58 protein-coding genes (2 of these 58 running past the window's edge) are annotated in these 54,810 nt (G+C 70.4%); 32 read left to right on the top strand and 26 right to left on the bottom strand.

The genetic code is table 11. The features are described 5' to 3' along the window. Positions 1–252, bottom strand: the beginning of a protein-coding gene (locus AB0M95_RS17340) for an IS66 family transposase (protein ID WP_363765192.1). It extends 1,212 nt beyond the left edge of the window; only the first 252 of its 1,464 coding nucleotides appear in the window; it begins with the start codon at positions 250–252; the stop codon falls past the left edge of the window. Positions 253–596: 344 nt separating this feature from the next. Between AB0M95_RS17340 and AB0M95_RS17335 the strand changes: the two genes are divergently transcribed. Together AB0M95_RS17335 and AB0M95_RS17330 are read left to right on the top strand one after the other, a co-directional pair. Continuing rightward, the gene (locus AB0M95_RS17335) at positions 597–1,685 is read left to right on the top strand and encodes a ThiF family adenylyltransferase (protein ID WP_363765138.1); all 1,089 of its coding nucleotides are present in this window, start codon (positions 597–599) and stop codon (positions 1,683–1,685) included. A gap of 76 nt (positions 1,686–1,761) precedes the next feature. After that, positions 1,762–1,890 carry a hypothetical protein gene (locus AB0M95_RS17330; protein WP_363765135.1) on the top strand — a complete coding sequence of 43 codons (129 nt, stop codon included), beginning with the start codon at positions 1,762–1,764 and terminating at the stop codon, positions 1,888–1,890. Positions 1,891–1,972: 82 nt separating this feature from the next. Here the strand turns inward: AB0M95_RS17330 and AB0M95_RS17325 are convergent, their stop codons facing one another. Both AB0M95_RS17325 and AB0M95_RS17320 read right to left on the bottom strand, forming a co-directional pair. Next, entirely contained in the window at positions 1,973–2,836 is an 864-nt protein-coding gene (locus tag AB0M95_RS17325; protein ID WP_363765132.1) for an aldo/keto reductase, read from the bottom strand. Positions 2,837–2,928: 92 nt separating this feature from the next. Next, positions 2,929–3,666, bottom strand: coding sequence for a sulfite exporter TauE/SafE family protein (locus AB0M95_RS17320; protein ID WP_363765130.1), 738 nt, complete (start codon positions 3,664–3,666; stop codon positions 2,929–2,931). Between the two features lie 305 nt (positions 3,667–3,971). Between AB0M95_RS17320 and AB0M95_RS17315 the strand changes: the two genes are divergently transcribed. Both AB0M95_RS17315 and AB0M95_RS17310 read left to right on the top strand, forming a co-directional pair. After that, positions 3,972–4,682 (top strand): NAD(P)-binding domain-containing protein, encoded by a 711-nt coding sequence (locus AB0M95_RS17315; RefSeq protein WP_363765127.1) that lies wholly within the window; start codon positions 3,972–3,974, stop codon positions 4,680–4,682. Positions 4,683–4,932: 250 nt separating this feature from the next. Next, positions 4,933–6,219, top strand: coding sequence for a hypothetical protein (locus AB0M95_RS17310; protein WP_363765124.1), 1,287 nt, complete (start codon positions 4,933–4,935; stop codon positions 6,217–6,219). A gap of 180 nt (positions 6,220–6,399) precedes the next feature. On the opposite strand, the gene AB0M95_RS17305 is transcribed toward AB0M95_RS17310, so the two are convergent. The 3 genes from AB0M95_RS17305 to AB0M95_RS17295 all read right to left on the bottom strand — a co-directional run bounded on the left by AB0M95_RS17305 (position 6,400) and on the right by AB0M95_RS17295 (position 8,421). After that, positions 6,400–7,134 (bottom strand): hypothetical protein, encoded by a 735-nt coding sequence (locus tag AB0M95_RS17305; protein WP_363765121.1) that lies wholly within the window; start codon positions 7,132–7,134, stop codon positions 6,400–6,402. A 187-nt stretch (positions 7,135–7,321) separates the two neighbouring features. Beyond that, positions 7,322–7,495 (bottom strand): hypothetical protein, encoded by a 174-nt coding sequence (locus AB0M95_RS17300; protein ID WP_363765118.1) that lies wholly within the window; start codon positions 7,493–7,495, stop codon positions 7,322–7,324. After that, positions 7,492–8,421 carry a hypothetical protein gene (locus tag AB0M95_RS17295; protein ID WP_363765115.1) on the bottom strand — a complete coding sequence of 310 codons (930 nt, stop codon included), beginning with the start codon at positions 8,419–8,421 and terminating at the stop codon, positions 7,492–7,494. The genes AB0M95_RS17300 and AB0M95_RS17295 overlap by 4 nt, the downstream gene beginning before the upstream one ends. Before the next feature lie 811 nt (positions 8,422–9,232). Between AB0M95_RS17295 and AB0M95_RS17290 the strand changes: the two genes are divergently transcribed. Next, positions 9,233–9,508: a hypothetical protein gene (locus AB0M95_RS17290; protein ID WP_363765112.1), complete on the top strand. Its 276-nt coding sequence runs from the start codon at positions 9,233–9,235 to the stop codon at positions 9,506–9,508. A 118-nt stretch (positions 9,509–9,626) separates the two neighbouring features. Then, a complete protein-coding gene (locus AB0M95_RS17285; protein ID WP_363765109.1) occupies positions 9,627–10,703 on the top strand; it encodes a hypothetical protein in 1,077 nt (358 codons plus the stop codon). 103 nt (positions 10,704–10,806) lie between these two features. Here the strand turns inward: AB0M95_RS17285 and AB0M95_RS17280 are convergent, their stop codons facing one another. The 3 genes from AB0M95_RS17280 to AB0M95_RS17270 are packed head-to-tail and all read right to left on the bottom strand — an operon-like array spanning position 10,807 to position 13,075. Further along, on the bottom strand, positions 10,807–11,040 hold the full coding sequence (locus AB0M95_RS17280) for a hypothetical protein (RefSeq protein WP_363765106.1): 234 nt from the start codon (positions 11,038–11,040) through the stop codon (positions 10,807–10,809). After that, positions 11,037–12,836, bottom strand: a complete 1,800-nt coding sequence (locus tag AB0M95_RS17275; protein WP_363765103.1) for a hypothetical protein — start codon at positions 12,834–12,836, stop codon at positions 11,037–11,039. Before AB0M95_RS17275 ends, AB0M95_RS17280 begins: the two co-directional genes overlap by 4 nt. A 14-nt stretch (positions 12,837–12,850) precedes the next feature. Beyond that, positions 12,851–13,075, bottom strand: coding sequence for a hypothetical protein (locus tag AB0M95_RS17270; protein WP_363765100.1), 225 nt, complete (start codon positions 13,073–13,075; stop codon positions 12,851–12,853). Between the two features lie 257 nt (positions 13,076–13,332). Here AB0M95_RS17270 and AB0M95_RS17265 point away from each other — a divergent pair, with 257 nt between their 5' ends. Beyond that, complete coding sequence (locus AB0M95_RS17265; protein ID WP_363765097.1) at positions 13,333–14,193, top strand: DUF3152 domain-containing protein; 861 nt, start codon at positions 13,333–13,335, stop codon at positions 14,191–14,193. Between the two features lie 17 nt (positions 14,194–14,210). Here AB0M95_RS17265 and AB0M95_RS17260 read toward each other — a convergent pair whose 3' ends face one another. Both AB0M95_RS17260 and AB0M95_RS17255 read right to left on the bottom strand, forming a co-directional pair. Further along, positions 14,211–15,860 (bottom strand): AMP-binding protein, encoded by a 1,650-nt coding sequence (locus tag AB0M95_RS17260; protein ID WP_363765094.1) that lies wholly within the window; start codon positions 15,858–15,860, stop codon positions 14,211–14,213. 18 nt (positions 15,861–15,878) lie between these two features. Further along, the gene (locus AB0M95_RS17255) at positions 15,879–16,589 is read right to left on the bottom strand and encodes a sulfotransferase family protein (RefSeq protein WP_363765091.1); all 711 of its coding nucleotides are present in this window, start codon (positions 16,587–16,589) and stop codon (positions 15,879–15,881) included. 285 nt (positions 16,590–16,874) lie between these two features. On the opposite strand from AB0M95_RS17255, the gene AB0M95_RS17250 reads away from it, so the two are divergent. Further along, positions 16,875–18,995, top strand: a complete 2,121-nt coding sequence (locus AB0M95_RS17250) for an N-acetylmuramoyl-L-alanine amidase (RefSeq protein ID WP_363765088.1) — start codon at positions 16,875–16,877, stop codon at positions 18,993–18,995. 15 nt (positions 18,996–19,010) lie between these two features. Here the strand turns inward: AB0M95_RS17250 and AB0M95_RS17245 are convergent, their stop codons facing one another. Continuing rightward, complete coding sequence (locus AB0M95_RS17245; RefSeq protein ID WP_358517824.1) at positions 19,011–19,589, bottom strand: DUF6461 domain-containing protein; 579 nt, start codon at positions 19,587–19,589, stop codon at positions 19,011–19,013. A 348-nt stretch (positions 19,590–19,937) separates the two neighbouring features. Here AB0M95_RS17245 and AB0M95_RS17240 point away from each other — a divergent pair, with 348 nt between their 5' ends. Continuing rightward, the gene (locus AB0M95_RS17240) at positions 19,938–20,087 is read left to right on the top strand and encodes a hypothetical protein (RefSeq protein ID WP_358517823.1); all 150 of its coding nucleotides are present in this window, start codon (positions 19,938–19,940) and stop codon (positions 20,085–20,087) included. 85 nt (positions 20,088–20,172) lie between these two features. Here the strand turns inward: AB0M95_RS17240 and AB0M95_RS17235 are convergent, their stop codons facing one another. Together AB0M95_RS17235 and AB0M95_RS17230 are read right to left on the bottom strand one after the other, a co-directional pair. Continuing rightward, positions 20,173–21,561: a glycine--tRNA ligase gene (locus tag AB0M95_RS17235; RefSeq protein WP_363765084.1), complete on the bottom strand. Its 1,389-nt coding sequence runs from the start codon at positions 21,559–21,561 to the stop codon at positions 20,173–20,175. Positions 21,562–21,979: 418 nt separating this feature from the next. Further along, on the bottom strand, positions 21,980–22,273 hold the full coding sequence (locus AB0M95_RS17230) for an antibiotic biosynthesis monooxygenase (protein ID WP_358517819.1): 294 nt from the start codon (positions 22,271–22,273) through the stop codon (positions 21,980–21,982). 52 nt (positions 22,274–22,325) lie between these two features. Here AB0M95_RS17230 and AB0M95_RS17225 point away from each other — a divergent pair, with 52 nt between their 5' ends. The 6 genes from AB0M95_RS17225 to AB0M95_RS17200 all read left to right on the top strand — a co-directional run bounded on the left by AB0M95_RS17225 (position 22,326) and on the right by AB0M95_RS17200 (position 26,567). After that, on the top strand, positions 22,326–22,784 hold the full coding sequence (locus tag AB0M95_RS17225) for a DUF6703 family protein (protein ID WP_363765081.1): 459 nt from the start codon (positions 22,326–22,328) through the stop codon (positions 22,782–22,784). A gap of 71 nt (positions 22,785–22,855) precedes the next feature. Then, the gene (locus AB0M95_RS17220; protein ID WP_363765078.1) at positions 22,856–23,815 is read left to right on the top strand and encodes a metal ABC transporter substrate-binding protein; all 960 of its coding nucleotides are present in this window, start codon (positions 22,856–22,858) and stop codon (positions 23,813–23,815) included. 92 nt (positions 23,816–23,907) lie between these two features. Beyond that, positions 23,908–24,618 (top strand): metal ABC transporter ATP-binding protein, encoded by a 711-nt coding sequence (locus tag AB0M95_RS17215; RefSeq protein WP_363765189.1) that lies wholly within the window; start codon positions 23,908–23,910, stop codon positions 24,616–24,618. Further along, positions 24,615–25,448 carry a metal ABC transporter permease gene (locus tag AB0M95_RS17210; RefSeq protein ID WP_358517813.1) on the top strand — a complete coding sequence of 278 codons (834 nt, stop codon included), beginning with the start codon at positions 24,615–24,617 and terminating at the stop codon, positions 25,446–25,448. The genes AB0M95_RS17215 and AB0M95_RS17210 overlap by 4 nt, the downstream gene beginning before the upstream one ends. Positions 25,449–25,480: 32 nt before the next feature. Next, positions 25,481–25,870 (top strand): transcriptional repressor, encoded by a 390-nt coding sequence (locus tag AB0M95_RS17205; RefSeq protein ID WP_358517811.1) that lies wholly within the window; start codon positions 25,481–25,483, stop codon positions 25,868–25,870. Positions 25,871–26,018: 148 nt separating this feature from the next. Next, positions 26,019–26,567 carry a CGNR zinc finger domain-containing protein gene (locus tag AB0M95_RS17200; RefSeq protein ID WP_358517810.1) on the top strand — a complete coding sequence of 183 codons (549 nt, stop codon included), beginning with the start codon at positions 26,019–26,021 and terminating at the stop codon, positions 26,565–26,567. On the opposite strand, the gene AB0M95_RS17195 is transcribed toward AB0M95_RS17200, so the two are convergent. Together AB0M95_RS17195 and recO are read right to left on the bottom strand one after the other, a co-directional pair. Continuing rightward, positions 26,568–27,341, bottom strand: a complete 774-nt coding sequence (locus AB0M95_RS17195; RefSeq protein WP_363765075.1) for an isoprenyl transferase — start codon at positions 27,339–27,341, stop codon at positions 26,568–26,570. It abuts the gene before it with no gap. Positions 27,342–27,391: 50 nt separating this feature from the next. After that, positions 27,392–28,120 carry a DNA repair protein RecO gene (gene recO, locus AB0M95_RS17190; RefSeq protein WP_358517806.1) on the bottom strand — a complete coding sequence of 243 codons (729 nt, stop codon included), beginning with the start codon at positions 28,118–28,120 and terminating at the stop codon, positions 27,392–27,394. A gap of 268 nt (positions 28,121–28,388) precedes the next feature. Between recO and AB0M95_RS17185 the strand changes: the two genes are divergently transcribed. The 5 genes from AB0M95_RS17185 to rocD all read left to right on the top strand — a co-directional run bounded on the left by AB0M95_RS17185 (position 28,389) and on the right by rocD (position 33,399). Beyond that, positions 28,389–29,966 carry a CDP-alcohol phosphatidyltransferase family protein gene (locus tag AB0M95_RS17185; protein WP_363765071.1) on the top strand — a complete coding sequence of 526 codons (1,578 nt, stop codon included), beginning with the start codon at positions 28,389–28,391 and terminating at the stop codon, positions 29,964–29,966. Then, entirely contained in the window at positions 29,963–30,679 is a 717-nt protein-coding gene (locus AB0M95_RS17180) for a DUF5941 domain-containing protein (protein ID WP_363765068.1), read from the top strand. The genes AB0M95_RS17185 and AB0M95_RS17180 overlap by 4 nt, the downstream gene beginning before the upstream one ends. 51 nt (positions 30,680–30,730) lie before the next feature. Continuing rightward, entirely contained in the window at positions 30,731–31,192 is a 462-nt protein-coding gene (locus tag AB0M95_RS17175) for an Lrp/AsnC family transcriptional regulator (RefSeq protein WP_363765065.1), read from the top strand. 153 nt (positions 31,193–31,345) lie between these two features. Next, positions 31,346–32,146, top strand: a complete 801-nt coding sequence (gene ddaH, locus AB0M95_RS17170; RefSeq protein WP_363765062.1) for a dimethylargininase — start codon at positions 31,346–31,348, stop codon at positions 32,144–32,146. Beyond that, on the top strand, positions 32,143–33,399 hold the full coding sequence (gene rocD, locus AB0M95_RS17165) for an ornithine--oxo-acid transaminase (RefSeq protein ID WP_363765060.1): 1,257 nt from the start codon (positions 32,143–32,145) through the stop codon (positions 33,397–33,399). Before ddaH ends, rocD begins: the two co-directional genes overlap by 4 nt. Before the next feature lie 24 nt (positions 33,400–33,423). Here rocD and AB0M95_RS17160 read toward each other — a convergent pair whose 3' ends face one another. The 4 genes from AB0M95_RS17160 to AB0M95_RS17145 form a co-directional block, all read right to left on the bottom strand. Next, complete coding sequence (locus AB0M95_RS17160) at positions 33,424–35,007, bottom strand: alkaline phosphatase D family protein (RefSeq protein ID WP_363765057.1); 1,584 nt, start codon at positions 35,005–35,007, stop codon at positions 33,424–33,426. Positions 35,008–35,062: 55 nt separating this feature from the next. Beyond that, a complete protein-coding gene (locus AB0M95_RS17155) occupies positions 35,063–35,533 on the bottom strand; it encodes a MarR family transcriptional regulator (protein WP_363765054.1) in 471 nt (156 codons plus the stop codon). 255 nt (positions 35,534–35,788) lie between these two features. Continuing rightward, positions 35,789–36,763, bottom strand: a complete 975-nt coding sequence (locus tag AB0M95_RS17150; protein WP_363765051.1) for a hypothetical protein — start codon at positions 36,761–36,763, stop codon at positions 35,789–35,791. Positions 36,764–36,903: 140 nt separating this feature from the next. Next, the gene (locus tag AB0M95_RS17145) at positions 36,904–37,842 is read right to left on the bottom strand and encodes an NAD-dependent epimerase/dehydratase family protein (RefSeq protein WP_363765048.1); all 939 of its coding nucleotides are present in this window, start codon (positions 37,840–37,842) and stop codon (positions 36,904–36,906) included. A 495-nt stretch (positions 37,843–38,337) separates the two neighbouring features. On the opposite strand from AB0M95_RS17145, the gene AB0M95_RS17140 reads away from it, so the two are divergent. Then, positions 38,338–39,261: a 1,4-dihydroxy-2-naphthoyl-CoA synthase gene (locus tag AB0M95_RS17140; RefSeq protein ID WP_363765186.1), complete on the top strand. Its 924-nt coding sequence runs from the start codon at positions 38,338–38,340 to the stop codon at positions 39,259–39,261. A 123-nt stretch (positions 39,262–39,384) separates the two neighbouring features. Here the strand turns inward: AB0M95_RS17140 and AB0M95_RS17135 are convergent, their stop codons facing one another. Both AB0M95_RS17135 and tnpA read right to left on the bottom strand, forming a co-directional pair. Next, the gene (locus tag AB0M95_RS17135) at positions 39,385–40,161 is read right to left on the bottom strand and encodes a MerR family transcriptional regulator (RefSeq protein ID WP_363765045.1); all 777 of its coding nucleotides are present in this window, start codon (positions 40,159–40,161) and stop codon (positions 39,385–39,387) included. A gap of 228 nt (positions 40,162–40,389) precedes the next feature. Beyond that, positions 40,390–40,806 (bottom strand): IS200/IS605 family transposase, encoded by a 417-nt coding sequence (gene tnpA / locus AB0M95_RS17130; RefSeq protein WP_363765042.1) that lies wholly within the window; start codon positions 40,804–40,806, stop codon positions 40,390–40,392. Positions 40,807–40,875: 69 nt separating this feature from the next. Between tnpA and AB0M95_RS17125 the strand changes: the two genes are divergently transcribed. Then, positions 40,876–42,189, top strand: coding sequence for a transposase (locus tag AB0M95_RS17125; protein ID WP_363765039.1), 1,314 nt, complete (start codon positions 40,876–40,878; stop codon positions 42,187–42,189). Between the two features lie 186 nt (positions 42,190–42,375). Next, complete coding sequence (locus AB0M95_RS17120; protein ID WP_363765036.1) at positions 42,376–42,861, top strand: hypothetical protein; 486 nt, start codon at positions 42,376–42,378, stop codon at positions 42,859–42,861. A gap of 68 nt (positions 42,862–42,929) precedes the next feature. Here the strand turns inward: AB0M95_RS17120 and AB0M95_RS17115 are convergent, their stop codons facing one another. Next, complete coding sequence (locus tag AB0M95_RS17115; protein ID WP_363765033.1) at positions 42,930–43,613, bottom strand: TioE family transcriptional regulator; 684 nt, start codon at positions 43,611–43,613, stop codon at positions 42,930–42,932. Positions 43,614–43,703: 90 nt separating this feature from the next. Here AB0M95_RS17115 and AB0M95_RS17110 point away from each other — a divergent pair, with 90 nt between their 5' ends. After that, a complete protein-coding gene (locus AB0M95_RS17110; RefSeq protein ID WP_363765030.1) occupies positions 43,704–44,870 on the top strand; it encodes an erythromycin esterase family protein in 1,167 nt (388 codons plus the stop codon). Positions 44,871–45,275: 405 nt separating this feature from the next. Here AB0M95_RS17110 and AB0M95_RS17105 read toward each other — a convergent pair whose 3' ends face one another. Continuing rightward, positions 45,276–45,716, bottom strand: a complete 441-nt coding sequence (locus AB0M95_RS17105; RefSeq protein WP_363765027.1) for an ATP-binding protein — start codon at positions 45,714–45,716, stop codon at positions 45,276–45,278. Between the two features lie 151 nt (positions 45,717–45,867). Between AB0M95_RS17105 and AB0M95_RS17100 the strand changes: the two genes are divergently transcribed. Next, a complete protein-coding gene (locus tag AB0M95_RS17100) occupies positions 45,868–46,695 on the top strand; it encodes a helix-turn-helix transcriptional regulator (protein WP_363765024.1) in 828 nt (275 codons plus the stop codon). Next, positions 46,683–46,892, top strand: coding sequence for a DUF397 domain-containing protein (locus AB0M95_RS17095; protein ID WP_363765021.1), 210 nt, complete (start codon positions 46,683–46,685; stop codon positions 46,890–46,892). The genes AB0M95_RS17100 and AB0M95_RS17095 overlap by 13 nt, the downstream gene beginning before the upstream one ends. 574 nt (positions 46,893–47,466) lie before the next feature. Here the strand turns inward: AB0M95_RS17095 and AB0M95_RS17090 are convergent. Further along, complete coding sequence (locus tag AB0M95_RS17090) at positions 47,467–48,396, bottom strand: hypothetical protein (RefSeq protein WP_363765018.1); 930 nt, start codon at positions 48,394–48,396, stop codon at positions 47,467–47,469. Between AB0M95_RS17090 and AB0M95_RS17085 the strand changes: the two genes are divergently transcribed. From AB0M95_RS17085 to AB0M95_RS17060, 6 genes are all read left to right on the top strand, one after another. Then, the gene (locus tag AB0M95_RS17085) at positions 48,377–49,612 is read left to right on the top strand and encodes a hypothetical protein (RefSeq protein ID WP_363765015.1); all 1,236 of its coding nucleotides are present in this window, start codon (positions 48,377–48,379) and stop codon (positions 49,610–49,612) included. The two genes, AB0M95_RS17090 and AB0M95_RS17085, sit on opposite strands and share 20 nt — an antisense overlap. 262 nt (positions 49,613–49,874) lie before the next feature. Then, on the top strand, positions 49,875–50,588 hold the full coding sequence (locus tag AB0M95_RS17080; RefSeq protein ID WP_363765012.1) for a TetR/AcrR family transcriptional regulator: 714 nt from the start codon (positions 49,875–49,877) through the stop codon (positions 50,586–50,588). A gap of 197 nt (positions 50,589–50,785) precedes the next feature. Beyond that, complete coding sequence (locus AB0M95_RS17075; RefSeq protein ID WP_363765009.1) at positions 50,786–51,982, top strand: hypothetical protein; 1,197 nt, start codon at positions 50,786–50,788, stop codon at positions 51,980–51,982. Beyond that, positions 51,979–52,968 carry a lipopolysaccharide kinase InaA family protein gene (locus tag AB0M95_RS17070; RefSeq protein ID WP_363765006.1) on the top strand — a complete coding sequence of 330 codons (990 nt, stop codon included), beginning with the start codon at positions 51,979–51,981 and terminating at the stop codon, positions 52,966–52,968. Before AB0M95_RS17075 ends, AB0M95_RS17070 begins: the two co-directional genes overlap by 4 nt. Positions 52,969–53,022: 54 nt before the next feature. Next, entirely contained in the window at positions 53,023–53,730 is a 708-nt protein-coding gene (locus AB0M95_RS17065; protein ID WP_358517751.1) for a vWA domain-containing protein, read from the top strand. 134 nt (positions 53,731–53,864) lie between these two features. After that, positions 53,865–54,476, top strand: coding sequence for a hypothetical protein (locus tag AB0M95_RS17060; RefSeq protein WP_363765003.1), 612 nt, complete (start codon positions 53,865–53,867; stop codon positions 54,474–54,476). A gap of 50 nt (positions 54,477–54,526) precedes the next feature. Here the strand turns inward: AB0M95_RS17060 and leuA are convergent, their stop codons facing one another. Beyond that, positions 54,527–54,810 carry the final stretch of a 2-isopropylmalate synthase gene (leuA, locus tag AB0M95_RS17055; protein ID WP_363765000.1) on the bottom strand. The gene runs 1,432 nt beyond the window's last position, so 284 of the gene's 1,716 nt are visible here — the last part of the coding sequence; its start codon lies off the right edge, out of view — the gene reads right to left on this strand; the stop codon is at positions 54,527–54,529.

The raw sequence follows: 54,810 nt of genomic DNA, 5'->3' as shown, positions 1-54,810 counted from the left end.
GGGCCCGCGGCCGCTCCTGCCCCGCATCGACCTCGGCGGCGGCTTGGCCAGACCATCGGCCGACGGCGGCTGCGAGGAGTTGCGTGAGTTACGCCCCACCTGCCGCCGCAACTCGGCATTCTCCTCGCGAAGCGCAGCGTTGGCTGCTTTGAGCTGGGCGTTCTCCGCCTCCAGAGCATCCAGCCGCGCGGTTAGCGCTCCGACCAAGACCACGAGCTCGCCGTACGACGGTCGCTCGCCCTCGATCGACATCACCCAAAGATCATCCCACGAGCGGGATCACGCACATACCGTCGTGCAAGCCGTTGGGAAGAAGGAACGTGAATAGTCACCCGCGCGAGGCGCGTATAGGCAACTTTCCATCTGTCCACCATGAGATTCTTTCCCAGGTAATGGCGGCGTATTAGCGCGTGCCACAATCCCGGGTTACGGATCGTCCCAATTGTCCGATGCCCACGCCATTGCGGGCCCGTGTCAGGAGATGTCTGCGTTTCGTATGCCTCATATGCATAAATGACGACCCGTGGTTATTCGAAGATCCACGGCCATGTAATGATCACCGAAGTCCGGATCGGCCGGACAGGAGGTGATCGTACGTGCGACGTCCCCGGGTGAAGGCCGAGCATCGTCCGCACCGGTACGCCGACGGAACCGTGCGCATCGGCGGCGAGATATACGGCGTGGCCGCGGAGATCGACGACCCGGACGGGTGGGTGTGGACGGCGCTCTCGCTCATGGACGGCACCCTGCCGACCGCGGAGGTCATCTCCCTCTTGAGCGGGATATTTCCGGAAATGACGGCGACCCAGGCCGAGTCCGTGGTCACCCAGCTCGTCGCCAGCGGCTACGTCGAGGACGCCGCGGCCACTCCCCCACCCGAGCTCAGCCCCCGGGAGCGCGACCGCTACAGCAGGAACCACGACTACTTCCGCCGCGTCGACCTGACCCCCCGCAAGCACGGCTGGGAGGCGCAACTCGCGCTCAGGAACGCCCGCGTGGTCGTGCTCGGGCTCGGCGGCACCGGCAGCCACACGGCCTGGGCGCTCGCCGCCGCGGGCGTCGGCCGCCTGCACTGCGTGGACCCCGACGTCGTGGAACCGTCGAACCTCAGCCGGCAGTGCCTCTACGGCGAGGCGGATGTCGGCCGGGCCAAGGCCGAGGTCGCCGTGCGCCGTCTGCGCGAGGTCAACTCGGACGTGACGATCATCGGCGACCGCCGCCGCGTCGAAAGCGTCGAGCAGCTCGCCCGGCTGATCGCGGACGCCGACATGCTGGCGCTGTGCGCCGACGAGCCACGCGGGCACGGCCTGCGGGTGTGGGCGAACCGGGCGTGCGCACAGGCGGGCATCCCCTGGGCGGGCGGCGGGTACAACGGGCCGCTGGTGACGGTCGGCGTCTTCGCGCCCGGCCGTCCGTGCTACGAGTGCGTCAGCGCGGGCGAGCAGGCCCGGCGGCGTCCCGGCACCCCGGCCGACCTGGGCGGGCCCGGAGTGATCGCCACGTCGGCGGGGATCTCCGGCCATCTGGTGGCACACGCGGTGATCACGCAGCTCACCGGCGTGCCGCCCATCCCGGCAGGACGCGTCGGCGGCGTGAACCTGATCGCTCCCGACCAGCTCGTCGACGTCCGGCACCCCTCCCTCGACGACTGCCCGGTCTGCGGGCCCGGCAGTGAAAGGTCTTGACCCTTTTCGAAGAGGACTGGAAGATCGGACTCGTCCATGCGGCGAAACCGCGATTCCTCTCCACGGAAGGCCGGCCATGATAAATGGGGAAAGCGAACTCCAGGCCTCCGAGAACGCCCGCGACGAAGCGGTGAGGGCGACCGTCACCATCCGCCGGCTCGACAAGACCGAAACCGTCGTCGACAGCTACGGGAATTCCAACTGATCCTGCCGGCGGGCCTCGGAATCGGAGGAACCATGGACCGGTTCCGCCGGCTTCGGGAAGCCGGAGTCCCCTCCCCGGACGCTCAGGAGGCGTCCAGGCGGGCCAGCTCGTCGGCGGTCAGGGTCAGGTCGGCGGCGGCTGCCGAGTCGCGGATCGTCTCCGGGCGTGAGGCGCCGGGGATCGGGATCACGACGGGCGACTTGGCGAGCATCCAGGCGAGGGTCACCTGGTAGGGGCTCACCCCGTGCGCCTCGGCGATCTCGGCGCCGGCGGCGAACCGCGACCCGAGCCGCCCCGCCTGGCGGATGCCGCCGAAGGGGCTCCACGGCAGGAAGGTGATGCCCAGCTCGTCGCACAGCTCCAACTCGGGCTCGCTGGAGCGGAACGCGAGAGAGAACTCGTTCTGGACGCCGGCCAGACGGCCGCCCAGGATGTCCCGCGCCTGGCGGATCTGATCCGGGTTCGCGTTCGAGATGCCCGCGAGACGGATCTTCCCCGCGTCCAACAGGTCGCGGATGGCGCCCACCGACTCCTCGTACGGAACGCGGGGATCGGGCCGGTGGAACTGGTAAAGACCGATGGCCTCGACGCCGAGCCGCTTGAGCGACGCCTCGCAGGCCTGCTTGAGGTAGTCCGGCGAGCCGTTCACCGTCCACGTGCCGTCGCCCGGGCGCAGGTGGCCGCCCTTGGTGGCGACCAGGACGTCCGTGGTGTCGCCCCCGTACGAGGCGAGGGCGCGGGCGATGAGCGACTCGTTGTGGCCGACCTCGTCCGCGTGCAGGTGGTAGGCGTCGGCGGTGTCGATCAACGTCACGCCGGCGTCCAGGGCGGCGTGGATGGTCGCGATCGACCGGCTCTCGTCCTCGGGCCGCCCCTCGACGGACATCGGCATGCCGCCGAGCCCGACGGCGCCGACCTGGACATCGCCGACACGGCGAGTCTGCATGGCAACTCTCCTCCGCGAGGATCACCTTCTGCGTTCGCCACAGTCAACCGCCTCGGCGAGGAGGCTGTCCAACCGATCAAGGACGCGGGCGCTCAGAACAGGAGGCGGATCGCCGCGACGACGGTGAGGGTCACGGTCACACGCTCGAACCACGTCCGGTCGATGCGGCCGATCAGCAGGCGCCCGGCGGCGGCGCCGGCGAGGACGGCGGGGGCCGTCACCGCGGCGAACGCGAGGGTGGCGGGGGTGATGAGGCCGAGGGCGACGCTGAACGGCACCTTGAACGCGTTGATCGTGAGAAAGAACCACGCGCTGGTGCCGAGGAAGTTCAGGACGGGCAGGCCCGTAGCCAGCAGGTAGATCGCCATGATCGGCCCCGCGGCGTTGGCCGTCATCGTCGCGAACCCGGCGAAGACGCCCGCCAGCGCCGCCACCGTGCGGTTGTGGGCGAGCGAGTTCTCGGGGCCGCGGCGGCGGTTCCACAGGTGGGCGGCGACGATCACCAGGAGGATCGTGCCGATCAGCCGTCTCATCTGCGCGTCGTCCACCCACCGGACGACGAGGGCCCCCACCACCACACCGGCCGCCACCCACGGGAACAGCCTGAGCAGCCTCGGCCAGTCCGCGTGCCGGCGGTAGGAGGCGACGGCCACGACGTCGCCGACCAGGAGCAACGGCAGCAACACGCCGGTCGAGCTCTTCGTCGGCAGCACGAGCGCGAACAGCGCGATGGCCACGGTGCCCGTCCCCGAGACGCCGGTCTTGGAGAACCCGACGAGGACCAGCGAGAAGACCAGGATGGCCCACTGCGCGAGATCGAGGGACGGCATCAGCCTCGCCCACGGGCGGGCCGGCGCCGACCGGCCGATGAGCGCATAGCGACCTTTCGCTCGGTGCCGGACACCATGCAGACGTTCATCGGCAGGGCTACACAAACGCCAGTGGAGGAAAACTGGACGGAAGGATCATAACTCCTATTACGCCGACCTCACCGAGGCCGCCGGGCGACCCGGCCCGCCGCCCGTCCGCCACCGACCGTCCGTCCGCCAGGACGGCGGACCTCTGCGCGCGGCGCGCGATAAAACCCTTCCACCCGATAGGAATAGCGGCGGCCGGGGGCGTGGTTGTCGTCGTCATGGCTACCCTCGGATTGATCGGCAGCGGGTACATCGGCGGCACGCTCGCCCGGCTGGCAGTCGCCGCCGGCCTGGACGTCGTCCTGAGCAACTCCCGCGGCCCGGACACCCTGTCCGCACTCGTCGAAGAACTCGGCCCGCACGCCCGGGCCGCCACCCCGGCCGAGGCCGCGGCCGCCGGGGACTGGGTGGTGGTGACCATCCCGCTGAAGGCGTACGACCAAGTGCCGGTGGAACCGCTGGCCGGCAAGGTCGTCCTGGACACCGGCAACTACTATCCGCAGCGCGACGGCCGCTTCCCCGAACTGGACAGCGAGGAGACCACCACCAGCGAGCTCCTCCAGCGGCGCCTGCCCGGCGCCAAGGTCGTCAAGGCGTTCAACAACATCTACTTCAAGCACCTGGCCGCCCTCGCCCGTCCCGCCGGCGCCGAGGACCGCTCCGCCCTGCCGATCGCCGGCGACGACCCCGCCGCCAAGGCCGCGGCCACCACGCTCCTGGACATCCTCGGCTTCGACGCCGTGGACGCCGGGTCGCTCGCGGAGGGATGGCGCTTCCAGCGCGACACCCCCGCCTACGCCGTGCCGTACGCGAAGTACCCGCAGGGCACGGGCGTCACCGGCGACGACCCCGGCTCCCCGGGCGACGCCGCCGCCATCCGCGCCGCCCTCCTGGCCGCCCGCCGCTATCACGACACCGCGGAGGGCTGACGCTCGTCCGCGAGACCGTCACACCGCCTCGCCGCGAACGGCGGCGAGGCGCGGAGGCGGAGCCGAGGGGGTACGGCGATTCGGGATGGCCGAGGGGAACCGCCACCGCATGCCCGTCTGCGGTGTCACGCTGAAATGCGGTGACCCGCGGCTTTACCAGAGAGGGATAACCCGGTCAAGACATTGATTACACCGTAAATGCATGGAATACCGGATGCATCCCCCCGAGTAAGGCATAGAGGAGCATTCGGTGAAAACACCCCCGATCACCGCAAGAGCCCCGCGAGCCACCCGTCGTCTGGCAGTGGCGCTGAGCGTCGCCGTCGCCGTGGTCACGACCGGCCCGGCCCAGGCCGCCGCGGCCCCCGAGCCCGCTGCCGTCACGGACGCCACCACCCGGGCCGTCGAGCCGACCGGCGAGATCCCGGGCGGCTTCGCCTCCTGGAAGGACCTGCTGACCACCCAGCAGAGGCTGGTCAAGGCCGCCGACCGGATCACCGCCGCCGTCGGGACGCGCGGTGACACCGGGTTCGCCGGCATCGTCGCCGCGCCCGAGAACCGCGAACTGCGCGTCTACTGGAAGGGGACCACCCCCGGGGCCATCGGTGCCCTGCTGCGCGAGCTGCGCGAGGACGTCCCGGTCAGCGTCCTGCCCGCGGCCTACTCGGCCCGCGAGCTGGAGAGCGAGATGAACCGCCTCGCCCGCGCGTCCGGCGGCGCGATCACCTCGATCGCGCCGAACGCCGACGGCTCCGGCCTGACGGCCTCCGTGGCCGACCGGGGCGTGACCCGCTCGGCGCTCGCCGCCTCGGCGGTGCCGGTCACCGTGGAAGCCGGCGTCACACCGGCCCCGGCCCACCGCTGGGACGACACCGCGCCCTGGCGGGGCGGCGCGGCCTGGCGGACCACCACCGCCACCGGGATCGGCTGCTCGACAGGCTGGGCCGTCACCTACGGCGGCGCGAGCTGGATGCTGTCCGCGGCCCACTGTGCCACCGCCGGACAGGTCGCCATCGACCCGACCGGCGAGAGGATCGGCCCCGTCGCCTACACCGACAAGACCCGCGACGTGATGCTGATCCGCGCCACCACCACGGGCAGGGTCTACAACAACAACCCCGGCACCGTGACGCCGGAGTTCGACAACCCGGTCATCGGCACCACCGGCTCCTACGTGGGCATGTACCTCTGCACCTCCGGCGCCTACTCGGGCACCATCTGCCTCTGCCAGGTGATACGGACCGGCGTCACAATCAACCTCGCGAACGGCGTTCTCACCGGCCTGGCCCAAGTGGAGAACACGACGCGCAAGAACGCGGCCGGCCAGGGTGACAGCGGGGGCCCGGTGGAGACCCCCGAGCCGTCCAGCACCACCCAGCAGTACGCGCTGGGAGTGATCTCCGCCATCGACACCAGCAATCAGGTCCCGTGCACCGGCTACGTCACCACCGGCCGCCTCTGCTCCTGGCGGCTCTACTACGCCCCGTGGAGCAACGCGACCGCCGCCTTCCCCGGAATCGCCATCACGACCGGCTGACGAACCGGACTCGTGCCGCTCATGGACGAGGGGGCGCCCCCTCGGTCCGCTGGACGTGAGAGGAAGGACCCGGCCGCCCCCGCTCCATAGCACCAGCGCCACCGCCTCGGCCCGTTCATCGGGGATCCGGCGACGTGAGGTTGTTCGCCCCGCGGCGACGAGCCGGCCTGTGAGCTCTCGTCACCCTCGCCTGTCGAGGATTTCGGCGAGATGATCGGGACCGGTGACGACCGTGATGCGGCCGGACGTGTTCGCGATCGCCGCCGCGAGGCTCTTGGAGGAGTCGGGGGCGGTGCCGGCCGGCGCGCGCTCGGTGACGACGTCCCGGTAGACCTCCTCGGGCGAGAAGCCCTCGGCCAGGTACTGCAGGACCTCGAACTGGTCCTCGGGGAGCAGGGCGCCGAATGCCTCGAGCTGTGCCTTGCCGATGATCGTCCGCGCCGCGCGCATCACCTGGTCGTCGATCCCGAGCTCACGCAGCACATGGTCGGAGTAGCCGGAGAACAACAGTGCCGGCGCCTCGGCTGCGGCCTTCTCCAGGGACGGGGTGAGCTGCTCGATGGCGACCACGTTCCGCACCTCCAGACCGCGTGTGGCGGTGTTGACGGTGCACAGGCGCTTGGAAGCCCAGCCGTAGGCCTCCTTGTGCGGTACGACGTTGATCAGCAGGAACGTGTCGCTTCCGTCGTCGGGCGCCAGCACGATGCCGCGCCAGGAGTCGGTGACGCGGATCGTCCGCATCCGGGGGTCGCGGGCCTGCTCCACCGACTCGAGGTGCAGCCCCTTGTCGGCGTGCAACTCGGCGATGGTGAGTTGCTGGAATTTCGCCATCGCCTTGTGCAGACCGGCTTTGACCGGCTTTTCCAGGACGTCATAGCTCTCCCAGAAGCTGTTGGCGAAGGCGAGCTGCGGCATGACGAACCTCCTGGGGTGATACCAGCCGAGGCCATACGGTCACACTCCGATGAGATTAGCGCTTTGGTGCAACAATGACCGAACGTTCCCTCATCTCCGCGCTTGATAACAGGGAACCGCCTTGAGCGTGTACGCACCTTTGTCCCCCGACATTCAGGGCCGGCTCGGCAATGCGCCCGTCAATTCGTCACCAGTTGGGGTCCAGGGACAGCACGGCGTTGCTGTTAGCCATCCACAGGTCGAACTCCTCCACCGTGGCCTGCGCCAGCCGACGGCCGGCCACCGCTGCCACGGCCCATGCGGCGGCGTCCACCCCGCCCGGCGACAACGTCCGCGACGGCGGCTCTGCCTCCTCGGTCACCGTACCCCCGCCAGTAAGCTCAAACGCGCACGGGCGTCGGTGACGACTCTCTCGGAGAGGTCGGTGACCTGGCCCTCGTCGTCGGCGATACGTGTGCTCATCACCGCGACGACGGTGGTGGCCAACGAGACCATGGTCCCCACCTGGGTACGCTCGGCCTGAGTCAGGCGCGTGTAGTCGTCTTCTTCCTCCAGCAGCCTTCGCAGAGCCGAGACCCTCTCCACGAGTGCTGCACGCGCGTCGTCCAGCAGATGCCGAATGGCCCGGCTGCGGGCACATACTTCGTCCGCCGACACCTCCACCCGATCCAGCTCGGCGGCGACCTTGGCCAGCTCCGCCTGGACCTCGTCCTGTTGGCTGAGGGCCTTTCGCCCCCTCCACTCGACGAACCCGGCGAGGGACACCACGATCGGCAACGCCACGATGCCGGTCAGCACCATCGTCCCTGCCGCGACACCACCCCCGCCCGCGGCGAGAGAACCACCGCCGAGCCATGCCAGCGTCGCGCTGGTCGCCGCAGCACCCGACAGCGTCGAGATCGCCGTCCCGGTGGACGCCGCCGCGAACGCCCCCACCGCCGTGTAAGCGAGCGCGCCGATCCCGGCGCCAGCAGCCACACCCCCCGCCAGGGCCCCCATCGCGCCAACCGCGTTGAGCCGGACTTCGCGCAGTTCCACGTCCGGCAGGTCCGCCTCGACAAGGTCGCCGATGTCGGCCAACTCGGCCAGGTCCACGTTCTTCAGACGTGAGAACACCTCGGAGAAGGGCACCAGTGCCTCGTCGTAAACCCTGCGCCGCGCGATCTCCTGTCCTTCACGCTCGGCGTTGGCACGCACCTCCATAGCCGCGAACCGCCGCGCGAGCACCTCCTGCGTGCTCTGGTTCCGAGCGGCCTGTCTGATCGACTTGACCATGGAGACGACCACGTTCCGACTCCCTTTCGAATGCTTGCCCCTGCTTGGGGGAACGACGGACTCACACTGGCCGAATCGGAATCGGGTGCCGCCCTGAACCACGCGAATCCTGATCGCGCCGTGAAAGGTGATGCTAATGATTGCAACCGCTCTTGGACAGCTCAAATCAGCATCATGGGGGCACATGAGCACAGAAATACCCGAATTAGTTTTATGGCGTGGCCGAAAACGTAGCCGCAGAGGATGGATCCCGCCATGTCATGTCCCACCACTCTCGCGCTTTCCGTTCCAGCGCGTCCAGCGCCGTTAAGAAACCATCAACGACGTCCTCGTTGGCGCCGACGCCCCACCTGCTGGACGACGAGCAAAGGACTTCGTTCGGCTGTGAACCAATCGGTGACGATGACTCGCGACGGTTCACCGGCGTGGGCGACGGCCGTGTCCAGCGCGGAGGCAAGACGGGAACTCACCAGGCTTGAGTCACACGCTTCCAGAGGGGGCCGGGCGACGACGGCGTACGGGACACGACGCGCTCGTATGCCGATCATCGCGGCATCGGCCGGAAGAACCGTTCCGTCGTAGAGCGCCCGCAGCCCGTCCAGCGACCGCCGCTCACGCTCGAGAGCCGCACTTCCCAAGGTTAGTCGGCCACCCGACAGGACGGCGAACAGGTCAGAGCCCAGCCGCCAGTCCAAGAGCGGGTGGAACACCATGTTGTTGTAGTCACGCAGACAGCCGTAGCATGACGTCTGACAGGTGTCAGCATGATCGGGTCTGGCCAGGCCGCCGAGGAATGCCGAGACGTGTGCGGTGAAATCCGAAGATGCGTGCTGAACCCGGCCCCGTTCTCCAGCGCGTCCGCGAGAAAGGCGTAGAGCGCCTTTCCCTCACGGTGTGGCCCGGGGTGCACGCCCGCGATGAGTTCTCGTGGGTCGACATCGAGGAACTCCGCGGCAGCCGTTCTGAGGAGGAACGCGAGCGAGTACCACGCGGCACGCCGACCCTGATGAAGATCCGCTCCGAATCGAGGCTCTGGCTCCTCAAGGCCGAGGCGCACGCCCTGCCTGCTGGGGATCGGTGGTCGTGCGTTCGCCTATGAGCTGTCCCAAGGCCACCGCCAGGCGTAGTAGAGACGGCGGCGGGCTGGAAGATCCGCACCATCGCCGACGTCCCCCTCGATAGGTTAGGCGCGGCCGAAGCAATCGGGGAGGGACTCAGTGGATCTGATGGAGCTGGCCGGCGGCCTCAAGGGCGAACTGGTGCAATTCGCATTGTCGCCGCGGTTCGGGCGAGATCTGGAGAAGGCAATCTCGGCGATCTTCCCTGATGGGGTCATCAACGACGAGGCGGACCTCTCCGTAGTCCTGGAATCATTCATCTTCACCCGGCGCCAGAGATCCGGCCAGACCGTCCTGGAAATCTTCGCCGAGCGATCCTCCGGTGAGAGCCGGGCGCTGCTGTTGTCGTGGTCGGACTACGTGATCGGCGTCTTCGAGAGCAAGGAGCCTTACGGAACCGACGGCGTCGTCGCTTTCAACCACATCGACGAACTGACCTACCGAATCCGTTCCAACATGGGCGCTGAAGGGATCGAGTACTTTCTCGTCCCGGGCACAGTGATGATCGGCGCCGTTGTCCCGGTCGGCGACGACTGGATGATCAGTGGCACCCCGAGGGCCTTCCCCTCGGAAGACGCCCACGCCGCGCTGGCGAGCGTACGGGAACTCCAACTGACCAATCCCAAGATGGTCTTCCGCAACCCGGCGAAGCTCGCTCAGGCCCGCGAGATGCAGGCACACCAACACGAGTCGTTCCTCGACCTCTACGGCAACGATCTGATCGTCGTCCCCGGAAGCGAGGTAGACGGGAAGATCATGGCGCTCTACCGGCACAACTACGAGCGCGCGGGCAGCAAGTCCGGGCCGTGGACCGACCCTGACCTGCCTGGTTTCGGCTTCGACTCCGACGATGTCACGGCGATCATCTTCGATAAGGAAGACGGCTTGGGCTTCTACCGGGAGTTCGACGTGATGCAGGAGGTCTTCGCCAAACCGGAGATGATCGTCCGCCGACGGTACCGCGATGTCGTGACGAGTTACCTGAGGGATGAGAACGTCTCGCCTGTGCCGCTGCGGCGACTCGCCGCCGAAGACCCTGACAAGGCCAGCCAAGTGTTCCGCAAGCTGCTCAAGAAGCCGAACTTCTCCTGGGAGCGAGATGGCGAGGCCCTGTTGCGGAAACACAAGCCCGGCTGGTTCGCATCCCCGCCCCTGCCCACGGTCATTCCGGTCTGACTCTCACTCCCGAGCCTGTGCGTGGCGGCCAGGACCGTGCAAATGCGAGCGGGGTGTTCCCAACGCCTTTGCGGCGGAAGCAGCCACAACGTCGGGACGTCGGTCAGTTCGTCTGAGCGTTCGGGAGGTGATCTCCGACGTAGCCGACCCAGACCTTCCCCGTGGCGCCACCCGAGTCGTCGTGGAAATGGACACGCGGCGCGGGAACCCCACCTTTGCGAAGCTTGATGTGCGCCTCCATGAACACCCTCCCCGACGGATGGACCTCCTGGGGGACTCCGAAGACCCGGCTCGTGCTGTACCTGCCGTTGGTGTTCACTGTCCTGGATTCGCTCATGGCCACCATACCGGCGGGGATGGTGACGGTCGCGGTACTCGTACACCATTGCAGGAACCCACCGGCGAACTCTCCCGAGGACCTGGCCTTGGCGAACGCGTCCAATGCGCGGAGGGCGTCCCAGGCCTTGGCGGCCCACACAGGGTGAGCGTCGGATAGGCGAGATCCAGTTTCGTCGCCGCCATGTCGGTGTCCCCGACCGCCACATGGCAGAGCGTTGCTCGGGCCCTGTTCAGGGCGTCCATGAGGCTGGTCGGCTCGAATTCGGTTTCCGCGGCGGCGAGACCATAAGCCGGCTGGGCGGATGCGGCCAGTCTGGCCTCCAGCCAGCGCACGCGCTTTTGGAGCTTGCGGGCGTTCGCCATGGCTTCGGCGTACTCGTCCTGCAGGATGTAGTGCTCGGTACGAAGCCGGTCGATCTCGGCCGCGAGCCGGTCGCTCTCGCCTTCGGCTTCGGCGAGCAGCGCCTCCCCCGCCGCCTGGGCCCCCAGTTCGTCACGGCGTTGCTGCTCGAGAACCACCTCGCGCAGCCCGTCGACGTGCGCGCCAAGCGTGCGCATCTGGCGCAGCAGGTGCCCGCTCTGCGAACCGTCGCTCCCGTCTTTGGCCGCCAGTTCGAGCGTCGCCTCCAGTTCGCCGCGTAAGGCATCGACCACCACGCCCGCGACCGCTTGTGCGAACGCGGCGACGTCAGGGGCCGGTCCGCCCTCTAGGACGACGGACCGCTCGACGACGAGCCGATCCGGTCGTTGAACCTTCTCGGGGACCACTGACGAGTCCGCCGTGACGGGCACATCGACCGAGTCGGGTGTATCGGCTGACCGGGCGCCCGCGGGCGGCGCGGGGCGCACGGTCAGCGCCATCATCTTGCGGCGAAGTTCCTCTTTCTCCGGGTTGACAGCGGTCGGCCGCGACGTGAGGACCTCACGGATGTCGCCGGGTTCGGCCTTGCCGACGAGGATCCGGGAGACCATCCGGTAAGAACGCTGGATGACCTCGGGAAGCGTGCGGCGCGCGGTCTCCCCGATGATGCCCCCTGCTGCCAGTTCGAGAGCCTGATCGCCCTGAGAACGCAGCATGCCCCCGCCCATCGGCCGGTGCCGATATGGATAGCGCTCGGTCTTCGGGTCGAACGGCGCCACGTAGGTGCGGATGCCACCGCCGAACACCTCGAGATCCGGACCGACGACATGATTGAAGCCGTTCTGGGCGCGCAGGTCAGCGAAGCGCACCACCACGGCGGCACCGGCTGTCACCGCGGCGAGACGACCGGCCCTTGCCATGGCGGCCTGCGGATCCTGCGGATCGTGGGCCACCACGACCAGCGGCACCCGGCGATCGTGCTCGGTCAGGGCATGGATCAGCCGGGGGACGTCGTGCTCGTCGTAGACATCCGGCGCGTCCGTCAGGTGGATGGCTCCGTCCGTGATCCGCGCGGTGCGCAAGTACGCCGGGAGGAAGCCCGGCGCGTGGCCCGCACCTGTCGCGCCGTTCTCCTCCACCGTGACGATCACCCAGCCGGTCAGCCCAGGGATGGGCTCGTGGTAGGTGACTCGGGTGCGCAACAGCGCTCCGTCGCGCAGCTCCTCGACGACGTACCGGCCGCAGTCGCCTCGGCGCTCCATCCGGACGCGAGTACCGCCTGTGCCGAACTCCTGCAGAGGCTTTCCGGCATCAGGAGACGGTAGTCCGTTTCCGACGAGCCACTCGCCGAAGGTGCGGCGGAGCCGGAGGGAGATCGGCGCGATCGTGTCGCAGAGGACCGCCTGGTACAGGCGAGTCGGGTTCGGGGGCATGAGGGCGCACGCTTTCAGGTATCGTCGCGGATACGCTCGCCAGCGGAGGTATCACGGCAACACCTGCAGTGCTCACGATTCCATCGGCTGCCATGCCGCTCCGTGACGAACTGGGCGGCGTTCAGTAGAAGCTGCAGGGTCGTCAGCCGCTGCTGCCCGACGACGACGTGCCGGACCGGGAGGAACGTCGTCTGATACCACTGCTGTTCCAGCGCAAGTTCATCGATTCTTTCATGCACCTACCTGGACCGCAGCCTTTTCATTACATATCGCTTCTTCATCCGGCGAGGTCGGCGAACAGCCCCACAGCGCCTGGCGGCCTATGGACGGGGAGGGCACAAGATGCTCCGCCAGATTTTCCGCCGACAACGCCAAGGACCACGCGGAGCACATCAGTGCGTGTGGTGCGGCCTTCCCCTTGAATCGCCTGGGGTGTTCGGGGGCACTAGGCTTTGCCGTCGATCATCGCCGTCGAGCCTTGGGGTCGGAGAAATATATGCCGCTTGTCCCTGGTCCATGGAGGCGGACGGGTCTGTTGCTCGCCTGGGCGGCCGGGGTCGTCGTTCCCGTGGTCGCGGGCGGGGTCGCGCTGAGCGCCGGGAGCCCCGGCCCGCCGAAGGCCGCCGTCTCCCACGGCGTGCCCGCGAGCACTTCGAGTCCGTCCCCCTTCCCGGTCGCGGACGGCGTGCCGCTCGGCGTCACCCTCGATCCCGCCACCAAGGACGAGGAGGACTTCGACGAGCTGTCGGACCGCAGGCGGCACCGTCACTCCCGCGGGGAGGGGTTACGGCCGGACGAGGTCGAGGTGCCCCGGTCCGCGAAGGGCGCGTACACGCTCGTACGCGGCGTCGCCCGGCCGCCGAAGGGCCGTAAGGGGCAGCTCGTCCGGTACATGGTGGAGGTCGAGAAGGGCCTTCCGTTCGATCCCGACGAGTTCGCCGCCCAGGTGCACAAGACCCTCAACGACCCGCGCGGGTGGGGAGCGGGCGGGCGTATGCGGTTCAAGCGGGTCGACAGCGGCCCGGTACGGTTCCGCGTGTCCCTGTCGAGCCCCACGTTCACCGACCGGCAGTGCCTGCCACTGCGCACACTGGGCGACGTCTCCTGCTGGAACGGACGCCGCTCGGTGATCAACGCGAGGCGCTGGGCGACGGGCACCCCTGGGTATCGGGGGAACCTGGCCCTCTACCGGCAGTACGTGATCAGCCACGAGGTCGGGCACGCGCTCGGCCACGGGCACGAGAACTGCCCCTCGCCGCGCGACCTGGCCCCCGTGATGACCCAGCAGACCATCTCCCTGCAGGGCTGCCGCCCCAACCCCTGGCCGTTCCCCGGCGCCGCCGAGCGGCGGCCGTAACCCGATCGGGCGAGGCGCTACGTCCCGCCGGCGAAGCGGGCGCGCAGTTCGTTCTTGCGCACCTTGCCGAGCTCGTTGCGGGGCAGCGCGTCCACGCATTCCAGGCGGGTGGGCAGATACCACTCGGTCATCCCGGTCCGCAGGAGGTGCTCGCGGAGGCCGGTGAGGTCGGGAGGCGGGCCGGCGGGCACCACGACGGCGCACACGGTCTCCGTGCCGGTCCCGCGGTCCGCGCAGCCGATGACGGCCACGTCGGCGACGGCGGGGTGGCGCAGCAGCTCGTCCTCGACCTCCAGCACCGGGATCGGCAGCGGGCTCCCGACGCGGTCGGCCGCGCGGGTCAGGTAGGTCAAGCCGCCGCGGCCGTCCTCGGCCACCAGGTCGCCGGTGTCGAACCAGCCGTCGGTGTCGTCCGGGGTCCAGGTCGTGCGCAGGTCGCGCAGCGTGAAGGTGCCCACACACACGGACGGCCCACGCACCTGGAGACGGGACGGCTCGCCTCCGGGGCCCGGGAGGAGCCGGACCTCGCGGCCCGGCGCGGGGCGGCCGATGCTGTGCCCAGGCCAGCCGGGCGGGTCGCCGGGCGAGGTGATGGTCACGCCTCCGGTCTCGGTCATGCCGTAGCCGTTGACGAGCCCCGGGGACAGCCATTCCCGGATGGGCGCGACGAGGGAGAGGTGCAGCGGCGCGGCCGAACTGGTCACCACGCGCAGGCACGGCAGCGGGCGACGGCGGCGGCGCTGCGCCTCGACCAGGTGTCTCAGCATCTCGGGCGCGGCGAGGAAGTGGGTGACGCCGTGCCGGGACATCAGGTCCAGCCAGACATCCGGATCGCGGGTGTCGGCGAACACGGACGTACACCGCGCCACCAGGGGCAGCAGCACGTCGGTCCGCATCCCGACCGAGTGCGTGAGGTTGGCGGGCGTGGCCACCCGCGGGTCCGGGACGTCGCGGAATCCGGGCTGCCGTGGCCGGGCGGAGGCGTACTGGGTGTTCGGGGTGTGCAGGACGCCCTTGACCTCGCCGGTGGTCCCCGAGGTGAACAGCACCACGGACACCTCGTCCGGGTTCCTTCCCCCGGCTCGGCGCGCGCCGAGCGCGGCGCCGTCGACGGGGTCGCCGCCGAGGAGGTCATCGAAGGGGACGGTGCCGGGGAGGGCGTCCGCGCCGACGGTCACGCGGTGGCGCAGGCACGGCAGGCGGGCGGCCGACTCGGCCAGGCGCTCGGCGGGACGCCGCCCGTCCCATTCCCCGGCGGCCACGCAGACGCGCGCCCGCGTGCCGGAAAGGATCAGCTCCATCTCCCGCGCGCCCAGCGTCATCATCAGCGGCACGGAGACCGCGCCCGCGTCGAGGCACGCGAGGTGCAGCGCCGCGGTCTCCCACCAGTTGGGAAGCTGGAACGCGACCGCGTCCCCCGGCTCCACCCCGAGATCACGCAACCCCTCCGAGAGCCGGGCCACGTACCCGGCGAGCGCGCCGTAGGTGAGGGTGACCTCCCGCCGTTCCGCGTGGCGCCAGGTGATGAACGCCGTCTTGTCCGGCGTCTCCGCCGCCGCGGCCCACAGGTCGTCGGCGAACGTCTCCCCGCGCCACCAGCCCTCCGCGTGGTACCGCTCGGCCCGCTCCCCCGCGGGCGGCTTCAGCGCCGCGATCAGCTCCCGCATCGCTCCCCCCGATCACCGTCACCGGACGGCCGTGTGGTCGTCGGCATGGGTCGGACGCAGAGTCAGCACGCGGTGGCGGCGGCGCGTGGCCATGCGCTTGAAGGACGCGGTGTCGTTGAGGCGGGGGAAGGGCTCGCCGGGCACCGGGTCGCCGAGGAAGTCGCAGAGCGGGCCCCAGCCCTGGCGGACGCTGTAGACCAGCAGGCGCTCGGCCGGGACCTGCGCCATCACCTCGGCGACGTGTCGGTCGAACACGTCGACGGCGTACGCCTCGTCGTCGAAGCGGCCGCCGAACGTGCCCTCCCAGATCACCCGCTCGCACAGCCGGCGGCGGTGGCGGAGCGCGGTGCTGGCCGTGTCCTCCAGCCGCATGGCGAGGCCCGCCCATCCCGGCTGGCGGTGGCTGGACCTGTAGATCGTCTCGTGGACGCTCGCGTACCACCGGTGCGGCTCGCGCACGGTGAGGATGACGCGCGCCTCGGGATGGGCGGCCACCAGGTCCTTCCAGAAGTAGCAGGATGGCCAGTCGACGGTGGCGCGGTATCCGCCCAGCAGGTCCTCCCAGGCCGTCGGCGCGCCGCGCGCGGCCGCGTCCCACGCGGCGATGCGGGCGAGGTCGCCGTCGAGCGACGCCATGTGGTGGCAGGGACCGTGGCCCAGTCGCTCCAGGGCTGTCTTGAGCGAGTACGTACCGGTTCTTCCCATGCCGGCTCCGATGACTTCCAGCATGTGCCCTCCCCGTGCGGAGCTGCCGAAGGCAGGGGCGGTGGTCCGGAGGCGATGATCACCCCTGACTTGACCGGACCCGCGTCCTGGCGGGCGGAGGGCGACCGCCCCGCGTGCGGGAAGCCCGCCTCGGCCTCCGGCGGCGATCGGCGGGCGGCGCGATCGGCCTTCTACCAGCCTGACATGCCCGTTCCGGCCGCCGGACAACCGGGGGGCACCTCCGATACTCCTTGACACGCCGAATGACAAGAATGTGATTCGACCGCAAGATCTCGTACTCTGGCCGTCGTGTCGAAGGGGTCCTTGAGGTGCGGAAGGCCGGTCCGGTCGGGTCTGGCGGGGTCGGCGGCGGGCTTCGTGGCCGCGATCACGCTCGTCACGCTCGTCCTGACGCCCGTCGCCGTCGCGCCGGCGCGCGCCGAGTCCACGCAGGCCGAATCCACGCAGGCCGAGGCCGTGCCCACCGAGGCCGTACCGGCCGACGCCACGCCCGCCGAGAACGTGCCCGCCGTGGCCACGCCCGGCGCGCCGCCGGGGCCGTCCTCCCGGCAGGAGTCCTTCGCGACGGCGGCCGAGACGTACGGCGTGCCGGTGGCCGTCCTGCTGGGCGTCTCCTACCTGGAGTCCCGCTGGGACGCCAACCAGGGCCTGCCCAGCGTCACCGCCGGGTACGGGCCGATGCACCTCACCGACGCCCGCACGGCCCTCTCGGGAACCGTCTCCCACCACGGCGGCGGCGCCGAAGATCCGCGCGGCGACGACGCCCGCCCGTCCGGGCCGCCGCGCCCGTCCACCGAGCCGGCCCCCGAGCAGGACCCGCGGTCGTGGACCGCCGAGGAGGCCGCCCGGCTCACCGGGATCCCCGTGGCGCGGCTGACCCAGGACCCGGCCGCCAACGTGCTCGGCGGCGCCGCCCTGCTCGCGGAGTACCAGCGGGACCTGCGGGCCCCGGCGAGCGCCGACCCCGCGGACTGGTACGGCGCGGTCGCGCGCTACTCGGGCGCCGAGGACGACCTGACCGCCCGCCGGTTCGCCGACGAGGTGTTCTCCGTGATCAAGGAGGGTGCGAGCCGGGTCACCGATGACGGCTTCGAGGTTTCGCTGCCCGCCTCGCCGGAGATCGCCCCGCGTATGGAGCAAGTGGACCGCCTGGGGTTGCGCGCGGCCGAGGCCAAGAACACCGAGTACCCGAAGCGGCTCCCGTGCGAGTGGCTCCCCGCGCCGTACCAGCTTCTTCCGGGCTCTCCCGGCTCGTACGGCAACCACGATCTCTCGGACCGGCCGCGCAACCAGAGGATCGAGTACATCGTCGTCCACGACACCGAGGAGACCTACGACCGGACGCTGCGGCTGGTGGCCGACCCGGCGTACGTGAGCTGGCACTACACGATCCGCTCGGCCGACGGGCACGTCGCGCAGCACGTCCGCGCCCGCGACGTCGCCTGGCACGCCGGCAACTGGTACGTCAACGCCAAGTCGATCGGCATCGAGCACGAGGGTTTCCTGGCAAAGGCCGGCGCCTGGTACACCGAGGCCATGTACCGCAGCTCCGCCCGGCTGGTGCGCTATCTCGCGAAAAAGTACGACATCCCGCTGGACAGGGCGCACATCCTCGGCCACGACAACGTACCAGGCACCACGCCGGCGACGGTCGCGGGCATGCACGTGGACCCGGGGCCGTACTGGAACTGGGGCCACTACTTCGAGCTGCTGGGCCGCCCCTTCCGTGCCACGGCGGGCCCGCGCGGCGGGCTGGTGACGATCAGGACCGACTACGCCCGCCACCGCCCCCGCTACACCGGCTGCGAGCGACCGGGCGTGGACTGCCCGCCGCACGGCTCGGCGTCGGTGCGCCTGCACACCGAGCCGAACCAGGACGCGCCGCTGGTACGGGACATCGGGCGCAAGCCGGGCGAGTCAACGTACGACGTGTACGACCACGGGGCACGGGCGACCACCGGCCAGCAGTTCGCCCTCGCGGGGCGGCGCGGCGCCTGGACGGCCATCTGGTACCTCGGCCGGCTCGCCTGGTTCCGCAACCCGCACGACCGGCCGACGGCGGTGAACGCGTCCGGGCTGGTGGTGACGCCGAGGCGAGGGCTGTCCGCCGCGCCGGTGTACGGCCGAGCGTACCCGGAGCCGGAGGCCTACCCGCCGAACGTCCCGGTGCAGGCGATCGTGCCGCTGCAGTACACGATCCCCGAGGGGCAGCGGTACTCGGTGGGGGCGGCCCTGCGCGGGGAGTACTACTACGCGGTGACGTTCGACCCGGCCACGCACCGGGTGGTCAGGGGCCGCACGGTGTACTACCAGATCCAGCTCGGGCACCGCGTGGCGTACGTGATGGCCGACGACGTCGACCTGCTGCCCTCGGCGGTGAAGGCGCCCCGCGACGAAGTGGCCGGGTGACCAGGCCGGCGGCGATCAGTAGTCGGGCAGGATGCCCTTCAGGCCGATGCGGCCCAGGCCGCCGGATCCCTCGAGCTCGTCGGGCGTGGCGCGGACGCCGGTGAGGCGCTCGGCCAGCGCCAGGGCCGCCTCGACACCCGCGTCCGGCCCGTCCTCGCCGTCCTCGGCGACCAGCCCGAGGTCGCGCATGTCCCCGAGGTGCCGGTCGGGCTCGGCGCCGGAGCGCGAGTCGCCGGGGAACTGGGGGTCGAAGCCCAGGATCTCCCTGCCGTCCTCGTAGTACACGAAGGTCTGGTCGAACTCGCCGTTGCGGAAGACGCTGGCCACGGCGGTGCCCGCCGACAGCGGCCGCAGCAGCTCGTCCATCGTGCCCGCGTACCCGTTCTCCTCGATCAGCAGGGCGCCCCCGTCGGCGGACTCCGCGCGGAGCACTCCCCCGAGGACGTCCTCGTCGTCCTCGTTCTCGTCGGTCAGCAACTCGACGCCGATGCGCTGGAAGGCCTCCTCGGGCGTGAGACCGCGCACGAAGGTGAAGCAGAAGCCGAGGTCGCTGGTGGAGAACCAGTCGTATTCGTCCAAGGTGACACCGCTCACGTGATCTCCCGGATGTCCTGGAGTGAGCCGGGCCGAGAATCGGCCGAGCCGACCGATAATCTTCGACCTCACCGATGGCCGGGCCATGAAGAGCCCATGGAATCACCGTGACTTCGCGATGTCGGTGTCGTGCGCGTCAGTTCACCACATAAGTAGATAAATCAGTCATTCGGCTATCTGAGTAACAGCAACCCGCTGCCATTACCAAGCGGGATACAACGGGCATATCCCTCGATATGCGGACGACGATATCGCGCGATATCACGGAGTCGTTCCACAACTTTCGAGAAAATATTCCCCCACGGTCCGGCTCGCTAGCTTTCAGCTGAGGGGACCGAGGGGGATGCCATGAGGATGCGGCGCGGCAGACGGCCGGCGCTCGTACTGTGGGCCGTGCTGTCTCTGGGAGCGGCCGTACCGGACCTGGCCGACGGCCTCGGGGACCGCGAGCCGGGTGTCCAGTGCACGGCGGCCGCGGACGGACGCACCTGCCCGTAGGGGCGCCTCGGCGCCGGTCGGTGAAACGGCGCGGGCGCCCGCGGCACTTGGTGCCGGCACGGGCGCCCGCGGGCGATCGCCGCCCTCAGTCGTTGAGGTGCTGGCGGAGGTAGGAGTCGACCTGGTCGAGGGCGATGCGCTTCTGGGCCATCGAGTCGCGCTCGCGGACCGTCACGGCCTGGTCTTCGAGAGTGTCGAAGTCGACCGTGATGCAGAACGGCGTGCCGATCTCGTCCTGGCGGCGGTAGCGGCGGCCGATGGCCCCGGCGTCGTCGAACTCGACGTTCCAGCGGCGGCGAAGCTGGGCGGCGAGGTCGCGGGCCTTCGGCGAGAGGTCGGCGTTGCGCGACAGAGGCAGGACGGCGGCCTTGACCGGCGCGAGGCGGTGGTCAAGGCGCATGACCGTGCGCTGCTCCATGACGCCCTTGGCGTTGGGGGCCTCGTCGACCGTGTACGCGTCGATCATGAAGGTGAGCGCGCAGCGGTCGACGCCCGCGGCCGGCTCGATGACGTACGGCACGTAGCGCTCGCCGGAGTCCTGCTCGAAGAACGACAGGTCGGTGCCGGAGGCCGCTGCGTGGGTGCTGAGGTCGAAGTCGGTACGGTTGGCGACGCCTTCGAGCTCGCCCCACTCGGAGCCGGTGAAGTTGAAGCGGTACTCGATGTCGACGGTGCGCTTGGAGTAGTGCGACAGCTTGTCCTTCGGGTGCTCGTACAGCCGGAGGTTGTCACTGTTGATGCCGAGGCCGAGATACCACTGGTAGCGCTCGTCGATCCAGTACTGGTGCCACTCTTCGTCCGAGCCGGGCTTGACGAAGAACTCCATCTCCATCTGCTCGAACTCGCGGGTGCGGAAGATGAAGTTGCCCGGCGTGATCTCGTTGCGGAACGACTTGCCGATCTGGCCGATGCCGAACGGGATCTTCTTGCGCGAGGACTGCTGGACGTTGAGGTAGTTGATGAAGATGCCCTGCGCGGTCTCGGGCCGCAGGTAGGCCAGGCCCGATTCGTCCTCGACGGCGCCGAGGTAGGTCTTGAGCAGGCCGTTGAACATGCGCGGAGTGGTGAAGGCGCCCTTGGTGCCGCAGTTGGGGCACGTCAGGTCGGCCAGGCCGTTCTCGGGGGCCTTGCCGCCGTGCTTCTCGGCGTAGGCCTCTTCGAGGTGGTCGGCGCGGAAGCGCTTGTGGCAGGACTGGCACTCGGTCAGCGGGTCGACGAACTCCTTGACGTGGCCGCTGGCCTCCCACACCTCACGGGCGAGGATCACCGAGGAGTCGAGGCCCACGACGTCCTCGCGGGCCTGGACCATGGACTTCCACCACTCGCGCTTGACGTTGTTCTTGAGCTCGACGCCGAGCGGGCCGTAGTCCCAGGACGCGCGCAGGCCTCCGTAGATCTCGCTCGACGGGTACACGAGGCCCCGGCGTTTTGCGAGGCTGACGATCGTGTCCATGATGTCGGTACGGCGGGCCATCAAGAATCTCCATCCGGCTGGCGGTCGGGGTTGGGTCGAACGATCGCAGGGCGCGTCACCTGCTCGATCACACCAAGCTTAGGGGAATCCGGGACGCGACAGTGCCCATGGCCGCGCCTCCGGCACGGCGGTCCGGGGCGCCCGGAGGCGATGTTCTTCCGTCGTCACTCGAAAGGGCTCGTTCCTCACCCTTCCTCCCTCCTGCTCCAGAACACCGCCGCGCCCGGTGCCTATTGCCGCGCCTCCGGCACGGCGGTTCGGGGCACACTTTAGGCGGCGTTCTTCCGTCGTCACTCGGAAGGGCTCGTTCCTCACCCTTCCTCCCTCCTCCTCCAGAACACCGCCGCGCCCCGAACAGTGCCCATGGCCTCGCTCTGCTCGGCGTGTTCGGGGCGCCCTTTTAGGCGGTCCGGGCAGGTCAGGGGTTGCTGACCAGGATCTCGAAGGCGCTCGGCTCGTTGATCATCAGGCTCATCGTCGGGTACATCTGCATGCGCGCCGCCGACAGGGCGCGCCGGTAGAAGCCCGCGCCGTCCCACTCGCTGACCACCGCCCACAGGTTGGGCTCGTCCACCGACCTGCCGATGTGCCCGCCGCGATAGCCGGCCTGCGCGGCCAGGACGTCCAATATGGAACTGGCGCTGAGCGCGAATTCCTCGGCGCGCGCCTGCGGGACCGAGTACCTGATGACCGCGAACATGCCGTTCAGCATGCCAGCACCCATGGGGTGCCCTGGCGGGGCCCGACCCCGTTAGGCTCGAACCGTGGCCGACAAGCACCAGCCCGCCGACTCCTCGGCGTCCTCCTCAGGCTCGCCGCGACGCTCCGTCCCGGCGCACCCGCTCGCCCGCCGGCCGGCCGGCGGCGCGAAGGGCGGCCAGGGCCGTCCGGCGCCGAGGCCCCTGCCGCGCGGCGAGCACTTCCTCACGCCGGGCGCCACGGGCGTGCGCCGCGCGGTCGAGTTGAAGAGCGCCGCCCCGCTGGTCTACCTGTACGGGCTGCCGCGCTGGATCCTCCCCGTGGTCCTCGTCGTGCTGCTGCTGGTGGCCCTCGCCGTGCCCGACTGGCGGGGCGGGATCGCCGCGCTGCCGGTGCTCGGCTTCGTGGCCTGGCTCGCGTACATGTCCTGGCCGTCGCTGGGGCCTTGGGCCAGATTCCTGCGGGTGGCGCTCGCGACTTTCCTGGTTCTGCTGGCCGCAGAACGATTCGGACTGATTTTTTAGCCCCCGCGGGGGTTTTCGGGTGCGACAGGCGATTTTGACAACGGTTTTCATTCTGAAGCATACTCGTGAACGTGTCGCCCTTTTCGTCCGAATACCGCCGCCCCCAACGTCCCACGCGCCTCCGCCGGGCCGCCGCGATCGCCGGCGCCGGCGCGCTCCTCGCCACGGCGGCGTGCTCCGGGGGCGTGACCGCCTCGGCGGAGGAGTCGGGAGGCAGGCCCACGGTCCTCGCCGCGTTCTATCCGCTGGAATGGATCTCCACCCGGGTCGGCGGGCCGGACGCGCGGGTCACCGGGCTCACCCAGCCCGGCGTCGAGCCGCACGACCTTGAGCTGACGCCGCGCCAGATCGCCGACATCGAGAACGCCGACCTCGTCGTCTACATCAAAGGGGTCCAGCCCGCGGTCGACGAGGCCGTCCAGGAGCACGCCGCGGACAAGGCGTTCGACGTCGCCTCCGTGATCACCACGATCTCGGCCACCGCCGGGCAGCGCGCCGAGGAGTCCGGGGAGCGGCACGACTACGACCCGCACGTCTGGCTCGACCCGGCGCGCCTCGCCACCGCCGTGACCAAGCTCGGCGAGCGGCTCGGCCGGGCCGACGGCGCCCACGCCGCGGCGTACGCCTCACGGGCCACCGCGGCGGCCGGTGACCTTGCCGCGCTGGACGCCGAGTTCCAGCGGTCCCTAGCCGGGTGCAGGAACCGCACCCTGGTGACCAGCCACACCGCCTTCGGCTACCTCGCGGACCGCTACAAGCTCAAGCAGGTCGGCATCAGCGGCATCGACCCGGACGCCGAGCCCTCCCCCGCCCGGCTCGCCGAGGTGGCCGGGACCGCCCGCCGGGAAGGGGTGACTACCATCTTCACCGAAGAGCTCGTCAGCCCCAAGGTCGCCGAGGTCCTCGCCGGCGAGGTCGGGGCGAAGGTCGCGGTCCTCGACCCGATCGAGAGCCGTCCCTCCGGGGGTGACTACCTGTCCGCCGCGCGCGCCAACCTCTCCGCGCTCCGCACCGCACTTGGATGCCCATGACCCGATCAGCACAGGCCCGATCAACGCAGGCCCGATCAGCGCAGGCCACCGGCGTGGCGCCGCGGCAGGCGGCCACCTCGGCCGCGTTCGCCATGGCCCAGGGCCGGGTCGCGCTAGACGGCCGTCCCGTGCTGCGGGGCATCGACCTGCGCGTGACCACCGGCGAGGTCGTCGCCGTGCTCGGGGCCAACGGCTCCGGCAAGTCCACGCTGATCCGCGCCCTGCTCGGCCTGGCCCCGCTCTCGGGCGGCTCCACCGAGCTGTACGGCGTGCCGCCGGCCCGGTTCCGCGACTGGTGGCGCATCGGCTACGTCCCGCAGCGCCTCTCGGTCGGCGGGGGCGTGCCCGCGACCGTCCGTGAGGTCGTCGCGTCCGGGCGGGTCGCCCGCCAGAGCCGCCTGCGCCGCGCCGGGTCCGCCGACCGCGCCGCCGTCGCGCGGGCCCTGGACGCGGTGGGCCTCACCTCCCGCGCGGGCGATCCCGTCGGGTGGCTGTCGGGCGGCCAGCAGCAGCGGGTGCTGATCGCCCGCGCCCTCGCCGGCGACCCGGACACGTTCGTCATGGACGAGCCGACGGCGGGCGTCGACGCCGAGAGCCAGCGTCACCTGGCGGCCACCCTCGCCACGCTGGTAGAGCAGGGCAAGACGGTGCTGCTGGTGGCGCACGAGCTCGGCCCGATGGCGCCGCTGATCACCCGCGCGGTGGTCCTGCGCGACGGGCTGGTCGCCCAGGACGGCGCGCCCCCGCCCGACTGCCACCAGCACCCCCACGCCTACGAGGGGTCGCCGGGGTCCGCGCGATGATCGAGATGCTCCAGTACGACTTCATGTGGCGGGCGCTGATCGCCGCGCTGCTCGTCGGCCTGTCCGCGCCCGCCGTCGGCACGTTCATCGTCCAGCGGCGCCTGGCCCTGCTCGGCGACGGCATCGGCCACGTCGCCCTCACCGGTGTGGCCCTCGGCTTCCTCACCGGCACCGCCCCTGTGCTCACCGCCGTCGTGGTGGCGGTCGTCGGGGCCGTCGCGATCGAGCTGGTCCGCGCGCGGGGCCGTACGACGGGCGACGTCGCGCTGGCGCTGCTGTTCTACGGCGGCATCGCGGGCGGCGTGCTGCTCATCGGCCTCGCCCCCGGCGGCAGCAACTCCACGCTGACCTCCTACCTGTTCGGCTCGATCAGCAGCGTGAGCGCCCAGGACGTGTGGGTGATCGCCGTGCTGGCCCTGTTCGTGCTCGGCGTGGTGGCGGTCTTCGGCCGCGAGCTGTTCGTGCTGTGCCAGGACGAGGAGGTCGCGCGGGTCAACGGACTGCCGGTGCGCTTCCTCAGCCTGCTCATCGCCGTGACCGCCGCGCTGACCGTCGTGATCGCCATGCGGGTGGTCGGGCTGCTGCTCGTCAGTGCCCTGATGGTGGTGCCGGTGGCGACCAGCCAGCAGGTCACCCGCGGCTTCGTGACCACCATGCTGCTCGCGATGGGCCTCGGCGTGGCGGCGACGGTCGGCGGGCTCACGTCCGCGTTCTACGCGGGCGTGGCGCCGGGGGCGGCGATCGTCCTTCTGGCGCTCGGCGGGTTCGTCCTCGCCCTGGGCGTGGGTAGATTCGTACGGCGGGGCCGCGCTCGGGAGGCCGGCCCGTGACCACGCCCACGCCGTGCGAAGGAGCCCAGCCTTTGACGAGCCGTCGTGAAGCCGTACGCGAGATCCTCGTCCGGAGCGAGGGTTTCCGCAGCGCGCAGGACATCTACGCCGAGTTGCGCGCAGACGGGGCGAAGATCGGCCTCACCACCGTGTACCGCGCGCTGCAGTCGCTGGCCGACGCGGGCCAGGTCGACGTGCTGCGCACCGACGACGGCGAGTCGGTCTACCGGGCCTGCGCCACCGGCACCCACCACCATCACCTGGTCTGCCGCCGCTGCGGGCGCACGGTGGAGGTCGCCGGGCCCGCCGTCGAGCGGTGGGCGGAGGCCGTGGGCGCCGAGCACGGCTTCACAGCGATCACGCACACCGTCGAGGTCTTCGGCACCTGCGGGTCCTGCGCGTCGATCGCCTCGGCGGGCTGATCGCCTCCCGGGGGCGGGACGACGGGATACCCTTCCGGGAAGGGGAATCCGGAGGGCGGCCCGGCCGTGCCTCGCAAGCGGCCCAGCCCCGCGCGCGGCCCGTCCGCGCCCCGTCCGTGCCTGTCCGCGCCCGTCCTAGGGGAAGCACATGCCGTTGAGCCATGACATGCTGCTCTCGCTCGCGGCCGTCGCCGACCTCATCAACTCCGCGCCCGAGACCGGCGGCCCCGACTGGCTCACCGACATCGCCGAGCTGGAGGCCTATCTGCGGCGTCACCGGGTGAGCGGCATCGAGAGCGTCGGGGCGGCCGACCTCGCGCAGGTGCGCGCCCTGCGGGCCACCTTCCACGAGCTGTTCGCCGCGCCCGACGCCGCCGTGGCCGTCGAGCGGCTGAACGTCCTGCTGGACCGCACGCCGATCACCGCCCACCTCACCGAGCACGACGGCTTCCCGCTGCACGTCCACTACTTCGCGCCGGGGTCCTCGGTGGCCGATCACCTGGCGGCCGACTTCGGGGTCGCGCTGGCCCACCTGCTCGTCGAGGGCGAGTGGGAGCGCCTGCGCACCTGCGCCGCCCCGGACTGCGACAAGGTGTTCATGGACGAGTCCCGCAACCGCTCCCGCGTCTACTGCGACAGCCGCACCTGCGGCAACCGCATGCACGTCGCCGCGTACCGGGCCCGCAGGCGCGCCTGATCACACCGGGTTCGGGACGGCGCCGCCGTACCTTCTGTCGCGCTTGGCGTAGATCTCGCAGGCCTGCCACAGGTCGCGGCGGTCGAAGTCGGGCCAGAGCTGGTTGAGGAAGACCATCTCGGCGTACGCGGACTGCCAGAGCAGGAAGTTGGACGTGCGCTGCTCGCCCGAGGAGCGCACGAAGAGGTCGACGTCGGGGATCTCCGGCTCGTCCAGGTAGCGGGCGAAGGTGCGCTCGGTGACCTTGGACGCCTTGACGCGCCCGGCGGCGATGTCCTCGGCGAGGCGGACGGCGGCGTCGACGATCTCGGCCCTGCCGCCGTAGTTCACGCAGAACTGCAGGGTCAGCGTGCTGTTGTTCCGCGTCATCCGCTCGGCCTCCTCGAGCTCGCCGATGACGCTCTTCCACAGGCGCCCCGGCCGCCCGGCCCAGCGCACCCGCACGCCCATGGCGTTCAGCTCGTCCCTGCGCCTGCGGATCACGTCGCGGTTGAAGCCCATGAGGAACCGCACCTCGTCGGGCGAGCGCCGCCAGTTCTCGGTGGAGAAGGCGTAGGCGGACAGGTTGGGGATGCCGAGCTCGATGGCCCCCTCGATCACGTCGAACAGCGACGCCTCCCCAGCCCGGTGCCCTTCCGTGCGCGGCAGCCCCCGGGACTTGGCCCAGCGCCCGTTGCCGTCCATGACGATGGCGACGTGGCGGGGGATCAGGTCGCGCGGGATGTTCGGGGGCACGGCTCCTGAGGGGTGAGGGGAGGGCGGGCGGACGTTCACGATCTGCTTCTCCTGTAGGTGTCGGGAGTGCCGCCGACGACCAGGCGGTCTCAGACGCGCTCGACGTGTCGTAGCGAGCGTATTCCGTGTTCGAGGTGCCATTGCAGGTAAGCCGCGACCAGGCCGCTGCATTCGGCGCGATGGCGCTGCTCGGAGGCATCGGCGGACGCCCAGTCTCCGCGCGTGAGCGCGATCATGAGGCCGATCGTCTCGGCGGCGGGGACGGCGGCGCCGGGCGGACGGCACCCGCCGCAGACCACGCCGCCGGCGGGGATGGCGAAGGCCCTGATCGCGGGGGTCGAGCAGCGGGCGCAGGAGTCGAGCGCCGGGGCGTACCCGGCGACGGCCAGGGAGCGCAGGAAGTAGGCGTCGAGGACGAGCCTGGCCTCGTGGCCGCCGTCAGCGAGGGTGCGCAGCCCGCCGACCAGCAGCAGGAACTGCCGCAGCGCGGGTTCCTTCTCGCCCATGACCAGCCGGTCGGCGGTCTCCAGCATGGCGGTGCCCGCGGTGTAGCGCGGGTAGTCGGAGACCAGCGCCTCGCCGTACGGCCTGAGCGTCTCGACCTGCGTGACCACGTCGAGGGAGCGCCCGGTGTGAAACTGGACGTCGACGTGGGTGAAGGGCTCCAGTCGCGCGCCGAACCGGGACATGGTGCGCCGGACGCCCTTGGCGACCCCGCGGACCTTGCCCATGCGCTTGGTCAGGACCGTGACGATGCGGTCGGCCTCGCCCAGCTTCTGGGTGCGCAGCACGATGCCCTCGTCGCGGTAGAGGTTCACCCGCTCAGTCTAGAGACGTGTGGGGACCGCGATGCGACCTCACCGGCGTCCGGCGCCCGGGATGACGACCCGGCGAATCTAAGAATGTGGACAAACTTCGTAAAAGACCTAACTATGGGTTAAACGTGATCTGACCCCGCCAAGCGACGAATCGATCTCGGGTCAACCCTGGATGGCATCCTCCAGGCGAACAGTCACTAAACTTTTCCCCCTGGCGACGCCCTTTTACGTCCGCCGCCGCTCCCCGCCCACTGCCTGAAAGGGTGACATGACCCGCGTGGTCCTGCTGGGCTCCTCGCCCGGCCCGATCGGTTCCCCCGAGCCGTACGTCCCGCCCGCCCGCCTGGCGCTGACGTCGCTTTCCGGCTCCCCCAGCGTCCTCGACCGGCTGTACGGCCAGGTCGCCGCCGTGGACTCCGAGCCGCTCGCCATCGCCCGGCCCGGCGACGCCGAGGACCACCGGCGGCGTCCAGGGCAGGTCGTGGAGTCCGCCGATCTCGCCGGTGACCTGCGCGCCCTGGCCGACGCCGCCGAGCGCGCGGACGACAACCTGTTCCTGATCCCCTCGGGCGCGGTGATCCACGACGAGCTGATCTACCAGATCACCAAGGCCAAGCGCGGCGCGCTCGCCCTGGTCGCCCGGGAGGCGCGCGAGGAGGACGAGAACGGCGAGCCGATCCAGGATGACGTCCCCATCGAGGACGCCCAGCCCGAGATCGGCGACCGCGTCCTGGAGGGCCTGGCGGTCCGGGCGCGGGTGAGCCGCACGCGAGTGGTGTCGGTCGGCTCGGCCTACCACGCGGTCACCCGGCCGAACGCGATCCTGCTCGGCCCGCTGCACGTCCAGGCGCGCCACGCCGCCACCCTCGCCGAGGCGGCCCGCGAGCTCGCCGGCATGGCCCACCTGTTCGGCCCGGAGGACGACCTCGTCCAGCTCCTGGTGCTCGGGCTGGTCCGCAGGGGCGTGTCGGTCGGCATCCGCGGCCGCAGAGACCTGTTCTTCGCCCGCACCGCCTCGCAGGCCGAGGCCGACGCCGCCGTGGCCGCCATGGCGGGCTACGACGAGGACCGCGCGCGGCTCAACAACGCGGTCAAGGGCGCCGACGGCTTCTTCACCACGTACTTCGTGAGCACCTACTCGCGCTTCATCGCCCGCTGGGCGGCCCGGCGCGGCCTCACCCCCAACCAGGTGACGCTGATCTCCATCGCGCTCGGCGTCCTGTCGGCGGCGGCCTTCGCCACCGGCACGCGCGCGGGGGCGGTCGCCGGCGGCCTGCTGATCTACTTCGCGTTCGTGTTCGACTGCGTGGACGGCCAGCTCGCCCGTTACGCCCGCAAATTCGGCGTGCTCGGCGCGTGGCTGGACGCGACGTTCGACCGCGCCAAGGAGTACGTCGTGTTCGCGGGCCTCGCCGTCGGCTCGATCGTGGCGGGCCAGGGCGACGTGTGGACGCTGGCGCTGGTCGCGCTGTCGGTGCAGTCGGTGCGCCACCTGCTGGACTTCTCGTTCGGCGTGGCCAACCGGCGCAGGCCGCCCGTCCCGCTGCCGACACTGGCGCTGACCGTCGCCGACGACCGGCCGCTGCGCGACGCGCTGGAGAAGCGGCGCGCCACCCGCACCGGCGGCGTGCGCGGCCTGCTCAAGCTCTGGACGCGCGCCGGGCGGTTCCGCGCCGTCCACTGGGCGCGCAAGATGATCGTCTTCCCGATCGGCGAGCGGTTCGCCGCCATCGCGATCACCGCGGCCGTGTTCGAGCCCCGGGTCACGTTCCTGACGCTCGTGATCTGGGGCGGCGTCGCCGCCGCCTACACCCTGACCGGACGTCTCATGAGGTCGCTCGCATGATCACCCAACCGCAGGCCGCCCCCGCCGTCGCCGACCCGGACGAGGAACGCCGCCGCGTCCAGACGGCCCGCCTGCTCGCCTACCGGGACGACGGCCCGCTCGTCGCGGTGCTGCGCGACCGCATGGGCCCGGGCCTGCCCCCGGTGCCGGCCGCGCTCGCCTCGCTGCTCGCCGTCGTGGCCGCCGGCGTGACCGGCGTCCTCGGGGACGGCTCCGGCCCGGCCGTGCTGCTGCCCGTGCTCGCGATGGTCGTCCTGGTCGTCCCGACCGCGCCGCGCGACCACCTCGGCCGGTTCGACTGGCTGGTCCCGCCGCTGATCCGCGGCACCGAGTTCCTGACGATCATCCTGCTCGGCCTGGCCGCGGACACGCCCAAGTGGCTGCTGTTCGTGCTGATCTACGTGGTCGGCTACCACACCTACGACACGGTGTACCGCACGCGGCAGAGCATCTGGCCCGCGCCCTGGGTGTTCCAGGCGGGCCTCGGCTGGGAGGTCCGCCTGCTGCTGCTCGGCGCGGGCGCGGCGCTCGGCGTGCTGGACTGGGTGGTCGCCGTGATGTGCGTCTACCTCGGCGTCCTGTTCGCCGTCGAGAGCATCACGAGCTGGGTCCGCCTGGACAAGCAGGCCTCCCCCGCCCAGGCCTCCGACGACCTGGAGGCCTCCCCCGAAGAGGCCATGGAACAGGCCACCGGCGAGGCCGACAAGGCCTAGCCGTGACCCCTGACTGTGTGTCACGGCCGAACGCGCTGTATACAGGTGCCCGTGGAGCTGGATGCGCTTGATCGGGCGATCATCGGCGCCCTCGTCGAGGACGCCCGTTCAACGTACGCCGAGATCGGGCAGCGGATCGGCCTGTCGGCCCCGGCGGTGAAGCGCCGCGTCGACCGGCTGCTGAGCACGGGCGCGATCACCGGCTTCACCGCCCGGGTCGATCCCTCGGCGCTCGGCTGGACCACCGAGGCGTACGTCGAGCTGTTCTGCCGGGGGAAGACCTCCCCCGCCGAGATCGGCACGGCGGTCGCGCGCCACCCCGAGGTCATCTCGGCCTGCACGATCACCGGCGAGGCCGATGCGCTGCTGCACATCCGCGCCACCGACGTCCGGCACGTCGAGCAGGTGATCGAGCGGGTGGCCGCCGAGCCGTTCGTCGTGCGCACCAAGAGCGCGATCGTGTTGTCGCGGCTCATCGACACGCCGAGCGCCCGCAGCGGCATCGCCCCGTAAACCCCAGCGGGGACCAACGCAACGAATCACCGCAAACACCCTTTACGACGCAACCGATCCGCGTTGGCGCGCAAGCTCCGCGCCTGGCCGGGACCACTACCCGTTTCTAGGCTGATCTCATCCCCGACCAGCCGTTTTCCGACGGAGTGATAGATGGCCCACACCCGGCATTACCTCATGTGCCGTCCCGACCATTTCGCTGTCGAGTACGCGATCAACCCCTGGATGGACCCGGACGCGGGCGCCGACGCGGCGACCGCCGTCCAGCAGTGGGAGCGGCTCAAGGGCGCCTATGAGGAACTGGGTCACACCGTCAGCCTGATCGATCCGATCCCGGGCCTGCCGGACATGGTCTTCGCCGCCAACGGCGCCCTGGTCGTCGGCGGCCGGGTGTACGGCGCGCGCTTCGCGAGCGTCGAGCGTGGCCCCGAAGGACCCGCCTACCTGCGCTGGTTCCAGGAGCACGGCTACGGCACCGTCATGGAGCCGACGCAGACCAACGAGGGCGAAGGCGACTTCCTCACGCTGGACGACGTGATCCTCGCGGGCACCGGCTTCCGCACCGCGATCACCGCGCACAAGGAGGCCCAGGAGTTCCTCGGCGTCCCGGTCGTGACGCTCCAGCTCGTGGACCCGCGTTACTATCACCTTGACACCGCGCTGTTCCCGATCGACGGCTCGAACGTCGCCTACTACCCCGGCGCCTTCTCGCGCGGCAGCCAGGAGGTGCTGCGGCGCATGTTCCCCGACGCGGTGCTCGCCTCCGCCGGGGACGCCGCCGTGCTCGGCCTGAACGCGGTCAGCGACGGCCGCAGCGTCGTGATCAACGCCGAGGCGGCCGACCTGTCGCTGGAACTGAAGCGCCGGGGCCTGAACGTCATCCCCGTCGACCTGAGCGAGCTGCGCAAGGCCGGCGGCGGGCCGAAGTGCTGCACCCTGGAGATCCGCGTATGAGCAGTTCACCCACCACCGAGAAGCTGATCGGGCTCAGCGAGCGCCACAGCGCGCACAACTACCACCCGCTGCCCGTCGTCGTGCGCGAGGCGCGCGGCGCGTGGGTCACCGACGTCGAGGGGCGCCGGTACCTCGACTGCCTGGCGGGTTACTCGTCGCTGAACTTCGGCCACGGCAACCCCGCGATCCTCCAGGCGGCCCAGGACCAGCTCCAGCGGCTGACGCTCACCAGCCGGGCGTTCTTCCACGACCGGTTCGCGGCGTTCTGCCAGGGACTGGCGGAGTTGTGCGGCAAGGACATGATCCTGCCGATGAACACCGGCGCTGAGGCCGTCGAGACCGCGATCAAGGTGGCCCGCAAGTGGGGCTACGAGGTCAAGGGCGTCGCGCCGGACCAGGCGAACATCATCGTCATGGAGGACAACTTCCACGGCCGTACCACCACGATCGTGGGCTTCTCCACCGATCCGGACGCCCGCAACGGCTTCGGCCCGGCGACGCCCGGCTTCAGGATCGTCAAGTACGGCTCCGCCGAGGCGATCCGGGAGGCGATCGACGCGAACACCGTCGCCGTGCTGCTGGAGCCGATCCAGGGCGAGGCCGGCGTGCTGGTGCCCCCGGCGGGTTACCTCGCGCAGGTCAGGCAGATCTGCGACGAGAACAACGTGCTGTTCGTCGCCGACGAGATCCAGTCGGGCCTCGGCCGCACCGGCGACACCTTCGCCTGCGACCACGAAGGCGTCGTCCCGGACATGTACGTCCTGGGCAAGGCGCTCGGCGGCGGCGTCGTCCCGGTCTCGGCGGTGGCGGCGGACGAGGACGTCCTCGGCGTCATCAAGCCGGGCCAGCACGGCTCGACGTTCGGCGGCAACCCGCTGGCCTGCGCCGTGGGCGAGACGGTCGTCCGGCTGCTCGGAACCGGCGAGTTCCAGGCCAGGGCCCGCGAGCTGGGCGCCGTCCTGCACGAGCGGCTCCGCGCGCTGATCGGCCCGGCGGGCGAGGGCGGCCACGGCGTCGTCGCGGTCCGCGGGCGCGGCCTGTGGGCGGGCGTGGACATCGACCCGAGGCTCGGCACCGGCCGCCAGGTGTGCGAGGCGCTGATGCGCCGCGGCGTGCTCGCCAAGGACACCCACGGTTCGACGATCCGCCTCGCGCCGCCGCTGGTGGTGTCGGAGGAGGACCTGAACTGGGCCGTCGACCGCCTGGCCGAGGCCCTGGACGAACTGGCGCACGCCACCGGGCGCGACCGGTAACCGGGCGTCACCGGCCGCGCGTCCTCAGGAGGTCAGGGGGACGCGGGTCAGCTCTTCGAAGTCGGGGCGGGCGGTGTGCCAGCGGACGGCGGCCGAGCGGCCGTCCAGTTCCAGGGACGCGAGGGCGTTGGGGAACCACGGGCCGCCCGTGATCTTCCACCGGAACTCGCGGCGGGGAAGCCCGGCCGTGCGGGCCAGCAGGACGCCGGCCAGGCTCGCCACCCCGAACGAGCCGATCACGTTGGCCAGGCGCAGCGTGCGGCTCAGGGGGTTGCGGATCGGCGAGCACACGGCCTGGTAGATGCGCGCGGAGCCGAGGCCGGCGGAGACCGGCCGGGCCGCGGCGAGGTAGGAGTAGTGCACGTCCCCCGACATCAGGACGATCGTCGCGGGCGCCCGTCCCCGGCGTCCGGCGGCGATGTCGACCAGGACGCGGCCGAACGCGTCGAAGGACTTGCGGAACGCGCCCCAGTGTTCGAGGTCGAGCGCCTGGCGGATCTTCTCGGCCACCCGCGACGCCCGGCGTCCCCACGCGCCGTCGGCGACGGCCTCGTTCCAGCTCTCGACGTCGAAGATGCCGCTCGGCAGGAAGACCGGCACCGAGGAGCCGATGAGCAGGTGGTCGACGCCGCCGGTGGCCCGCTCGGCGAACCAGGACCACTCGTCCTCGTCCAGCATGCGGCGGTCGCCGCGGTCCAGCTTCCTGGCGCTGCGGGTGTCCAGCATGACCAGGCGCGTCCCGCCGATGTCGCGGGAGTAGCTCCACCGCGCGGAGGAGGGGTCCTGGTCGGCCCGCTCGGCGAACGCGTCGAGGATCGCGCCGCCGTCGGCGTCGCCGCCCGCGCGGATCGCCGCGTAGACGGGGTCGGCCTCGCGCTCGGACGGCGAGAGGTTGCCCAGGTGCTGGTACACCCAGTACGCGCCGAGCGCCGAGACGACCCGGGCCGGCCACCACGGCACCCCGGCCATCTGCCGGCGCCAGGTCTCGGAGGTGTTCCAGTCGTCGCGCACGTCGTGGTCGTCGAAGATCATCGCGGTCGGGACGGTCGACAGCACCCAGCGCACGACCGGGTCGGTCCACGCCTGGCGGTACAGCTCGGCGTACTCCTGGAAGCCCACGATCTCGTCGGGGCCGTCCTGCCGGCGGGAGCGGATGAAGCCGAGCATCTCCTGGGACGGCTCGTCGGCGTAGACCTGGTCGCCGAGGAACAGCATGAGGCTCGGCGGTTCCTCGCCCCGCATCAGGCGGCGGCCGTAGGCGCGCAGGACGTCGACGCCGTGCGTCCTGGTGTGCTCCTCGTCATGGGGGACGCTGGTGCGGCAGGAGCCGAACACGACCCGCCCGAGCTTCTCGACCGGGCGGATGCGGCTCGGCGGGAAGCCGTCGAGCGGCCACACTCCCCGGCCGTCCAGCTCGACGGTGTACGGCCCGGCCACCTCGACGTCGACGATGGCGTAGTGGTGGCCGTGGACGGTGAACGTGCGCTCGGCCGCGCGAACCCCTCCGGCCTCGACCGTGACCTCGCAGGGCTCGCTCGTCTCCACCCATACCGACGCCCCGGCCTCGTCGGCGTACCTCAGCAACGGGCCCACCAGCAGATCGGGCACGTGGCCTCCCCTCAAGAGCAAGCGATATGAACCATACGCACGAACTCGCCCCGGGTCAGCCTTCCAAAGTCTCGACCAGGCCCTCCAGCTCGCGCATCAGCTCCTCCGTACGGGCCACGCCGTAGGTGGCGAGGATCGCCCGATGGTGCTCGGCGATGCCCGCCTCCAGGCGGCCCAGAAGCTCACTGCCTCGACTTGCGAGGAAAACCGCTACTTTGCGGCGATCTGTGGGATCGTGTCCGCGATACACCACCGCGCGGTCCACGAGCCGGTCCACCGCCTTGGTCAGCGTGGGGTGGGGCATGAGCGCGGCCTCGGCCAGGTCGCCCATCGAATGCCCGCGGCCGTCCGCCAGCGCCTGGAGGATGCGCCACTGCTCGACCGAGACGTCCTCGGCGGCGAGCGCCGCCGCGAGCCCGCGGTTGACGCCCCGCTCGGCGCGGGTCAGCAGATAGGCGAGCGAGGAGCCGAGCCCCGTCCCCGGCGGCGCCTCCCGCCGGGGCGGGACGCCAGGTGCCGCCGTCATCGCCGAACTCCCTTCCTCCGCGGATGCCCGAGGAGGATACTCTCCCCACCGGCCGGAGCGTCCCCGCGCCGCCACACCGCTCAGCCGAGGGCTCGGCCGGGGCGGGCGTCGGCGGTGGCGGTAGAGCGGGCCGGACCCTGGCCCCGGCGCGCGCGAGCTCACAGCCGTCCGGCGGCCGTGACCGTCCACGGAACCTGGCCGGCGCGGCTCGTCGCCGCCGCGCCGGCCCGGCTGCTCGGTGGACGGCCTCCCGCGTCAGGGGATGATCTGCAGCAGGCCGTACTCCTTCGCCTTGGCGGGCTCGGCGAGGGTCTGGAGCTTGCGGCCGGCGGCGTCGAGCACGACCAGGCTGTTGTGCGCGGCGCCGGCGACGCGGACGACCAGGCGCCCGTCCGCGAGGTAGAACGCCCCGGCGAGCCGCCCCTTGACCGGGATCGCCACCTTCTTCCCCGTCACCGTGTCGACGATGGTCGGCGTGAACAGGCTCGGCCAGGTGCCGTCCCCCGTCGGCTCGCCCCTGGGGACCACGTGAACGATGACGTTGCGCCCGTCGGGTGACAGGCTCTGCACGTGGGTCACGAAGGAGATGCCCTTCACCTTGACCGACTTACCGGTCTTGACGTCCAGCTTGTAGACGGCGTCGGCCGTGCCCGCGTACCCCGCGAGGTAGCGCCCGTCCCCCGACCAGGCCAGGTGGCAGACGCCGACGGTCTTGCCCGCCGCGCGCCTCCCGGTGCCATCGAGGTTGACGATCGACACCGGCGCCCGGTCATCGTTGCTCGCCCCCACGTACGCGACCCGCCGGGAGTCGGGCGACCACGTCGCTGTGCCGCACGGGCCCCCGGCCTGGACGCCCTTGGCGACGGTCGTCACCTTGCTCCCCCAGCCCACCTTCAGCTCGCCGCGCATCGTGATCCAGGCGACCTTCTTGCCGTCCGGGGAGGCGGAGAACTGGAAGTTGTCCAACGGGACGCCCATGCGGGCGAAGCCCTTGCCCGGCTGGTAGCGGTCGATGCGCAGGCCGCGGTTGTAGGCGTAGTAGACGGCCGCGCCGGTGAGCGGCGCCGGGGCGGTTCCCCGAGTGGACGTGGCGGCGTCCCCCGCGGAGGCGGCGGCGCCTCGCGCGGTCGCGGCGGCGCCGCTCGCCGAGGTGGTCGCGGCCGCCGGAAGCACTAAGGCGGGGACGAGCGCGGCCGCGAGGAGCGCGGTGGCCGGTGCGCGAAGTTTCACAGGATCTCCGTCCGTTGGTGCGTGCTCAGAATTGGACGCCGGGATCGCCCATATAGTTCGCCGCGCGTGCCGGGCATCCAGCCGAGCATGATCCCACCGAACGGGCCGGGGCCGCGCCCGTTCCGCAGCCTTCGGTATGGTCAGGCGGCCTTCGCGTCACGCCACCAGGCGATCGTCTCCTTCAGCGCCTCGTCCATCGGCGTCGGCGGGACGCCGAACGTCGTCTCGAACGCCGACGAGTCGACCACGAACGGGCGGACGAACTGGTAGCGGGTCTCCTCCAGCTCGCGCAGCAGCGGCGAGAAGAGCCCGGCCGCGCGCATCATCCAGTGCGGCACCGCGGCGACCCGGGGGGACGGCGCGCCGCCGAGGGCGGCCACGCGCTCGGCCATCTGCCGGATCGTCAGCGCCGGGCTCGTGGGGACGTGCCACGGGCGGCCCCACGCGCGCTCGTCCGTGGCGGCGGTCGCCAGGGCCCGCGCCACGTCCGGCAGGTACGTCAGGCTGTGCGGCTGGTCGGGATCGGCCGGGATACGGGCCGTCCTGCCCGCCAGGACCGGCGCGAGGAAGCGGTCACCGAAGATGGACTGGTCGGTCATTCCCGGGCCGAAGAAGTCCGACCCCCGCAGCTCGGTGGCGCGCAGGCGTCCCGCCTTGTGCGCGGCGAGCGCGTCGGCCCACATGCGGGCCCGGACGCGGCCCTTGGTACCGGCCGACGCCAGTGGCAGGTCCTCGGTCATCGGGCGGTCCACGGGGCCGTACCCGTAGAGGTTGCCCATGATGGCGAGGACCGCGCCGCTCGCCTCGGCCGCCGCGAGCAGCGCGTTCGCGATGGGGGGCCAATCCTGCGGCCAGCGGTGGTAAGGGGGGTTCGCGCAGTTGTACAGCGCGTCGGCGCCGGCGGCGACGCGGGTGAGGCGGGCGGCGTCCCTGGCGTCCGCCTTGACGCGCGACACCCGGGGCACGGCCGGGCCCGACCCGGAGCGGGTGACGACCACGACCTCGTGGCCCTTGCCGGCGAGCAGCTCGGCCAGTTGTGAACCGATCTGCCCGGCTCCGACGATGACGTGCTTTCCCATGATCATGTCCTTCGGTACCGCGTGTCAGCCCTGATGCGACGATCCCGCCGTCCACGAACGAGCGCCACACCCCTGCCGACGCACGCTCTCTTTCGAGAGCAATGCTCTCTCAATGGAGCTCCGATCGTCAAGAGCAGTGCTCTCGGTTTCCGTCAAGCCTGCGGGGCACGTCCAGGCGCACCGCCAGGGGAATGAGCGCCGGCAGCTCAGGCGCGGATCACTCGACGCCGCCGGCTCCCGACCCCCGTACCAGGAGCCGGCGGACCCGAGTCCCCCCGCCGGCGGGCCCGCGAAAGGCCACCCCGTCCCGGTGCCGTGGGAGACGACCAGAAGGCTGCCGGGGGCCATCCGTTCGCGGACGGGCGGTCGACGTTCACCCGCATGGCGTCGATCTCCTCCCGCCGCGGCGAGGGCAGGAACAGGGAGGCGGTCAGGTACCGGTCGATCATGGCGCCCCGGCACGTCGGCCAGATCAGAAATGACTATTCTGCCAATGTGTCCGACGTCAATGTTTCCGAGCTGTTCGACTCCGCCGCCTGGAGCGAGGTGAAGGGCTTCGGCTTCACCGATATCACGTACCACCGGTCGACGGAGGCCCGCTCCGGCAAGCGGGTCGTGCGCATCGCCTTCGACCGGCCGGAGGTCCGCAACGCCTTCCGGCCGCACACCGTCGACGAGCTGTACCGGGCGCTCGACCACGCGCGAATGAGCTCCGACGTCGGCTGCGTGCTGATCACCGGCAACGGCCCCTCCCCCAAGGACGGCGGCTGGGCGTTCTGCTCCGGCGGCGACCAGCGCATCCGCGGGCGGTCCGGCTACCAGTACGCGAGCGGCGAGACCTCCGACACCATCGACCCGGCGCGGGCCGGCCGGCTGCACATCCTGGAGGTGCAGCGGCTGATCCGCACCATGCCGAAGGTCGTGATCGCCGTCGTACCCGGGTGGGCCGCGGGCGGCGGGCACTCACTGCACGTCGTGTGCGACCTGACGCTGGCCTCGGCCGAGCACGCCCGCTTCAAGCAGACGGACGCCGACGTCGGCTCGTTCGACGCCGGATACGGCTCCGCCTACCTCGCCCGCATGGTCGGCCAGAAGTTCGCGCGCGAGATCTTCTTCCTCGGCGAGGACTACACGGCGGCCGAGATGCACGCGATGGGCGCGGTCAACCGCGTCGTCCCGCACGCCGAACTGGAGGCGACCGCCCTCGAGTGGGGCTGGAAGATCATCGGCAAGTCGCCGCAGGCGCAGCGGATGCTCAAGTTCGCCTTCAACCTGGTCGACGACGGGCTGGCCGGCCAGCAGGTGTTCGCCGGCGAGGCGACCCGCCTGGCGTACATGACGGACGAGGCGGTCGAGGGCAGGGACGCGTTCCTGCAGAAGCGCCCGCCGAACTGGGAGCAGTACCCGTACTACTACTGAGCCGCCCTTCCGCACTGAGCCGCCGCACACGTACCGGATCTGCCGCCGCCCCAGCCTGAACGCCACGACGCCGCCCATCCGACAGGCCGGACGCGCGTCATCCAACACCGTGAACGTTCTTGGTCAGGGCACTGGCGCCGTCCTGTGGTCCTCTACGCGCGTCGAGCCGGCCGCCTCGCGCGCGGCCCGCAGGTGCTCGATCCGCGCCACGACCTCGACGAACACCCGCAACTGCGCCACGCTGTAGATCTCGCCCAGTACGCGCGCCATCGTGTCGTCCAAGAACTCCTCCCCACGAGGCGAGACAGTCCCCGGAATCGCGAGCCACGGGAAGCGGTCCTGCTGCCGCAGGATCTCTGGCGCCATGCGCGCGGCAAGATCCCTGATCGCGTCGTCGTCGGCGTCGGGGGGAAGCGCGTCGAACTCCTCGTCGATCGGAGTCTGGTCCTCCGCCACGGCACGGAGGTCGTCGAGCGCCTGGTCGTCGAGCAGCCGTGAGAGGACCAGCAGCAGCGTCTGGTCGCTGTCGGACAGCCGACCGGCGATGCGGCCGAACCCGGCCGGCGAGTGGAGCGGCGCGTCGTGCTCGCGGATGGTCGCGAGCTCCGCGCGGATGCTGACCAGCCGCGCGATCGTCGCCTCCAGCTCGGCGTCGAGATCGCGGATCGCCGCACCCGGGTCGGTGTCGTCGTCGTACAGCTCGCCGATCCGGGCGAGCGACGCGCCGAGGTCGTTGAGCCGCCGGATCTGGAGCAGACGAACCAGATGGACGGTCCGGTACTGCTTGTAGCCGTTATCCGCCCGCTGAGGTTCGTCGAGGAGGCCGATCCGGTGGTAGTAGCGGATCGACTTGACGGTCGTACCCGCAAGATCGGCAAGCTGCTGCGTACTCCAGGCCATCGCGCCCCCCTCCGCTCATCGTGGCCGATCCGGGTCGGTGACGCAAACGCTGGTCACGGACGGGACGACGACCCACGCACGCACGCACGCTTGCCCTGCCCCAAGGCTGACTTACCGAAGGTCCGCAGAAAGCCTCGGCGTTCAGGCCGGGGATGAATGCGGTCCCTGTCAGGGGATGTCCCGCCGTCAGGCGGGACATCCCGGAGCGCGAAGCGCAGACCCAGAACGTCAGGCTGGGCGGCGTTGCTGTTCGATGTAGGCCTTGATGATGGTCGGTGGAGCTCCGCCACAGGAGGCGGCGAAGTAGCTGGGGGACCAGAATTGGCCGTGCATGATGGCGCGGTCGACCCGGCCGGTGAACTCCTTGCGCAGGTAGTGCGACGACACGCCCTTCAATGAGTTGACCAGTTTGCTGATGGCGACTTTGGGCGGGTAGTGGACCAGCAGGTGGACGTGATCGTCTTCGCCGTTGAACTCGCGTAGCTCGGCCTCGAAGCCGTCGCACACCTCGATCATGATCTCTTCGCAGCGGCGCAGCATCTGGTCATCGAAGACATTCCTGCGACATTTGGTCACGAAGACCAGATGGGCATGCAGCGCGGAAACCACATGTCTACCGCGCCGATATTCGGCATCCTGGGTCATAGACCAGATGCTAATGTGTTCGAGTCCGTTGAGATGTGAGCGACAGGTGAGGCAAGGGAGGTGTTCCGCATGCTGACGGGGCGTAAGTACCGGCTGGAGCTGGACTTCGGGCAAAAGCTGTTCGCCGAGCGGGTGGCCGGGATCTGCCGGTCGGTGTGGAACACCGGCCTGGAACAGCGTCGCGCCTATCGGCGCAGGGGCGCCTTCATCGGCTACGCCGAGCAGTGCGGGCAACTCGCCGATGCCAAGAGCGAGTTCAATTGGCTGGCTGATGCTCCCGCCCAGGTCATCCAGCAGACGCTCAAGGACCTGGACGAGGCGTGCCGCAGGCACGGTACCTGGAAGGTCCGCTGGAAGAGCAAGGCGAAGTGGACGCCGTCGTTTCGGTTCCCGACCGCCAAGCACATCCCGGTCGAGAAGATCAACCGTAAGTGGGGGCGAGTGTTCCTGCCCAAGTTCGGGTGGGTGAGGTTGCGCCTGTCGCGCCCGCTGGGCGAGACCGTGAAATCCGCGACCATCTCGCGCGACGGTGCGCACTGGTTCGTCTCGTTCCTGGTAGACGACGGCATCATGCACATGGAGAGGCATGCACGCCCCGACAAGGTGGCGGGGGTGGACCGGGGGGTGGTGACGGCTGCTGTCACCTGCGACGGAGAGTTCTTCGACCGCCGCCATGCCGGCAAGTCCGGGGTGTCCTCACCGGTGCCCCCGAAGGAGGAAAAGGCCGGCCGCGAGGCCGATCTGGGCTACTTGTCGGCCGGTGAGGCGGAGCGGTGCCTGCGGCTGCAACGCCGGTTGGCCCGTGCGAGGAAGGGCTCGGCCCGGCGCAAGGTGCTGGCCGGTAAGGTCGGGGAGATCATGCGGCGGGTTCGGTGGCGCCGGGCGGACTTCAACGCCCAGGCCGCGCACCGGCTCACCCGCGACTACGGGCACATCGTCTTGAAGGATCTGAGCGTCCGTGGCATGACCGCCTCGGCCTGCGGCACGCTCGAGGAGCCGGGTTCGCGGGCCGCTCAAAAGTCCGGCCTCAATAAGGCGATCTTGGATAAGGGCTGGTACGGGCTGGAAGTCGCGTTGCGGTCCAAGGCCCGCTATACCGGCAGCGTCATCAGTAAAGTCCCTGCTGCCTACACGTCCCAGACGTGCTCGGCTCCGGCCTGCGGGAAGGTGGACGCGAAGAGCCGCGAGAGCCAAGCCCTCTTCCGTTGCACCACCTGCGGGCATACCGAGCACGCCGACGTGAACGCCGCAAAATGCATCAAGGCCAGAGGACAGGCGGCCGGGCCGGTCGTCTCAGGGCGTGGAGACTTGGGGTTGCCCGGGTCGGTGAAGCGTCAAGCACCCCGTTCCATAGCTCGCGGCGCGCCGCGAGCTGCCGCGTAAGCGGCACGGGAACCCCCGTCCTTCACTTCACTTCAGGGCGGGGAGCAGGTCAAATTCCGGGGCGGTGGACTTCCGCGGAACCTCAACGATCTGTTGGCTGGGTACCTGGACTTGAACCAAGAACAACAGAATCCTGCATTTCAATTTCGTGGGGAAGAAGTGAGTCGGTGAATGAGGCTCGACAGCGTGGAGGACGTCCGGATCGACGGGCTGCTCAGGTACCACGTCGATGAACACAGCTTCTCTTTCGATGTGAGCAGCCCCGCCGACCTGGCGTACGCCATGGGAGACGAGGACGTCACGAGCGTCGTGATAGGCACCCTCCAAATCGAGGTCGGAGTCTCCACGCACCGCGCTATGTACGTCTGGGGCTACCATCCGCGCTCCGCATGGGAAGAAAGGCCCCTGCCCCGGCCCTCGACCCGGCCGGGAGGGGTGATCATCGCCGCGCCGGAGATCTTCGAGATGGGGGTCTCCGAGCCGGTACCTGGGGGAGAGGGCTGGAAGACGGTGTTCGACCCGTCGAACGGCTGGGTCCGCGTGGCGCCCGACGAGGAGGCCGACGATGAGATGGTCGAAGTCGCGACGGGAGTCGTCCTGGGACGGAGAGGGCAGGAACTGCACTCCGTCTGGCTTCATCCTGTGTACGAGGATGGGGCGGACGTGTACTGATCGGGCTGATTCTCCTCTGAGATGACGGGAGAGCAGCCACCGCTCCGTCCCGTCGGCACGCCGCGGCCTCAGGGTTCGCGGGCGCAGAGGTACGCGTCCAGGTCGGCGGCGCCCTTGAGCATGGCGCGGCCCCTGGCGGATAGGCGGGCCTGCCAGTCGCGCAGGGTCGACTCCAGCGGGGCGACGCCTCCGGCGGAGCGGACCTGAGCGATCAGCGGGGCGATCTGCTCCAGCAGGTAGCCGCCCCGCCTGAGCTGGTGGGCCAGCCGGACGTCCCGTACGTCGGCCGCTCTGTAGATCCGGTAGCCCGTCTGCGGGTCGCGGCGCGGCTGGACCAGCCCGGCGTTCTCCCATTTGCGCAGGGTGGCAGGGCGGATGCCGAGCATCCTGGCCAGGGGGCCGATGAACATGTGGCCGCGCTCCTGCGGCACGGGCGCCAAACCGCGGAGCGCGGCTTCGACGGCCTGGAGGGTGCGGCGGTCGTCGAGGAGCCGGCCGTGGCTCTCGTCGATGAGTCGCAGCGCGTCCTCGGTGGCACCCCGGTTGACCGCCTGCATGATCGACGTTGCCGTCTGGTGACCGTGCCCGGGCACGAGGGCGAGGAACGCGCGCAGGGCTTGCGCATGCAGCGGCGTATAGGTGCGAAAGCCGTGCACGGTGCGTTCCGCCGCGGGCAGGATGCCGGCGTCCTCGTAGTTCCTGATCGCCTGGGTGGACAAGCCGTGCTCGCGCGCCAGGTCCACTGGCCTCATGGATGCATCACCGATTGAGGGTCCATACGATGTGAGCGGCGATTTCCACGGAAAAGTTTACAAGGAGGGTTCAGAGATACCGTTGAACGTATGGATATCAAGGACCCAGCCCGGCCGCTCGATGGCGCGGGCGTCTCGGCGTTCCTGCGGTCGCTTCCCGCCAAGCCCCTGCTGCTCGGCCTGGGCGAGGCCAGGCACTTCGTGGGGGAGCTTGGCGAGTTGCGCAACGAGATGTTCCGGCATCTGGTCGAGTACGAGGGCTACCGGTCGTTCGCCATCGAGAGCGACTGTCTTATGGGCCTCGTGGTGGACGACTACGTCACGACGGGGGCGGGCATGCTCGATGACGTTATGGAACGCGGCTTCAGCCACGGCTTCGGGGCGTCACCGGCCAACCGCGGGCTCGTGCGCTGGATGCGGGCGTACAACGAGGAGCATGACGAAAAGCTCCGGTTCTTCGGGTTCGACGGCCCTCTGGAGTATTGGGCGGCGAGCCCGCGCCAGGCGCTCACCGCCCTCTACGCACTCCTCGACGGCCCGCTCCCCTCTACGGTAGTAACCAGGGAAACCCTTGACACGCTGCTGGGCCCGGACGACCGGTGGGCGAACGAGGCCGCGGCCATGGATCCGTCCCAGTCGATCGGCCAGTCCGCCGACGCCCAGCGGCTGCGACTGATCGCCGACGACCTGGTGGCGCTGCTCGACACGCAGGCGCCGCAACTGAGGCCGAAGGACAGGGAGCGAGCGGCACTGTACGGGCGCACCGCCACCGGCCTGCTCCGTTACCACTACTGGATGGCCGACGCGTCCCCGGCACGGTGGACCCGGCTGTCGGCCCTGCGGGACGCGATGATGGCCGCCAACCTGCGTGCCGTCGCCGAGCACGGCCCGGCCCTGGTCTTCGCCAGTAACCTCCACCTGCAGCGGAACAAGAGCTCAATGCCGTTCGGCGACCAGCTGCTGGAGTGGTGGAGCGCGGGGGCGATCACCGGGACGTACCTGGGCGACCGGTACGCCTTCCTGGCCTCGGCCCTCGGCACGGTCGGCGACAACGCCCCGCCCCCGGACACCGTCGAGGGCATCCTGTCCACGCTCCCGTGGGACCGCTCTCTCATCGACACCCGCCGCCTGGCCGAGGCCATCACGAAGCCCGCCCCGCGCATCTCCCACGATTTCGCCTATTTCCCGCTGGACCCGGCTCAGCTCGACATGATCGACGGCGTCGTCTTCCTCAAGCAGGCTGTCAGGCTAGGTTGACAGGCGCGTGCGTGTCAGGCTCCTGAGTGTCCCCGAGACGGTCGAGCCTCACGGCCGCCCGTGGGACGGTTGGGTCTCGCGTCGGTCGTGACGTGAGCGCCCCGGGACGGTCAGGGTCGCGCCGGTCGTGACGCTCGCATCGTTCCCGGAGGGCCCCCGATGAGGCTGGGGGTTAGTCTCATCGGGGGCGGGGCCGGTCGGAGCATAGGGGAAGGTTCCGACCGGGGCCTTCAGGGCGCTCCGGTGATAGCGGAGGCGGAACAGCTTCTCACGAAAATCCCCCCGCACCCACCAGAAATAGGCAAAAGCCCTCGTTTTGCCTCCCGCTCTCTGCCGGGGGCGCACCCGGCACCTCAAGGCGCGAACCGGGAGAGGCGCTGACGAGCGAGCCGGAGACACGCTTCGTCACGGCATCAGCGGGCCCGAGCCGTTGGGCGGGGTGAAGCGGATGGCACACCAGACCGTCCGGCCCAGGCCGGGGCCGTCGTCGCAACTGCCCCAGTCGTGGGAGAGTTCACGGACGATCAGCAGGCCGCGTCCGCTCTCGGCGTCGGGGTCTTTGCGGACCTCAGGCTCCGATACGGACGAACCCGGATCGTTCACTTCTATACGGATGGCTCCATCCTGCTCGGTGACCGTGAGCCCGATGTAGTCGTCCGCCCCGCAGCCGGCGTGGATGATCGCATTGGTGATCAGTTCGGTAGCGGCCAGGACGACGTCATCGGCGGCGGGGTGCGCGCTCCCCAGCCATCGGCGGACCTCACGACGTGCCAGTGAAACGGATTCGGGGACGCTGGCCAGAGACGTACGTCCCAGAACTCTCGGGTCCGCGTTGGCTCGCTTCATGGTTTTCACCCGCTCGGAGAGATTGATCGCTGCCGTCCTTCCAACCATCCCAAGATTGACTACACTTGGTGACTGATTGACTTCAACGAGCCATCAACGCTTTAACTGAAACCCTGGGTGAAAGACCCGAGAAGGACCCTTGGAGCCCCCCATGCCTAAGGAAAGCGAGCTCAACCCCTCCGAGTCCCCGACCGCCCTCTTCGGCTTTGAGCTGCGCAGACACCGTAAGGAGAAGGGCTGGTCGCAACTGCGACTGGCCCGCGCGGTGCCCTACTCGGTCGGGACCATCAGCATGATCGAGACGGCCAAACGGTCGCCGTCAGAAGACTTCGCCCGGCACTGCGACGAGGTCCTGGAGGCCGAAGGCGCCCTTATGCGGCTCTGGCCGATGGTCAGCCGCGCGACCGCTCCACCGTGGTTTCGTCCATGGCTCGACATCGAGGCCACGGCCGAGTCACTGCGAACCTGGGAGCCGCTGATAGTTCCCGGACTCCTGCAGACCGAGAACTACGCGCGCGCCATGCTCCGAGGGGAGCCTGGAGTCGACTCGGAGGAGGTGGAGGAACATCTCACGGCCCGGATGGAGAGGCAATCGATTCTCAGGCGTCCCAAACCGCCCATGCTGTGGGTCGTCATCGACGAGGGCGTTCTCCACCGGCCGATCGGCAGCCCTGCCGTGATGGCGGAACAGTTGACCCATCTGCTTCAACTCGGTGAGGAGGCTCCGAGAATCACCATTCAGGTGCTGCCTCTTAAGGCATACTCCACGACAGGCCTTCTCGGAGGATTCGTCATCGCCCAGGCCCAAGGCAGTCCCGATACGGCCTACGTCGAGGCGGCTTCGAACGCCCAGGTGACCGACTGGACAGAGGCCGTTAGGACCCTAGGATTCAGGTTTGAAGGGATCCGTTCGGAGGCCCTGTCTCAGCGCGAGTCCCTCGAATTGATCAAGGAGACGATAGAGCGATGGACGAACTGACCCAGGAGCGCGCGACCTTATGGATCAAGTCCTCCTACTCGGGCAGCAACGGCGGCAACTGCGTTGAAGTGGCGAAACTGGCCGGTGGGTGGCGCGGGGTTCGCGACAGCAAGCAGTTCGCGCAGCCCATTCTGGTTTTCCCCGCGACCGAGTGGCAGGCGTTCGTAGGCGGGCTCAAAGCAGGCCAGATCGCCTGACCTTGCAATGGACCACGGAGGAGGTCATCCTGGGCTTGGCGTGCAGCTCCGCGACTTCGTCGTTGAACCTTTCCTCGGTGCCGTGTTCGCTCAGGAGGTGCTCAAGTAATGGGTGCCGTTGTGTCCGTACAGGGCCCACCTTCGGCGGAGTTCGGGTCGCATCCACGAAATCGGCTGCTGCCTCCATCTGGCGAGCCCGGTCGGATGGCTGGTGAACGCCAGCGGCAGCACCTGCCCGGCCGGGGCACTTCGAGGAAATGGTGGTGGGCGGCGGCGATCATCTCCCCGCGGGCGACGATCAGCACCTTATGGCCCGAGTGACGCCCGATGATCGCAGCCAACGCCACCAGCCGACCGCCGTGAGGAGGCCGCGGGGCCTTCTCACGGTGTGCCGTCGGTCTGGTCCAGCGTGATCAACAGGGTCCCCGAGCAGGTGCAGGTGGCCCGGCTCGCCGCTCAGCGCGCGCGGTCCACACTACCGGCCACCTCCGCACCGTCACGGTTGGACGCAACGCCGGCAGTCCCGGTCATCAATCAGACCGGGCCTGCGGGGTCGCTGATGGCGGGCGGTGGTTCACCCGGTCGAGGCGAGGCCCCCTCTCAGCGGAACCGGTACCGCGCCGTCGCTGCTGGGTGTCGTCTCCTGGCCGGGTTTCTGGGCTCGCAGGTGCTCAGCCAGTGCGGTGATCCGGCGCAGCGGGCCCAGGTCTGGCGGAGGCAGGACCCGCGGGCTGATCAGTGTACCGGCCGCCAGCTCGATAGCGGTGCGCAGCGGCGAGTCTTCAATCACCTGGTCGTGCAGGACATCGTCATCGCGTTCCACCGTGACCCGGTGGTGGTTGCGCTCCAGTTGCCAGCCGCCGGCTGCGGTCACCGGGTCCAGGTGGACCGTGACCCGGATACGGCCGGCGTGGACGGTGAGGTAGCGGTGCCGGTCGTCCGCGGGGCGGATGTCGCGCCGCCATCCGGTCGTCCGCTCGGGGGCGCCGCCCAGGACAACGGCCGGGCTGGTGATGCTGGAGTGCAACTCCAGGTGCAGCAGGTGCTCGCCCGTGCGCAGCGTGGAGTGCTCGGTGAGCGCGGAGACGAACAACCTGGGGTCGTAGATGGCGCGCAGGGTCGCCTGCCGGGGGTGGGCTGCCAGGTAGGTGTCGAACGCCTTGGCCGGGAGCAGGCGCCGCAGCACGGCCAGCATGTGCAGCCACTCGTAGCCGAGCACCCCGTAGGAGCGGTCAACGAACCGGCCGCCGGCGATGTCGGCGCTGCGGTCCTTGGTGAACGTCACCCCGATGTGGCTGATCGGCGTGCCCGGCTCGTAGGTGTCGAGGAGTCCGGCGGCGACGTCCAGGGCGCGGGCATGCTGATACTGGTCGGTGATGACGATGCGGGCGTTGGGGTGCTCGCCGAGCAGGCCGGTGAGTTCGCCGATCTCATGGCCCTGGCAGGCGGGCTTCTCCAGGAGGATTCGCGCCTGCGGGTCGTGGGTGAGGATCGAGCGCAGCACCGCAAAGGTCTACCGGTGGGAACACGGCACCGTCCCGGAACTCGACGCGCAACTCGCCATAGCCGCAGAGGTAGGCATCGACTCGCAGACCGTGCTAGATCTTCCTTGGCCGTCGTGGGTACTGACAGCCACCGGGACAGAGCCGTTCGACCAGGCGTGGACGCCCGAGACGGCGCGGCACATCATGGCGGGGTGCATGGACGCGGACACCGACCGGCGATCGTTTCTGCTGCTGTCCGCGGAGAGCGCCGCCGCGCTGGCAGACGCCTGGGCGGCTGTCCCCGAGCAGAAGGTCACCCATGCGGGTGACGGAGGCGCCATCGACGCCGAGCTCGCCACCTGGGTCGAGGGCCGCATCCAGCAGCTGTGGCACCTGGACGACCTCACCGGCGGCGACTACTGCCTGAACCTGGCCAAGGCCGACCTGCAGCTGGTGTCACGGCTGCTGGAGCGCGGCCGCTACCGCGGGAACATCGAGCAACGCCTGTACGGCGCCGCCGGGGAGCTGTACCGTTTCGCCGGCTGGTCGGCATTCGACGCTGGCCGACACGCCGCTGCCGAACGGTACTGGCACGCCGGACTACGCGCATCCGCAACCGCCGGCGGCACCATGACCGGCGCTTACATTCTGTCCCTGATGGCGATGCAGCGCACCTACGCCGGCGACGGCCGCACCTCTATCAACTTGCTGCAGGCCGCTCGCGAGAAGATCGGCGTCGGTGGCTCCCGAACGGTCCACGCGATGCTGGATGCCTGGCAGGTCCGCGCGCACGCCGTGCTCGGCGAACCGCGCCAGGCGGTACACATGTTGTCCCGCGCCGACGACCATTGGGAGCACCGCGACCCCGACGAGGACCCGCCGTGGATCTACTGGATGCGGCGCCCGTCATTCACGATCGAGGTGGGTACGGCGTTCGTCCAGCTCGGTGAAATCAGCACGGCTCTGCACCTGCTCGAGCAAGGCATGACCGAGCGCAGTGAGGACTACGCCCGAGACAGCGTGCTCGGCCTCGCCGCCATCGCAGATGCCCAACTCGACCAGCATGACCTCCACGGCGCTCTCGAAACCGCGTACCGTGCCGTCGAACTCGTCACCGATGTCGACTCCGGCCGCGTCACCGATCAGCTCCACGCCTTCGCCCGGCGGCTACCCTCCAAGGAACCCGCGGCCGAGGACTTCCGCGCCTACCTGGACAACCTGCCCTCGTCGCCCTGAAGGTCGGCCCGCGTCAATCAAGCCCAGGGCGCGAAAGGTACGTCAGCTTCGCGATGCCGGGGCTGCGCGCACGCCACCTACTACCGCTTGGTCGCCCGCAACCGCGTCTGGCTTGCCTGCAGAGAGGCTGCAGAGCAGGGACCAGGCCAACATGGACCGGGCATCGTGCTCGACGTCAGGGTCCTCGATCACCTTGGCCAGCAAGTGGTCCGATCAGAGCGGTGCTCTTTGTTGGGGTCGGTGCTCTGGTATGGTCGGGAGGATGAACGCCAGTCGCACTGCGCGGGAGCGGGTTCGGGCGGAGCTCGTGAGCGAGATCAAGGACGTGGCGCGGCGGCAGCTTGCCGTCGACGGGGCCACGGGGCTGTCGCTGCGTGCCGTCGCCCGCGAGCTGGGCATGGTGTCCTCGGCGATCTACCGCTACTTCCCGAGCCGCGACGAGCTGCTCACCGCGCTGATCATCGAGGCGTTCAACGCCGTGGGCGAGGCCGTCGAGACCGCCGACGCGGCCTGCCCCCGCGATCAGTACCTCGACCGGTGGATGACGGCCTGCCGGGCGATCCGGACGTGGGCACTGGCCCATCCGCACGAGTACGCGCTGATCCACGGCTCGCCGGTGCCGGGCTACGTCGCCCCGCAGGACACGGTCGGGCCCGCCGCCCGCGACGCGTTCGTCCTGGCGGGGATCCTGCGCGACGCCGACGCGGCCGGAAAGCTGACCCCGCGCACCGCCGGCCTCCCGCCCTTCCCCGCCTCTTTCGCGGAGGACGCCGAACGGCTGCGCGAGACGCTGTTCGCCCCACTTCCGCATGATGTGATCCTGATGTCGCTGATGGCGTGGACGTCCATCTATGGCACGATCAGCTTTGAGTTGTTCGGCATGTACAACAGCGTCATCGAGGACCCGTCCGCCACCTTCGACTACAACGCGCTGACCCAGGCCCACCTGCTCGGCCTCACCCCCGGCCCTCAGTAGCGGGCTCACCTTCCGGCGGCGTTCACTGCCGTCCGATATGGCCACATGCCGCCGATCCGAGGTCGTCACCCCATACGATGCGCTCACGGGGAGAAATGCGGGCAACTGGCGCGCGTGACCGAGTCCGCGGAGGGGCATCGCGGCGTGGGCCTGGCGCGGGCTCCCCGGGACGCGTGACCGCGGAACGGAGGACGGCTATGGGCGACGCCGCGGCCGAGGACGCGAACAGGGCCCGAGACACGAAGAATGCCCAGGACGCGGACAAGGCTCAGGACAAGCCCCCGGACTCGGACAAGGCCTCAGACAAGGCCCCGGACGCGGACAAGGCTTCAGACGCGGACGAGGCCCGGGACGCCGCCCCGCGCGTGGAGGTGCCGCGGGCGCCGGCGCCGGGTGGGGCGGTCGTGTGGCACCGCAAGGGACGCGGCTGGCTGGCGCTCGGGATGTGGAGTGAGCGGCGGGAGGGCCTCGGGGAGGACGCCGAGCCGCTGCTGGTGCACCACGGGCCGACGCGCGAGGGCGTCGTCGGGGTCTTCGACGGCGCGGGCGGCGCGGGCGCCTCGATCGTGGCCGCCTCGCGGACGGGCGTTCCGCGTACCGGCGCCTGGGTGGGGTCGCGTACGGCGCGCCGGTGCGTCGAGGGGTGGTTCCTGGAGCGCCTGGAGGACCGCAAGCCGTTCGAGACCGAGTCGCTCCGGAGCAGCCTGGCCGCCGAACTCGCGGGTGCGCGCCCGCGCGTGCCCAGCAGGATCCTCGGGTCGATGCGCCGGGTGCTGCCCTCCACGATGGCCGCCGTCCGCTACCGGGTCGAGGACGGGCGGGTGGAGTGCGAGGCGCTGTGGGCGGGCGACTCGCGGGCGTACGCGCTGACGCCGGACGGAGGACTTCAGGCGCTCACCCGGGACCACACGGTCGAGACCGACGCGCTGGAACAGCTCGTGCAGGACCCGCCACTGACGAACATGCTGTGCGCGGACCGGGACTTCACCGTCGAGTCCCACCCCGTCGCGCTGGACGGCCCGTGCGTGCTCGTCTGCGCCACCGACGGCTGCTTCGGGTACGTCGACACGCCCTCCGACTTCGAGCGCCACCTGCTCGGCACGCTCATGGAGTCGGAGGACGAACGCGACTGGGCCGAGCGACTTGCCGCGCGCGTGTCGGGGTACACGGGCGACGACGCGTCGCTGTGCCTGGCGGCCTTCGGGTTCTCCGGCCTCGGCGACCTGCGGGAACGCTTCGGCGACCGCCTGCGCGAACTGGAGGGGCGGTACGCCGCCGAGGCGGAGGCGGCGGACGACGACCCCGCCGCGCACGGACGGTGGCGCGAGCGGGCCTGGCGGGACTACCGGGAGGGTTACGAACTGCTCATGCCACCGCTGGAGGGGGGACGATGAAGCTCGGCGCGGTGATCAGGGGCTACCACATCGTGTCCGAGCCGACCAACGACGGCGGCGGCAAGTGCGTGTGGGCCTTCGCGGTGCGGGGTGGGCGTCACTACTTCATCAAGCGCTTCCTGGAGCCGAAGCGCCCCAAGGAGGGGTCGACGGCGTCGGCGGCGAGCAAGGCGGCGCGGCTGCGCGAGTGCGCCGAGTTCGAGCAGCGGCAGCGGGACATCATGGGCCGCCTGTCCCACGACGTGACCGGAGCCGGCAACCTCGTCCTGGCGGTGGACTTCTTCCACGAGGGCACGACGTACTACAAGGTGACCGAGCGCATCACGCCCTCCCCGCTGGACGCGCCGCACGCGCTGCCCCCGCGGAACAAATCGGTGCTGCTGAAGACCCTCGGCCTGAGCGTCGGCCTGCTGCACGGCATCGGCGTCGTCCACGGCGACCTGAAGCCGTCCAACGTGCTCATCCAGCGCAAGGGCCCGCGCGCCTTCCACACGGCCAAGCTCATCGACTTCGACGACTCGTACGTCTCCGGGCAGCCCCCGGGGCCGGAGACGATCACCGGCGACTCGGTGTACGGGGCGCCCGAATGGCGGCGGTACGTCCAGGGCGACCCGGACGCGCTGCCCGGGCACCTGACCACGTCCGTGGACGTGTTCGCCCTCGGCCTGGTGGCGCACCGCTACCTGACCGGCGCGATCCCCGGCTTCGACGACCGGTACGACTCGCCCGCCGACGCGGTGATCGCGGGCGAGCGGCTGCGCGTGGACGAACGGCTCGCGCCGCACGTGCGGGCGCTGCTGGAGGCGATGACGTCCCTCCATCCCGGCGCCCGGCCGCCGATCTCCGCGTTCCTGGCTACGCTGGGCGATCCGGGGGCGTGCGTCCTGCACGCGCGTCCTCCCGCCGGGCGCACGGACGCCGTGCCTCCCCCGGCGCCGCGGCCGGGCTCGCGCGTGCGCATCAACCTCGGCGACGGCCGTCGCTGACCCCCGGCCCGTCCCATGGCGGGCCGCGACCACATCGGAAGGGATCAACCGGCAATGACAACCGGCCAGCAGCACACCGGGAACCTGCGGTACGCGGTCGACATCGTGCTGTGCATCGACGTGACCGAGAGCATGCGCCCAGTGCTGGACACCGTCAAAGAGAGCGCCCTGTCGTTCCACGAACGGCTCGAAGCCGTGATGACGCGGGCGGGCAAGGCGATCAGCCAGCTCCGGCTGAAGGTCATCGGGTTCCGCGACTTCGCCGACCGGGCCGAGGACGCGATCGAGGAGAGCGACTTCTTCCTGTTCCCCGGCCAGGCGGGCGAGTTCGAGCGGTTCATGCGCCGCCTGGAGGCGACCGGCGGCGGCGACTTCCCCGAGTCCGGGCTGGAGGCGCTGGCGCTGGCCATCAACGCGCCCTGGGAGAAGGGCCTGGACCGGCGGCGTCACGTCATCGTCATGTTCACCGACGCCCCCGCGCACCCGATCGGCATGCCGGAGGCGATGGCCGCGCACACCTATCCGATGCACCTGCCGCGCACCATGGACGAGCTGTTCGAGGAGTGGGGGTACGCGAGCAGCCGGACCGCGGTCATGGAGCACTCGGCCAAGCGGCTCGTCCTGTTCGCCCCGGACACCGAACCGTGGACCAGCATCACGGACGAGTGGAGCCTGACCATGCAGTTCCCCTCGAAGGCGGGCGAAGGGCTCCAGGATGTCGAAATGGATGAAATCATCAACACGATCGTCCACAGTCTCTGACGTACGCGACGAGGACGGCCGCGCACGGCCCGGAGGACGTAACGTGAGGACGGGGAGAATCCGGCCCTGACGGACGTACGTCCGTGTATCAGGACCGGCATCGTCAGGTCAGGTCATATCCGGTGGGGGGCACCATGGCGGGTGCTACATGGCAGTGCGCGGCGTGCGACACCTACAACGACGCCCAGCGGGCCAGTTGCATGGTGTGCGACGAGCGGCGCGCGCCCGAGACCCCGATCACCCTCATCAGGCCGCCCGCCCGGCCCACCGGCCCGGCGCCGCCGCGGGTGTTCCCTCAGCCCCCGCCGGGCCTGACACGTCCCGCCAGGGCGCCGGCCCGGGACGCGCCCTCGCCCACACCGCGGAACAGCGGCCCCGTGATGGGTCCGGTTCCTCCTGCGTCCCCCGCGCCGGGGCGGCGGTGGGGCCCGCCGGACCCCGGGTCGGTCGGCATGGGGTACCCGCCGTCGGCCACCTGGCCGTCCTACCTCACGCCCGACGGCATGCCGCCCCACGCCGGCCCCGCGCACGGCACCGTCGCGCCGATGCCCGGCCCGTACGGGCCCGCCTCCGGCCTCGGGGCGCCGTACCACCCTCCGGGCCTGCCGGCGCACCCGCCCCGGCCGTACGGCGGGAGCGCCCCCGGCAGCCGGTCGGTCTTCGCCGGCTGCCTCATCGCGTTCCTGATCTGCGCGGCCGGGGGCATCGTGCTCCTGTTCCTCTTCGCCCTGTTCGCCATGCGCTGAGGTGGCCCCACCGGCGGTCAGGACGGCCGTCGGCGGGGCCAGAGGCCGGGTCAGGGCCGGGAGGCGCGGTTCACGGCGGAGAGGATGGCCTTCAGGGACGCGGTCACGGTGTTGGCGTCCACGCCGATGCCCCACAGGACGCGGTCGCCGACCTGGCACTCGACGTACGCGGCGGCGCGGGCGTCGGTGCCTGCGCTCATGGCGTGCTCGGTGTAGTCCAGGACGCGGACCTCCGCGCCGACGCTGCCGAGGGCGTCCACGAACGCCGAGATGGGGCCGTTGCCGACGCCCTCGACCTCGCGGATCTCGCCGTCGACGCGGATGTCGGCGCTGA

It is taken from the genome of Sphaerisporangium sp. NPDC051017 (assembly GCF_040683095.1).
GTDB lineage: Bacteria > Actinomycetota > Actinomycetes > Streptosporangiales > Streptosporangiaceae > Sphaerisporangium.
The sequence above is the reverse complement of the archived record's forward strand: the minus strand, read 5'-3'. Positions and strand labels throughout refer to the sequence as shown.

Coding starts and splice junctions, on each gene's coding strand:
- AB0M95_RS17330 (WP_363765135.1), top strand. CDS start 1,762: ATGATAAATGGGGAAAGCGAACTCCAGGCCTCCGAGAACGCCCGCGAC.
- AB0M95_RS17325 (WP_363765132.1), bottom strand. CDS start 2,836: ATGCAGACTCGCCGTGTCGGCGATGTCCAGGTCGGCGCCGTCGGGCTC.
- AB0M95_RS17320 (WP_363765130.1), bottom strand. CDS start 3,666: ATGCCGTCCCTCGATCTCGCGCAGTGGGCCATCCTGGTCTTCTCGCTG.
- AB0M95_RS17315 (WP_363765127.1), top strand. CDS start 3,972: ATGGCTACCCTCGGATTGATCGGCAGCGGGTACATCGGCGGCACGCTC.
- AB0M95_RS17305 (WP_363765121.1), bottom strand. CDS start 7,134: ATGCCGCAGCTCGCCTTCGCCAACAGCTTCTGGGAGAGCTATGACGTC.
- AB0M95_RS17290 (WP_363765112.1), top strand. CDS start 9,233: ATGCGTGCTGAACCCGGCCCCGTTCTCCAGCGCGTCCGCGAGAAAGGC.
- AB0M95_RS17280 (WP_363765106.1), bottom strand. CDS start 11,040: ATGAGCGAATCCAGGACAGTGAACACCAACGGCAGGTACAGCACGAGC.
- AB0M95_RS17275 (WP_363765103.1), bottom strand. CDS start 12,836: ATGCCCCCGAACCCGACTCGCCTGTACCAGGCGGTCCTCTGCGACACG.
- AB0M95_RS17265 (WP_363765097.1), top strand. CDS start 13,333: ATGCCGCTTGTCCCTGGTCCATGGAGGCGGACGGGTCTGTTGCTCGCC.
- AB0M95_RS17260 (WP_363765094.1), bottom strand. CDS start 15,860: ATGCGGGAGCTGATCGCGGCGCTGAAGCCGCCCGCGGGGGAGCGGGCC.
- AB0M95_RS17255 (WP_363765091.1), bottom strand. CDS start 16,589: ATGCTGGAAGTCATCGGAGCCGGCATGGGAAGAACCGGTACGTACTCG.
- AB0M95_RS17240 (WP_358517823.1), top strand. CDS start 19,938: ATGAGGATGCGGCGCGGCAGACGGCCGGCGCTCGTACTGTGGGCCGTG.
- AB0M95_RS17235 (WP_363765084.1), bottom strand. CDS start 21,561: ATGGCCCGCCGTACCGACATCATGGACACGATCGTCAGCCTCGCAAAA.
- AB0M95_RS17230 (WP_358517819.1), bottom strand. CDS start 22,273: ATGCTGAACGGCATGTTCGCGGTCATCAGGTACTCGGTCCCGCAGGCG.
- AB0M95_RS17215 (WP_363765189.1), top strand. CDS start 23,908: ATGGCCCAGGGCCGGGTCGCGCTAGACGGCCGTCCCGTGCTGCGGGGC.
- AB0M95_RS17210 (WP_358517813.1), top strand. CDS start 24,615: ATGATCGAGATGCTCCAGTACGACTTCATGTGGCGGGCGCTGATCGCC.
- AB0M95_RS17200 (WP_358517810.1), top strand. CDS start 26,019: ATGCCGTTGAGCCATGACATGCTGCTCTCGCTCGCGGCCGTCGCCGAC.
- AB0M95_RS17185 (WP_363765071.1), top strand. CDS start 28,389: ATGACCCGCGTGGTCCTGCTGGGCTCCTCGCCCGGCCCGATCGGTTCC.
- AB0M95_RS17180 (WP_363765068.1), top strand. CDS start 29,963: ATGATCACCCAACCGCAGGCCGCCCCCGCCGTCGCCGACCCGGACGAG.
- ddaH (WP_363765062.1), top strand. CDS start 31,346: ATGGCCCACACCCGGCATTACCTCATGTGCCGTCCCGACCATTTCGCT.
- rocD (WP_363765060.1), top strand. CDS start 32,143: ATGAGCAGTTCACCCACCACCGAGAAGCTGATCGGGCTCAGCGAGCGC.
- AB0M95_RS17155 (WP_363765054.1), bottom strand. CDS start 35,533: ATGACGGCGGCACCTGGCGTCCCGCCCCGGCGGGAGGCGCCGCCGGGG.
- AB0M95_RS17145 (WP_363765048.1), bottom strand. CDS start 37,842: ATGGGAAAGCACGTCATCGTCGGAGCCGGGCAGATCGGTTCACAACTG.
- AB0M95_RS17135 (WP_363765045.1), bottom strand. CDS start 40,161: ATGGCCTGGAGTACGCAGCAGCTTGCCGATCTTGCGGGTACGACCGTC.
- tnpA (WP_363765042.1), bottom strand. CDS start 40,806: ATGACCCAGGATGCCGAATATCGGCGCGGTAGACATGTGGTTTCCGCG.
- AB0M95_RS17125 (WP_363765039.1), top strand. CDS start 40,876: ATGCTGACGGGGCGTAAGTACCGGCTGGAGCTGGACTTCGGGCAAAAG.
- AB0M95_RS17115 (WP_363765033.1), bottom strand. CDS start 43,613: ATGAGGCCAGTGGACCTGGCGCGCGAGCACGGCTTGTCCACCCAGGCG.
- AB0M95_RS17110 (WP_363765030.1), top strand. CDS start 43,704: ATGGATATCAAGGACCCAGCCCGGCCGCTCGATGGCGCGGGCGTCTCG.
- AB0M95_RS17105 (WP_363765027.1), bottom strand. CDS start 45,716: ATGAAGCGAGCCAACGCGGACCCGAGAGTTCTGGGACGTACGTCTCTG.
- AB0M95_RS17100 (WP_363765024.1), top strand. CDS start 45,868: ATGCCTAAGGAAAGCGAGCTCAACCCCTCCGAGTCCCCGACCGCCCTC.
- AB0M95_RS17095 (WP_363765021.1), top strand. CDS start 46,683: ATGGACGAACTGACCCAGGAGCGCGCGACCTTATGGATCAAGTCCTCC.
- AB0M95_RS17080 (WP_363765012.1), top strand. CDS start 49,875: ATGAACGCCAGTCGCACTGCGCGGGAGCGGGTTCGGGCGGAGCTCGTG.
- AB0M95_RS17075 (WP_363765009.1), top strand. CDS start 50,786: ATGGGCGACGCCGCGGCCGAGGACGCGAACAGGGCCCGAGACACGAAG.
- AB0M95_RS17070 (WP_363765006.1), top strand. CDS start 51,979: ATGAAGCTCGGCGCGGTGATCAGGGGCTACCACATCGTGTCCGAGCCG.
- AB0M95_RS17065 (WP_358517751.1), top strand. CDS start 53,023: ATGACAACCGGCCAGCAGCACACCGGGAACCTGCGGTACGCGGTCGAC.
- AB0M95_RS17060 (WP_363765003.1), top strand. CDS start 53,865: ATGGCGGGTGCTACATGGCAGTGCGCGGCGTGCGACACCTACAACGAC.